Consider the following 54,650-nt stretch of genomic DNA (forward strand, 5'->3'; position numbering starts at 1 on the left):
GCCAGCGGCGCGGGGCGCTGCGGCTGCATGTCGGTGCCGCGGGCAAATTCGGATTCGGCCGGCACCGAGAGCGCGGTGGTTGCCGGCGGTTCGGCGGGTCCGGCCGGTTCCGCAGGCTTCGCCACCTGGTCTGCCGGCGGTTCGGCGGCAGGCGTGACGGCGGGCGTGGCGGCGGCCGATTCCGGGGGCTTTTGCGGCGCAACCGGCGGTTTCACGTCCCCGCCCCGGTCGGTGGCGGGCAGCGCGGCCGGGCGCGGCGGCTGCGGCAGGGCCAGCGACAGCGCCGCAAGCCCCAGCCCGCAGATCAGCGCGCCATGAACCAGACCTGCCGCAAATCCCCTCGCCATGCCTCGACCGTCCCGCCCTTGGCTTTCACGCCGGTTTTTCTTGCCCGCGGTCTTGACCCGCCGCAAGGCTTTAGCCCATCTATAGCCGCAGATTTCCCGGGGTTCACCCCCCAATGCAAGGCGCCCGCCATGATCCTGCTCATCGACAATTACGACAGCTTCACCTGGAACCTGGTGCATTACATGGGCGAGGCCGGGGCGGATGTGGTCGTGCGCCGCAACGACGTGCTGACGGTCGAGGAGGCGCTGGACATGGGCGCGCAGGGCATCGTGATCTCGCCCGGGCCCTGCGACCCGGCCCAAGCCGGGATCATCGTGCCGCTGATCCGCGCCGCTTCGGACCGGGGCCTGCCGCTGCTGGGCGTCTGCCTGGGCCATCAGGCCATCGGCGAGGCTTTCGGCGGCAAGGTGGTGCGCGCCGCGCGCATCGTGCATGGCAAGACCGACGCCATCAGCCATGACGGCAGCGGGGTCTTTGCCGGCCTGCCCTCGCCGCTGACCGCGACGCGCTATCACTCGCTGACGGTCGAGCCGGAAAGCCTGCCCGACTGCCTGCGCGTCACCGCCACCGCCGCCGACGGCACCATCATGGGGCTGGTGCATCGCACGCTGCCGGTCGAGGGCGTGCAGTTCCACCCCGAAAGCATCGCCTCGGAATACGGCCATGACATGATCCGCAATTTCCTGCGCCGCTGCCAGAACCTGGGCGCCGCCGCATGAGCGCCGCCGCCACCGACATCCGGCCGCTGATCGGCCAGGCCGCCAGCCGGCCGCTGACCGGGACCGAGGCCGAGGCGGCCTTCGGCGCGCTGTTCGAGGGCGCCGCCACCCCCGCCCAGATCGGCGGGCTGCTGATGGCCATGCGCGTGCGCGGCGAGACGGTCGAGGAGATGGCCGCCGCCACCCGCGCCATGCGGGCGCGGATGAACCGCATCAAGGCGCCGGCGGGCGCCATGGACATCGTCGGCACCGGCGGCGACGGCAAGGGCACGCTGAACATCTCGACCGCCACGGCCTTCGTGGTCGCCGGCGCCGGCGTGCCGGTCGCCAAGCACGGCAACCGCAACCTGTCGTCCAAGTCGGGCTCGGCCGACGCGCTGACCCATCTGGGACTGAACGTCATGTCCACCCCCGAGATCGCCGAGCGGGCGCTGGCCGCCACCGGCATCTGCTTCATGATGGCGCCGGTGCATCACCCGGCCATGCGCCATGTCGGCCCGGCGCGGGCGGAACTGGGCACCCGGACGATCTTCAACCTGCTGGGGCCGATGACCAATCCCGGCGGGGTGCGGCGGCAGCTGACCGGCACCTTCGACCGGGTCTGGAACCGCCCGATGGCCGAGACCCTGCGCGAGCTGGGCAGCGAGGCGGCCTGGCTGGTGCATGGCGGCGACGGCACCGACGAGATCTCGATCGCCGGGCCGACCTGGGTGGCGCAACTGAAGGACGGCGAGATCACCGAGTTCCAGATCGCGCCCGAGGATGCCGGCCTGCCGGTGCACCGGTTCGAGGCGATCCTGGGCGGCGACCCGGCGCAGAACGCCGCGGCGCTGCGGGCGCTGCTGGACGGCGCGCCGGGCGCCTATCGCGACGCGGTGCTGCTGAACGCCGCCGCGGCGCTGCTGATCGCCGGCAAAGCCGCCGATCTGCGCGAGGGGGCCGAGATCGCCCGCGACGCCATCGACAGCGGCAAGGCCAAGGCCAAGCTGGCCGCGCTGGCGGCCCGGGTCGGCGCCCCGGATGCCGATGGCTGAACCCCGCATCCCCGGCGCCTGGGCCGAGCTGCCGTTCTTTCGCCAGGACTGGCCGGCCATCGCCGCCCGGCTGCGCGGCGGCGACTGGCTGCCCGGCCCCGGCCGCGTCTTCGCCGCGCTGGAACTGACCCCGCCCGAGCGGGTGCGGGTGGTGATCCTGGGTCAGGACCCCTATCCGACGCCCGGCCATGCCAACGGGCTGGCCTTTTCGGTCACGCCGGAAACCGCGCTGCCGCGCTCGCTGCGAAACATCTATGCCGAGATGCGCGACGACATCGGCGCCGCCCCCCCGAACGGCGACCTGAGCCATTGGGCGCGGCAGGGGGCGCTGCTGCTCAACACCTCGCTTTCCGTGCTGCCCGGACAGGCCGGGGCGCATGCGAAATGGGGCTGGGACCGGCTGGCGCGACAAACCGTCGCGCGGGCGCAGGCCGAAGGGCCGCTGGCCTTCGTGCTTTGGGGCGCCCAGGCGCAGAAGGCGCTGGCCGGGCTGCCGCGGCCGCAGGATCTGGTGATCGAAAGCGCGCATCCCTCGCCCTTGTCGGCGCGGCGCGGCTTCTTCGGCTCGCGCCCGTTCAGCCGGGTGAACGACTGGTTGCAGGCGCGGGGCGAGCCGGCGATCGACTGGGCCCTTTCCGAAACCGCCGCCGCGGGGTAAACCGACATCATGGACATTCTCGAGCGCATCAAGGCCTACAAGCTGGAAGAAATCGCCGCCGCCAGGGCCGCCCGGCCGCTGTCGGGCATCGAGGCCGCGGCCCGCGCCGCCTCGGCCCCGCGCGGCTTTGCCCGCGCGCTGGAGGGCAAGGCGGCGACCGGCCATGCGCTGATCGCCGAGATCAAGAAGGCCAGCCCCTCCAAGGGCCTGATCCGCCCGGATTTCGACCCGCCGGCGCTGGCCCGCGCCTATCAGGCCGGCGGCGCCGCCTGCCTGTCGGTGCTGACCGACGCCCCCAGCTTCCAGGGCGCACCCGAGTTCCTGACCGCCGCGCGCGAGGCCTGCGACCTGCCGGCGCTGCGCAAGGATTTCCTTTACGATCCCTATCAGGTGGCCGAGGCCCGTGCCTGGGGGGCCGATTGCATCCTGATCATCATGGCCTCGGTCGATGACACGCTGGCCGCCGAGCTCGAGGATGCGGCCTTCCATTGGGGCATGGACGCGCTGGTCGAGGTCCACGACCGCGCCGAACTGGACCGCGCGCTCAGGCTGACATCGCCGCTGATCGGGGTGAACAACCGCAACCTGAAGACCTTCGAGGTCAGCCTGGACGTGACGCTGGAACTGGCGCCGCATGTGCCCGCCGACCGCGAGCTGGTCTGCGAAAGCGGGCTGTTCACCCCCGCCGACCTGAACCGCATGGCGGCGGCCGGGGTCCGGCGCTTCCTGATCGGCGAAAGCCTGATGCGGCAAGCCGACGTGACCGGCGCCACCCGGCAGATCCTGGGCCTTGCGGCATGAGCCTGACGCATTTCGACGCCCAGGGCCAGGCGCATATGGTCGATGTGTCCGAGAAGCCCGAGACGGCGCGCGAGGCGGTAGCCGAGGGCGTGGTCATCATGGCGCCCGAAACCCTGGCGCTGGCGCAGGGCGGCGCGGCCAAGGGCGACGTGATGGGCGTGGCGCGGCTGGCCGGCATCATGGGCGCCAAGCGCACCTCGGACCTGATCCCGCTCTGCCACCCGCTGCCGATCACCAGGGTCTCGGTCGATCTGGCGGCGGACCCGGCGCTGCCCGGCATCCGCGTCACCGCCACGGTGAAGACCGCCGGCAAGACCGGGGTGGAGATGGAGGCGCTGACCGCGGTTTCCACCGCCTGCCTGACCGTCTACGACATGCTCAAGGCGGCGCAGAAGGACATGCGGATCGAGGGCATCCGCCTGCTTTCCAAGACCGGCGGCAAATCGGGCGCTTTCCGCGCGCCCTGAGGGGGAAGAATGATCAGCGTCGAAGAAGCCCGCAGCCGCGTCCTGGCCCTTGCCCGCGCCCCCGAGCCGGAACAGGTGGCGCTGGATCAGGCGCTGGGCCGCGCCATGATCGCGCCGGGTGTCGCCCGGCTGACGCAACCGCCATTCGACGCGGCGGCCATGGACGGCTATGCGCTGCGCTCGGCCGAGCTGCCCGGCCCGCTGGCGGTGATCGGCACCGCGGCCGCCGGCGTGCCTTACGAGGGCGAGACGCCACCCGGCAGCGCCATCCGCATCTTCACCGGCGCCCCGGTTCCCGCCGGCTACGACCGCGTGGTGATGCAAGAGATCGTCACGCGCGACGGCGACCGGATCGGCATCGCCGATGTCGGGTCCAACCTGAACATCCGCCGCAAAGGCAATGATTTCGCCGAAGGCTCGACCTTTCAGCCGCCGCGCCCGCTGCGTCCTGCCGATCTGGCGCTGCTCGCGGCGATGAACGTGCCGCGGCTGACGGTCGCACGCCGGCCGCGCGTCGCGGTGCTGGCCGGCGGCGACGAGCTGGTGCGCCCCGGCTCGGACCCGGCGCCGGGCCAGATCATCAGCTCGAACGACATCGCCATCGCCGCGCTCGCACGCGAGGCGGGGGCCGAGCCGGTGGTCCTGCCGCTGGCCCGCGACACCGAGGAAAGCCTGCGCGACCGCTTCGCCGAGGCCGAGGGCTGCGACCTGATCGTCACCATCGGCGGCGCTTCGGTGGGCGACCACGACCTGATCGCCAAGGTTTCGGCCGAACTGGGCATGGAGCGCGCCTTCTACAAGCTCGCCATGCGCCCCGGAAAGCCGCTGATGGCCGGCCGCATCGGTACGGCCGCCATGCTGGGTCTGCCGGGAAACCCGGTCTCGGCCGCGGTTTGCGCGAAACTCTTCATGCAACCGCTGATCCGCGCCATGCAGGGCCTGCCGCCGGGCCCCGATCCCCTGCAGGCCGTGCTGACCCGCGACCTGCCGCCCGAGGGCGACCGGCAGCACTATCTGCGCGCCCGGCTTGTGCCCGGCGACGGCCTGCCCGAGATCGAGCCTTTCCCCGACCAGGATTCCGCCCGGCTGTGGGTGTTGGCCGAGGCCGATTCACTGCTGATCCGCCCCGCCGGCGATCCGGCACGCAAGGCCGGCGAGCGGATGAGCTATCTGCCGCTCTAGCCGGTTAACCGGAAATTTACCCGAATCGCCATAAAGATTGACGCAAGGGATCGGCCGCGCTAGAACATTCGATGAACATGATGGCGGCCGCAGCAGATCGGGGGCAGAGCATGCTGACGAAGAAACAGATCCAGCTTCTTGAATTCATTCAGGCGCGGATGGCTCGCGACGGGGTGCCGCCCTCGTTCGACGAAATGAAAATCGCGCTGGACCTGCGCTCGAAATCGGGAATTCATCGCCTCGTGACCGCTCTTGAGGAACGCGGCTTCATCCGCCGCCTGCCGCATCGCGCCCGCGCGCTGGAAATCGTCCGCCTGCCCGACAGCCTCAGCAAGGGGCCCGGATTCCAGCCCCGGGTGATCGACGGCGACGCGCCCGAACGCCCGGCGCCGCTGCCGCGCGGCGCGATGGAAATCGCCGTTTCCGCCGTGGAACTGCCGGTTATGGGCCGCATCGCCGCCGGCGTCCCGATCGAGGCGATCTCGGAGGTTTCGCATCACATCGCCGTGCCGGGTTCGATGCTCTCGGGCCAGGACCGGCATTACGCGCTGGAGGTGCGCGGCGATTCGATGGTCGAGGCCGGGATCAACGACGGCGACGTCGTGGTGATCCGCGAACAGGACACGGCCGAGAACGGTGACATCATCGTCGCCCTGGTCGAGGGTTTCGAGGCGACGCTGAAGCGCTATCGCCGCAAGGGCGGCATGATCGCGCTCGAGGCCGCGAACCCGGCTTACGAGACCCGGGTGCTGCCCGAGGACAAGGTGCGCATCCAGGGCCGGCTCGTCGGGCTGATCCGCAGCTACTAGACCGGCGCCGGCCGTTCACTTGCCCGGCACAGGCGGCCCTGCGGCGTTGCGGGTTCCGGCCCGCTGCGCTAACCATGGCGCAAACGCGACAGGTCAAGGACAATCCATGCGCGCACTGACGTTCCGCATCTTCGCTCTGATCATGGTGCTGGCGCTGCCGGCGCAGGCATTCGACACCAATGCCCGCGCCGCTTGGGTCTATGACGTGGCGACCGGCACCGTGCTGATGGAGAAGAATGCCGACGAGCCGCTGCCGCCCGCCTCGATGTCCAAGCTGATGACCCTGAACATGCTGTTCGAGGCGCTGGCCGACGGCCGGGTGGCAATGGACACGACTTTTCCGGTCTCGACCAAGGCCTGGCACATGGGCGGCTCGAAGATGTTCGTCGAACCCGCCGACCGCCCCGCCGTCGAGGAGCTGATCCACGGCATCATCATCAATTCCGGCAACGATGCCTGCGTGGTGGTGGCCGAAGGGCTGGCCGGCACCGAGGAAGCCTTCGCGCGGCTGATGAACGACCGCGCCCGGCAGCTTGGCATGATGGATTCGCATTTCGCCAACGCCTCGGGCTGGCCCGATCCGCAGCACCGGATGTCGATGCATGATCTCGGCCTGCTCGCCACCCGGCTGATCACCGAATTCCCCGAGCTTTACAAGAATTTCGCGCTGACCGAATACAATTACAAGGGCCGGGTGCCCTCGAATGCGAACAACCGCAATCCGCTGCTGCGCCTGGGCACCGGCGACTGGAAGGCAGACGGGCTGAAGACCGGCCACACGCAAGAGGCAGGCTATGGCCTTGTCGGCTCGGCGGTGCAGGGCGACCGGCGCATCGTCTTCGTCATCACCGGCCTGCCCAGCGAAAAGGCCCGCGCCGAGGAGGCCGAGCGGATCGTGAACTGGGCCTATCGCCAGTTCACCATGCGCACCATCATTCCCAAGGACGAGATCGTGACCCAGGCGCCGGTCTGGCTGGGCGACAAGGGCCGCATCGGCCTGACCACCAGGGACGGCGTCCGGGTGCTGATCCCGGCCGGTTCGCACGCGGGCGTCAAGGCCGAGGCGGTTTTCAGGGGCCCGATCGAGGCGCCGATCGCCAAGGGCGACCAGCTGGGCGAGCTGATCGTGGACATTCCCGGCGTCGGCCAGTCGCGCCTGCCGCTGCTCGCCGCCAGCGACGTGGCCCGCACCGGCGTCTTCGGCCGGATCCAGAGCGCGGCCTTCCGCCTGGGCGAGCGCGCGATCCAGTCGGTACGGAACTGAATCCGCGCGGCCATGTTCATCAGTTTCGAGGGCATCGACGGATCGGGAAAGTCCACCCAGGCGCGCCGGCTGGCGCAGGCATTGAACGCGCGCGGTACCGAAACCGTGCTGACGCGCGAGCCCGGCGGCAGCGAGGGCGCCGAGGAGATCCGCCGCCTGCTCGTCGAGGGCCGGGGCGAACGCTGGTCGCCCGAAACCGAGCTTCTGCTGTTCACCGCCGCCCGGCGCGACCATGTCGAGCGGCTGATCCGGCCGGCATTGGCGCGCGGCGCCTGGGTGGTCACCGACCGCTTCGCCGATTCCAGCCGGGTCTACCAGGGCCTCGCCCGCGCCGATCTGCGCCAACTGGTCGAGGAGCTGCACCGACTGACCATCGGCATCGAGACGGACCGGACCTTCGTCATCGACATCGACCCCGAGATCGCATTGACGCGCGGCCAGGCCCGCGGCGGGGTCGAGGACCGGTTCGAGACGCTCGGTCTCGACTTCCAGCGGCGGCTGCGTGACGGGTTCCTCGCCCTCGCCGCCGAGTTTCCGGCGCGCATCCGCGTGATCGACGGCAGCGGCAGCGGGGACGAGGTCGCCGGCCGCGTCCTGGCGGCGCTGGCATGAGCGACGAGCCGCTGCCCGAGCCCGACCGCGTGCCCGGCGCCCCGCATCCGCGCGAGGCCCTGCGCATCATCGGCCAGGACGCCGCCGTCGCGGATTTCCTGGCCGCGGCCAAGGCGCATCGGCTGCACCATGCCTGGCTGATCTCGGGCCCGCGCGGCACCGGCAAGGCGACGCTGGCCTGGAGCATCGCAAAATGGCTGCTGAGCGGCGGCGCGGAATCCGGCCTGTCGACCGCGACCGACGATCCGGTGGTGCGCCGCATCCGCGCGTTGTCGGAGCCGCGGCTGCATCTGGTGCGGCGGCCCGTCGACGAAAAGACCCAGCGGCTGCGGGCCGAGATCACCGTGGACGAGATCCGCAGGCTGCAGGGTTTCTTCCATATGAGCGCGGCCGAGGGCGGACGCCGCGTCGCGATCATCGACGCCGCCGACGAAATGAACCAGGCCGCCGCCAATGCGCTGCTGAAGCTGCTCGAGGAGCCGCCGCCGGCGGCGACGATCCTGCTGGTGGCGCATCAGCCGGCGCGGCTGCTGCCGACCATCCGCTCGCGCTGCCGCGAGCTGCGGCTGCACCCGCTGGGCCCCGAGGACATGGCGGGGGTCTTGCAGGGCCTGGGCCTTGACCAGGACGCGGCGCGGCTTGCGGCGCTGTCCGGCGGCTCGGTCGGCGAGGCGCTGCGGCTGGCCGGCCAGGACGGGCTGGCGGTCTATCAGCGCCTGATCGGGCTTTTCGCAGAATATCCCCGCATGGACCGCCGCGCCGCCGCCCAGCTGGCCGAGACGGCGGCGGGCCGGGCCAGCGCCGATGGCGACCCGTTCGACCTGGTGGTGACGCTGATCGACCGCTTCCTGACCCGCGCCGCCCGGACCGGCCTGATGGGCGCCCCCCTGCCCGAGGCAGCCGAGGGCGAGGCCGAGGTGCTGAGCCGCATCGCCCCCGGTCCCGCAGCCGCGCGGCTTTGGGCCGGGGCGCAGGCCGAGCTTTCGGCGCGGGCCCGTGCCGGGCGGGCGGTCAACCTTGACCCTTCCGCGCTGGTGTTGGATATGCTGATCGGGCTTGCGAACCAGCCCGCCCTCTGACGGATCAGCCGATGTCTGAACATCCTCCCTTCGCCCTGGTGGACAGCCATTGCCACCTGGACTTCCCCGATTTCGCCGGCGAGCAGGCCGAGCTGGTCGCGCGCGCCCGCGCGGCGGGCGTCACCCGCATGGTGACCATCTGCACCCGGCTGAAGAACGAACCGGCGGTGCGCGCCATCGCCGAGGCGCATCCCGAGGTGTTCTATGCCGCCGGCACCCATCCGATGTATGCCGCCGAGGAGCCGCTGGTCACGGTCGAGGATCTGGTGGCCCTGGCCGCGCATCCGAAATTCGTCGGCATCGGCGAGACCGGGCTCGACTATCACTACACCGCCGACAGCGCGGCGGTGCAGGCCGAAAGCCTGCGCATCCATATCGAGGCCGCGCGCCGCACCGGCCTGCCGCTGATCGTCCATGCGCGCGATGCCGACGCCGACATGGCCCGCATCCTGACCGAGGAGCATGGCGCCGGCGCGTTCTCCTGCGTGATGCATTGCTATACCAGCGGCCCCGAACTGGCCCGGGCGGCGCTGGACCTGGGCTTCTACCTATCCATGTCGGGGATCGCCGCCTTTCCGCGCTCGACCGAGATCCGCGAGATCTTTGCCGCCGCGCCGCGTGACCGCATCCTGGTCGAGACCGACGCGCCCTATCTTGCCCCGCCGCCGCATCGCGGCAAGCGCAACGAGCCGGCCTATGTCGCCCATACCGCCCGGATCGGCGCCCAGGCCCTAGGCCTGACCGAGGCCGCGTTCGCCGCCCTGACCACCGCGAATTTCGAGCGGCTGTTCGCCAAGGCCGCGGCATGATCCGCGCCACGATCCTTGGCTGCGGGTCGTCGGGGGGCGTGCCGCGGCTGGGGAACCGCTGGGGCGAATGCGACCCGGCCAATCCGCGCAACCGCCGCCGGCGCTGCGCGCTGCTGGTCGAGCGTTTCGGCCATGATGGCGCGACCCGGGTGCTGATCGACACCGGCCCGGATTTCGTGCCGCAGATGCAGGATGCCGACGTCGGCGAATTGGACGCGGTCGCCTATACCCATGCCCATGCCGACCATATCCACGGCATCGACGACCTGCGCCAGATCGTCTTCAACATGCGCCGCAAGATGCCGGTCTGGGCCGATCGCCCCACGGCCGCGGCGCTGATGACCCGCTTCGGCTATATTTTCGAGACGCCCGCGGGTTCGTCCTATCCACCGATCTGCGAGTTGATGCCGATCACCGGCCCCTTTGCCGTCGAGGGCGCCGGCGGCACCATCGAGCTTGCGCCCTTCGCGGTCGATCACGGCGACATCGCCGCGCTCGGCTATCGCATCGGCGGCATGGAGCAGAGCCTGGTCTACCTGCCCGACGTGCTGGCCATCCCCGAGGATGCCTGGCCGCTGATTGCCGGCTGCGACGTGTTCATCTGCGACGCGCTGCGCCGTATCCCGCATCCCAGCCATGCGCATCTGGCGCTGGCGCTGGACTGGATCGCGCGCTCGGGCTGCGCGCAGGGCATCATCACCAACATGCATATCGACCTGGATTATGACGACGTCATGCGCGAGACGCCCGAGAACGTCATCCCGGCCCATGACGGCATGCGGATCGAGCTGATATGACCGCGCTGTTCGATGTCATCCTGCCGGTCTTCCTGGTGGTCGGCTTCGGCTATGTCGCCTGCTGGCGGCGGATGCTGTCCGAGGTCGCCGTCGACGGCATCATGCGCTTTGCCCAGACCTTCGCGGTGCCGGTGCTGCTGTTCAACGCCATCGCCCATCTGGACCTGGGCACGAATTACAACCCGCTGCTGCTGCTGGCCTTCTATGCCGGCGCATTCCTGTCCTTTGCCCTGGGCATGGGTCTGGCGCTGCGCTGGCTCAAGCGCCCGGTCGAGGATGCCATCGCCATCGGCTTCGTCTGCCTGTTCTCGAACTCGCTGCTGCTGGGCGTGCCGATCACCGAGCGCGCCTATGGACCCGATGCGCTGGTCGGCAACTTCACCATCATCTCGATCCATTCGCCGCTGCTCTATACCTTCGGCATCACCGCGATGGAATTCGCACGGGCGCGCGGGCACGACCTGTCGCTGGGCCGGGTGGCGCTGCGCGCCCTGTCGGGGGTGCTGCATACGCCGATGGTGATCGGCATCCTTTGCGGTTTCGTGATGAACCTGCTGATCCAGGCCGGGCTGGTCATGCCCGAGGGTTTCTGGGGCGCGGTCCGGATGATGTCCAGCGCCGCCCTGCCCGCGGCGCTGTTCGGGCTGGGCGGCATCCTCTATCGCTACCGCCCCGAGGGCGAGGCGCGGGCCATCGCGCTGTGCTGCGCCGGCTCGCTGCTGCTGCATCCGGCGGTGACCTTCGGGCTCTCCAAGCTGTTCGGGCTGGGCGTGGCCGAGATCCGCTCGGCCGTGGTCACCGCTGCCATGGCGCCGGGGGTGAACGCCTATCTCTTCGCCTCGATCTACGGGGTGGCGAAGCGGGTCTCGGCCTCGGCGGTGCTGGTGGCGACGGCGCTGTCGATCCTGACCATCTGGTTCTGGCTGAGCATCCTGCCCTGACGGCGGACGCCGCCCGGCAAGGGGCGGCGTCGCTGGCCTTTCGCGGCGTCCGGCCGATCAGCTTGGCGTGAGCCCCCGGAGCCGTTCCGACCGGCGGCGCAGCAGTTCCACCGTGGTCAGCAGGGCGATGGAGAAGATGACCAGCAGCGTCGCCACGGCAAGGATGGCCGGCGAGATCTGCTCGCGGATGCCGTTCCACATCTGCCGCGGGATGGTCTGCTGGTCCGGCCCGGCGATGAACAGCACCGCCACCACCTCGTCGAAAGAGGTCACGAAGGCGAAGAGCGCCCCCGAGATCACCCCGGGCAGGATCAAGGGCATGGTGATGCGGAAGAAGGTGGTGCGCGGGTTCGCCCCCAGGCTTGCCGCCGCCCGGTTCAGCGACTGGTCAAAGCCGATCAGCGTCGCCGTCACCGTGATGATGACGAAGGGAATGCCCAGCGTGGCATGGGCCAGGATCACCCCCAGATAGGTGCCGGCCAGCCGGCCGCATTCCGGGTTCAGCCCGATCCAGGTCAGCGGTTCGCAGGGGTTCGAGTAGAAGAAGAACATCCCGGTCGCGGTGATGATGATCGGCACGATCATCGGCGAGATCAGCACCGCCATGATGATGCGGCGGAACGGCATCTCGGGCCGCGACAGGCCCAGCGCCGCCAGCGTGCCCAGCACCGTGGCCAGGATGGTCGAGAAGAAGCCGATGATGATCGACGACTTCGCGGCGTTCACCCATTTCGCGTTCTGCCAGGCATCCGCCCACCAGCTGAGTCCCCCCGGCGCGTCCGGATTGGCCATGCCGAAGGTCAGCAGGCTGCGATACCAGCGCATGGAATAGCCCTCGGGGTCGAAGGACAGCATCTTGTCGGTGAAGGTGAAATAGGGCTCGGCGTTGAAGCTCAGCGGGATCACCACCACGATGGGCGCGATCAGGAAGAAGAAGATCGCCGCGCAGATCGCCAGATAGGCATAGTGCCAGACCTTTTCCAGCGGGGATGCGTAAGTCGGAAGCGCCATGGCGGTTACCCCAGTTTCAGATTGTCGATGCCGACGAGACGGTCATAGACCCAGTAGAGGATCAGCACCCCCGCCAGCAGCAGCGAGGCCAGCGCCGCCGCCATCGACCAGTTCAGCGTCTGCGTCATGTGCATCGCGATCAGGTTCGAGATCAGCTGCCCCGACGAGCCGCCGACCAGCGCCGGGGTGATGTAATAGCCCACCGCCAGGATGAACACGAGCAGCGCCCCCGCCCCCAGCCCCGGCAGGGTCTGTGGGAAGTAGATGCGGCGGAACGCCGTCCAGCTTGTCGCGCCCAGCGAGCGCGCGGCGCGGACATAGCTGGGGTTGATGGTGCGCATCACAGAATAGAGCGGCAGGATCATGAAGGGCAGCAGGATATGGGTCATGGCGATGATCGTGCCGGTCTGGTTGAAGATCATCTGCAGCCGCTGGTTGTTGCCGATCACCCCCAGCCACACCAGCACGTCGTTGACCACGCCCTGCTGCTGCAACAGCACCATCCAGGCCGTGGTCCGGACCAGCAGCGAGGTCCAGAACGGCAAAAGCACCAGGATCATCAGCAGGTTCGACTTGCGCATCGGCAGCGTCGCCAGCAGATGCGCGATCGGAAAGCCCAGCAGGAAGGTGGTGAAGGTGATGACCAGCGACAGCCAGAAGGTGCGCTGGAACAGCGTCAGGTAGATGCGCTGCTGCTCGGGCGCCTGGACGATATTGCCGGCGTCGTCGCGGGTGCGGTCGACGGCGGCGAGGTAGAAGTTCGTCGTATAGGCCGAGGAGGCCTCGCGCATCACCGACCACAGCTTCGGGTCGCCCCATTTCTCGTCCATCTCGAGCATGGCCGCGCGATAGGGCGGCTCGATGCCGCGGCGGGCCTTGCGCCCGGCCGAGGTGAACAGCGAGCGAGTGCCCGGCATGTCGTAATTGACGCGGGTGCCGATGACGCCGACGGTGCGCGCCTCGGCGGCGGCGGTCAGGTCGGCGGCCAGCGCCGCCCAGGCCGCCTCGTCCGGCTCGGTGCCGCGGGGATGCTCGGCGAACCAGGCCGAGAGCTGCGGCATGTTGGCCGAGAAGCCGTCGTTCTTGACCGAGCGCTGCAGCATCTGCCCGATCGGCAGGACGAAGGTCAGCAGCACGAACAGCAGAAGCGGCAGCACCAGGAAGAACGCCCGCCGCCGCGCCCGGCGCGAGCTGCGCGCCAGCGCCGCCTTCAGCGGGCGACCGTCCGCGGTTCTCAGTGTTCCGCCCTGGTCGAGGCCGCCGGCCTCGGTCACGATGGCGGCATGGGGGTCAAGCGCGTTGGACATCTTGATCCTTCGTCGGGCAAGAGCTTCGTCGTGGGGCCGCCGCCCGATCCCCCGGGCGGCGGCGCGGGATCAGTTCGCGGCCAGCCAGGCGTTGAAGCGCTCGGCCATCTCGGCGTCGTGGTCGGCCCACCATTCCGGGTCGTCCATGACGGCGGTCTTCATGTGCTCATCGCTGGTGGGCATATGCGGCGCCATCTCGGTCTTGCCGTCCTGATAAAGCCCGACCAGCGCCGCCGAGCTTTTGCGCGACGGGCCATAGGCGATCCATTTCGCCTGATCGGCCAGGCGCTGCGTGTCGGTGGCAAATTTCAGATAGGCCATCGCCGCCTCGGGGTTGGGCGAGCCCTTGGGAATGGCGAACATGTCCATGTCCATGAACTGCCCGTCCCAGATGATCTCGAAGGGCTTGCCCTCGGCCACCATGGCATCGAAGAAGCGGCCGTTATAGCCGGTGGCCATGGTCACCTCGCCATCGGCGAGCAGCTGCACCGGCTGGGCGCCGGCCTCCCACCAGACCACGTCCTTCTTGATGGTGTCGAGCTTGGCGAAGGCGCGGTCCACGCCTTCGGGCGTGTCCAGAACCTCGTAGACCTGATCGGGCGCCACGCCATCGGCGATCAGCGCCAGGTAGAGCGTGCGCTTCGGGCTCTTGGGCAGGCCGCGCTGGCCCGGGAACTTGGCGGTGTCGAAGAAATCCGCGGCGGTGGTGGGCGGACCGTCGGGGAACTTGGTCTTGTCATAGGCGATGACCGTGCCCCAGAAAATGTTCGCCACCGCGCAGTCGCGCAGCGCGCCGGGGATGAAGTCGTCGGCGGCCGGGGTGCCGTCCGGCGCCGGCGGCAGGCTGGCCGGGTCGATCTCGACCAGCGCGCCCTCGTCGCAAAGCCGGATGGCGTCGGAAACCTCGATGTCGAACACGTCGCCGGTGATGTTGCCGGCCTCGATCTGCGCCTTGAGCGGCGCGGCCGGGTTGTCGGCGGCGATCATGTTGACCTTGATGCCCGTTTCCTTGGCGAAGGGGATGTTATAGGCCTCGACCTGCGATTTCTCGTAGGCGCCGCCCCAAGAGACCACGTTGACCTCCTTGTTCTGCGCCTGGGCCGCGAAACCCAGCCCGCACAGGGCCGTGGTCAGGATAAGCAGTCTGTTCATGTCTTTCCTCCCGTTGGTGTTCTTCGGCGCGTTGGCCGTTTCCTGCCCGTTCGGGCTTGGCTTGCCGCGGCGGGGTCGGCCCCGCCGCGGCGATGCGTCAGTTCGCCGCCAGCCAGGCGTTGAACCGCTCTTGCAGTTCGGCGTCGTGATCGACCCAGAAATCCAGGTTCGAGGCCAGCGCCTGCTTCATGTTGTCGGCAAAGGTCGGCAGGTTCGGCCCCATGGGAACCTCGGTGTCCTCGATATTGCCGACCAGCGCGGCGGCCGACTGGCGCGGCGGGCCGTAGCTGATGAACTCGGCCGCGCGGGCCTGCGGCTCGGGCGAGGTCGAGTAGGTCACGAACTCCTTGGCGGCCTCGAGATGCGGCGCGCCCTTGGGGATGACCCAGCCTTCCATCTCGTAGATCTGGCCGTCCCAGACGATCTTGAAGGGCTTGCCCTCTTTCTGCGCGGCGTCGAAGATCCGGCCGTTGAAGGCAAAGGCCATGCTGACCTCGCCATCGGCCAGAAGCTGCGGCGGCTGCGCGCCGGCTTCCCACCAGATCACGTCGTTCTTGATGCTGTCGAGCTTGGCGAAGGCGCGGTCGACACCCTCGGGGGTGCCCAGCAGCTCATAGACCTGATCGGGTGCCACGCCATCGGCCATCAGCGCGAATTCCAGGTTGAACTTGGCGCCCTTGCGCATGGTGCGCTTGCCGGGGAATTTGGCGGTGTCGAAGAAATCCGCCGCGCCGGCCGGCTTGGCATCAGGGAATTTCGTGTCGTCATAGGCCAGGATCATCGAATAGACATCGGTGCCGACGAAACAGTCGGTCACGGCACCCTCGATGAAATCCTCGGTCGCCGCCGTGCCATCGGCGGCCGGGGCCAGGATCGCCGGGTCGATCTCCTCCAGCAGCCCCTCGTCGCAGAGGCGCACCGCGTCGGCATATTCGACCGAGGCCACGTCAGTGGTGACATTGCCCGCCTCGACCTGCGCCTTGAGCGGCGTCGCGGGGTTGTCGGCATCGGCGATGGAAACCTTGATGCCGGTCTTTTCCTCGAACGGCTTGGCATAGGCCTGGACATGGCTGTTGCCGTAGGCACCGCCCCAGGACAGCAGGTTCACCTGCTTGTCCTGCGCATGGGCGGTCGCCGCGACGGCAACCAGCGCAGAGGTCAGGATCAGCGTGCGTTTCATCGTAACTCCTTGACTTGTAAGAGAAATCATACCGGATCGAGGGCGCGGGCATCCTCGGGGTGCCAGCCGATGCGGATGGTCTGGCCCGGCGACAGCCGGACCTGGCCAAGCGTGTTGCGGTATTTCATGACGAAACCGTCCTGGCCGGCGACATGCAGCCGCGCGCGCAGGATATCGCCCATATAGATCACATCGCGCACCTGCGCCTCGATGGTATGGGCGCCGGCGGGCATCAGCTCGGGCTTGAACTCCACCCGCTCGGGCCGGATCGAGACGGTGGTGGTCTGCCCGACCTCGCGGATATTGACGGCGGTGGCGTCGATCAGCTCGCCATTGCCGAGCCGCACCAGCGCCTTGTCGCCGTCGAGCTGCTCGATGCTGCCGCGCAGGGCGTTGTTCTCGCCGATGAAGCCGGCGACGAAGCTGTTGCCGGGCTGTTCGTAAAGCACCGGCGGCGGCGCCAGCTGCTGGATGCGGCCGTCGTTGAACACGGCGATACGGTCCGACATGGTCAGCGCCTCGCCCTGGTCATGGGTGACATAGACCACGGTGATGCCCAGCCGGTCGTGCAGCGCCTTGATCTCGAATTGCATGTGCTCGCGCAGCTGCTTGTCGAGCGCGCCCAGCGGCTCGTCCATCAGCACCAGCTTGGGATCGAAGACCAGCGCCCGGGCCAGCGCGATGCGCTGCTGCTGGCCGCCCGAAAGCTGCGCCGGGCGGCGGGTCTTGAACTTGCCCATCTGCACCATGTCCAGCGCGCGGCTGATGCGGCTCTCGCGCTCGGCCTTGGACATGCCGCGCACTTCCAGCGGAAAGGACAGGTTCTCGCCCACCGTCATGTGCGGGAAAAGCGCGTAGTTCTGGAACACCATGCCGATGCCGCGCTTGTGCGGCGGCACGTCGTTGATGTTCCTGCCGTCGAGCCGGATTTCGCCATGCGTCGCCGTCTCGAATCCGGCCAGCATCATCAGGCAGGTGGTCTTGCCCGAGCCGGACGGGCCGAGCATGGTCAGGAATTCGCCCTTGCCGATGGAAAGGTTCAGGTCTTTGACGACAAGTGTCTGGCCGTCATAGCTTTTCTGGACATGGTCAAAGACAACGAACGCGTCGTTGCCGGATTGCGCTGTCACGATGCGGGCCCCCTGTTTCTATTGGTTCTTTGTTCCGCCGGATCAGACTAATCGGCGGTCCTTGCCGATTGCAACCGGCTTCTGCGGGGGCACACGGAACCGGCGCGACGAATGTCATGTCTGGCCGCGTCACCGGCCTTTCGCTCGGCGTCAAGATCAGCTTGCGGCCGGCAGGGCGCGCGGCCGCCCGGCCTCGTCCAGGGCCACGAAGACGAAGGTGGCCTGCGTCACCTTCTGCGTCTCGGCCCCGTCGCGCGAGCGGCGCCAGGCCTCGACATGCAATTGCATGGAACTGCGCCCCTCGCGCAGGATGCGGGCAAAGACCGACACCTCGTCGCCGACCTTGACCGGCAGGTGAAAGCTGAAGCTGTCCACCGCCACCGTGGCGCAACGCCCCCGCGCCCGCCGCGCGGCGACATTGCCCGCCGCCAGATCCATCTGCGACATCAGCCAGCCGCCGAAGATGTCGCCCGAGGGGTTGGTATCGGCCGGCATGGCCATGGTGCGAATCGCCGGCTGGTCCTGCGGATAGTCGTCCTGTGTCATGCGCATCCCTTGTTGCTTGCCCGCCGCTTGCCAAGGCGCCAAAACGGCCGCCCGCGCAGGCTGGCCCGCCGCCGCGGGTGCCGTCAATGCCCCGCGGGATCAGCGGAAGCGATCCGGGCCGGTCTCGGGATCGGTGTGGCCGTCGATGCGCCGCGCGGGCACTTCGGCGGCCAGGTCAGGTCGAGACGATCCGATGAGGCGCCGGGACGGGTCGCGGCAGGAACGCGTGGCCGGTGCGCAGCCGCCGCTGGCCGGCGCGGCGCGCGGCGGTCACGACTTTTTCGCCCAGGCCATTTCGCCCGGCGGCAGCGCCGGCGGCTGGTAGAGCCCGGCCATGCCGCCACGGTCCCGGGTCAGCACCGACAAGGCGCCATTCGCCTCGATGATGGCGAACTTGATCTCGTTCAGGTCGGTGATGCCCTTTTCACGCAGCTTCAGATAAAGCTCGCCCTCGCCCATGCCCAGGCGGCGCAACCGGCCCCCGTGCACCCGCCCCTCGGTGACGACGATGCGCGGCCGGCCTTCGAAGATCCGCGACAGCAGATCCGAGGACAGGATCGCCTCGTCCACCAGCTTGTTGAAGGCGGCGACCAGGAAGATGGCGAACATCGCCGGCAGCATCGGCACGTCGGGATAGAACAGCGAATCGCCCACCGCCGAGCCGATGGCGATGACCAGCAGGAACTCGACGATGGAAAGCTGCGCCACCGTGCGCCCGCCCAGCCAGCGCATCAGGGCCAAGGTATAGAAATAGATGATGAGGGTGCGCAGAAACACCTCCCAGGCGAAACGAAGCTGCTGATCGCCCAGGAAGATGCGGTTCAGTTCTTCTAGCATGGCGGCTGTCCCCTGCCCGCGCCGAAGCTGGCGCCAGAAGACAAGCCGGGATGCCCGGTGCCGGTTCCCCCCCGGGGCCGAAAGCCGGAAGCGCCTAGACCGCCAGGAAACCGCCATCCAGCGGCAGCACAGCGCCCGAGACCATGCTGCTGTCCGTGGACAGCAGCAGCGCGATGCCCTGCGCCACCTCCTCGGCCTCGGCAAAGCGGTTGAGCGGATGGCGCACCATCATCGGCTGGCTTTTCGCCGGGTCGGACCAGGCTTCGGCCGCCAGTTCGGTCAGGGTGATGGTGGGCGCCACGGCATTCACGCGGATGCCATGCGCGCCCAGCTCCTTGGCCAATACCCGCGTCGCGCCCTCGAGCCCCGCCTTCGAGGCGGCATAGCACAGGTGGTCCTGGAAGCCGCGATGGCCGGCGATCGAGGTGATGTTGACGATGGCGCCGCCGCCGCCCGCCGCCACGCGGGCGCGGGCGAATTCCTGGCAGCAGATCAGCGCCGCGCGCAGATTGATGCCCAGCACCGCCTCATAACCGGCCTCGGTCATGTCGAGCACGCTTTCCAGCACGTTGATGCCGGCGCTGTTGATCAGGTAGTCGGCGGCCCCCGCCTGCGCCATGGCGGCGCGGGTGGCGGCCGGGTCGGCCAGGTCGACGCGGATGCCGCGCGCGCCGATCTCGGCCGCGAGGCTGTCGAGGTCGGACTGGGTGCGGCTCAGCGCCACGACCCTGGCGCCGCGTCCGGCCATGAGCCGCGCGCAGGCGCGGCCGATGCCCTTGCCGGCGCCGGTGATGATGACGGTCTTGCCCGAGAATTGCATGGTTCCTCGCAGGTTCGGTTCGGCGGCAGGGCCGCCGGTGTTCAGTTTTGCGGCAAGGCCGCCATGGCGGCGCGGATCTGCCGCGCCGTGGATTGCAGCGCCAGGAAGGCGGCGTGACGCGCGTCCTGCCGCGCCCGGCTGGCGGGATCGGGGGCGCAGCGCGCGGCGATGCGCGACATGGCGGGCATGGCGCTGTGCAGGTCGGGAAACAGCCCGGCCGCCACCGCACCCAGCATGGCCGAGCCGAGCAGCACCGGCTCGGGGCATTCCGTGACCTCGACCGGCAGCCCGGTGGCATCGGCCAGCACTTGCCGGGTCAGCGGATGCGTGCCGGCGCCGCCGCTGACGCTGATCGTTTCGACCGGAGCGCCGTTCTGCGCCTGGGTCTCGATGATCTGCCGCAGCCCGTAGCCAAGGCCGCAGATCCCCGCGACATAAAGCGCGACCAGCGAATCCGGCCCGGTCTCCATCCCCTGCCCCATGATCACGGCGCGGGCATGGGGATCGGCGAAGGGCGCGCGGTTGCCCAGGAATTCGGGCACCACATGCAGGTCATCGGCCAGCCGCAGGGCGGCGCTGGCAGAGCCCGCCAGTTCCAGCGCCCGGTCGGCCAGCCATTGCGGCAGCGGCTTGCCCGCCGCCGCGGCCAGCGCCGTCGCCTCGGCCGTGGCGGGGTGCAGCTGCACCAGCTGGTCGATGGCAGCGCCGGCGGCGGATTGCCCGCCCTCGTTCAGCCACATGCCGGGCACCATGGCGGAATAATACGGCCCCCAGACGCCCGGCACGAAGGCCGGCTCGCGCGTGGTGGTCATGGTGCAGGAGGAGGTGCCGAAGACATAGCCCAGGCAAGCCGTGGCGTCGCCCCCGGCCGCGACCGTGCCGACGCCGCCGGCATGGGCGTCGATCAGCCCCGCCGCCACGGCGATGCCGGGGCGCAGCCCCATCGCCTCGGCCGCGGCCTCGGTCAGCCCCTGACCCAGCGGCGTGCCGGGATCGACGACGCGGGCGCCGATGCGGGCGAAACCGTCATCGGCCAGGTCGCCCAGGCCGATCTGGCGGAAATAATCCGCGTCCCAGCGCCCCTCATGCGCCAGATAGGTCCATTTGCAGGTGACGGTGCAGGCGGACCGCTCCAGCGCCCCGGTCGCCTTCCAGGTCAGGAAATCGGTCAGGTCGAAGAAATGCGCCGCCGCCGCATAGACCTCGGGCCGGTTCTCGCGCAGCCACAAGAGCTTCGGCGTCTCCATCTCGGGCGAGATGCGGGTGCCGACATATTTCAGCACGTCGTGCCCTTGCGCATTGATGCGCTCGGCCTGCTCGACGGCGCGGTGGTCCATCCAGACGATGATGTCACGTTCGGGATGGGCGGGGTCGCCAACCGGCAGCGTCGCCTGCCCAGCCCCGCGCACGACCAGCGAACAGGTGGCATCGAAGCCGATGCCCGCGACGCCGGCCGGGTCGATCCCGGCCAGCGCCACGCATTCCCGGACCGAGTCGCAGACCGCACGCCAGACCTGCTCGCTCGACTGCTCGGCGATCACGCCGCGCTCGCGATGCATCTCGATGGGGCGCTTGACGGTGGCAAGCAGGTGGCCGGCCCGGTCGAAGACCCCGGCCCGCGCCGAGCCGGTGCCCACGTCGATGCCGATCAGATACTGGTCCATGGCGGTTCTCCGTTCCGGGCGCTTCGGTCAGACGCGGTCGAAATTGGTGGGCAGCACCAGCATGTCGCGGATGGTGACGGTGCGCTTGCGGGTCAGCATGTATTCGACCGCGTCCGCCACCTCTTCCGGGTCGATCAGGCTGCCGGACTCCTTGGCCTTGCGCAGGTTCTCCTCGGGCCAGTCGGCCAGCAGCGCCGAGACCACCGGGCCGGGCGAGACCTGCATGACCCGCACGCCATGCGGGATCATCTGCCGGCGCATGCCCTGCACGAAGCTGGTAATCGCCCATTTCGAGCCGGAATAGACCGGTTCCCACCAGGTCGGGAAATGGCCGGCGATGGAACAGGTGACGACGATGTCGCCGGTTTTGCGTTCGATCATGTGCGGAACGACCGCGTGGACGTTCTTCATCACCGCGTTGACGTTGAGGTTCAGCATCCGGTCGATCGCCTCGGGCGTCGTCTCGGTCAGATCGCCGCCGATATAGGTGCCGGCGTTGCAGTAAAGAATGTCGATGTGATCGACCTTTTCCAGGATCCCGGGGATCATGGCGTTGCAGCTTTCGGGGTCGAGCAGGTTCGTCACCTGCGGGATCGCTTTGTCGCCCAGCCGGGCGGCCAGCTCGGCCAGCGCCGCCGCGTTCCAGTCCACCATGACCACGGTGGCGCCGCGCCCGAGCAGCCGCTCGGTGGTGGCAAGCCCGATCCCCGAGGCCGCGCCGGTGATGACGGCGACCTTGCCGTCCAGCGATTCAGACATTCCGTTCTCCTGTCTTTTGAATGGGTTGGGCGGGGCTCAGCGCCATTCGCGCCCGATATAGATGGCCAGCAGGATGATCGCGCCCTTGATCACGTCCTGCAGATAGGGGTTGATGCCCATCAGGTTCAGGCCGTTGTTCAGGATGCCCAGCAGCACCGCGCCGATCAGCGTGCCCAGGATCAGCCCGCGCCCGCCGGCGATGGCGGTGCCGCCCAGAACCACGGCGGCGATGGCGTCCAGCTCGAAGCCCACGCCGGCATTGGGCTGGCCGCTCATCAGCCGCCCGGTCAGGATCACCGCCGCACAGGCCGAGGTCAGGCCCGAAATGCCATAGACCGCCAGCTTGACGCGCTGGGTCTTGACCCCCGAAAGCCGCGCCGCCGTCTCGTTGCCGCCCAGCGCATAGACATGGCGGCCGAAGGCGGTGCGCTGCAAAAGCACCCAGGCCAGGGCATAGATCACCACCATGGCGATGACCGGCACCGGGACCACGCCGACGCGGCCGACCCCGAACCAGGAAATCCAGCTGGGAATGCCGCTGATCGGATAGCCGCCGGAATAGATCAGGCCCAGGCCGCGCGCCATGCCCATGGTGGCCAGCGTGACGATGATGGCCGGCATCCGGCCCCAGGCGACCAGAACGCCGTTCGCCAGCCCGATGCCCAGGCCGACCAGCAGCCCGACCAGCAGCGCGGCCGGCGCGGGCCAGCCCATATTGACCATCAGCCCGGCGCTCAGCGTGCCGACCAGCGCCATCACCGCGCCGACCGACAGGTCGATGCCGCCGGTCAGGATGACAAAGGTCATGCCGACCGCCAGGATGCCGACGATGGAAACCTGGCGCAGCACGTTCATGATGTTGCCCAGGCTGAAGAAATTGTCGCTGGCCAACCCCATCAGGCAGGAGACGACGATCAGCCCGATCAGCGGCAGCGCCAGGGGCGAATGCAGCAGGCGGCCAAACGAAAAGCCGCCGGTTTTCCCGGCCGCGCCGGTGTTTGCGTCATGCGACATGGTCAACTCTCCCGGTCGTGGCATGGGTCATGATGGTTTCGGAATCGATCTCGGCGCCCTCGACCGTGGCCACGATCCCGCCCGAGCGGAACACGCAGACCCGGTCGGACATGCCGATCACCTCGGGCAGTTCGGACGAGATCATGATGATGGCGCCGCCCTTCTCGGTGAAGGCGCGCATCAGCGCATAGATTTCCGCCTTGGCGCCGACGTCGATGCCGCGCGTCGGCTCGTCGAAGATCAGCACCTGCATGTCGTGGTTCAGCCAGCGGGCGATGACGACCTTTTGCTGGTTGCCGCCCGACAGCGTGTCGACGCGGGCGTGCGGGCCCTGCGCCTTGACGCGGACCTGCGCCATGGCGATCTCGGTCGCCGCCAGTTCCTTCTTCAGGTCGATGAACCAGTGGTTCTTGCGATACTTGCCGTAATTGTTCAGCGAGACGTTCTGCAGGATCGAGAAGCTGGTGATCAGCCCCTGCTCCTTGCGGCTTTCCGGCAGCAGGCCGATGCCATGCGCCAGCCCCTCGTCCGGGCCGCGGAAGCGTTTCTCGATCCCGTCCACCTTCAGCTTGCAGCGTTGGGCCGGATATGCCCCCAGCATCGCCAGCACGGTCTCGGTGCGGCCCGAGCCGACCAGCCCGGCAAAGCCCAGGATCTCGCCCTTGCGCAGGGCGAAGCGCGAGACGGGGCCGCCCTTCTTCAGCTGCACCTCCTCGACCTCGACCACCGGGGCGGCGGCCGCGGCGGCGGCAGGCTTGGGCGGGAAGTTCTGCTCGATGCGGCGGCCGACCATCATCTCGACCAGCCGGTCGTTGTCGACCTCGGAGACCGCGCAGGAGCCGATGAATTCACCGTCGCGCAGCACGGTGATGCGGTCGCAGATCTCGAAGATTTCCTCGAGGTGATGCGAAATGAAGATGATCGCCACGCCCTGACGGCGCAATTCGCGCATGACCTTGAACAGGTGCTCGACCTCGGAGGGGGTCAGGGTCGCGGTCGGCTCGTCCAAGACCAGGATACGGGCGTTCAGCGACAGGGCCTTGGCGATCTCGACGAATTGCTGCTCGGCCACCGACAGGCGGTGCACCGGCACGTCCAGCGGTACGTCGACGGCCAGCTGGCGCATGATCTCGGCGGCGCGCTTGCGCATCGCCCTGCGGTCCAGCATCCCCAGCGGCCCGCGCATCTCGCGCGCCAGGAACATGTTCTCGACCGCGTCCAGATAGGGGATCAGGCTGAATTCCTGGAACACGATGCCGATGCCGGCGGCGATGGCCTGGTCGTAATCGGCGAAATGGCGCTCGGTCCCCTCGATGCGGATCGTGCCCTTGCTGGGCTGGATGATGCCGCAAAGGATCTTCATCAGCGTGGACTTGCCGGCGCCGTTCTCGCCCAGCAGCGCATGGACCTCGCCGGCGCGGACCTCCATGTCGACGCCGTGCAGGACCTCGATCTTGCCGAAGCTTTTTCGGATTCCGTTCAGTTCCAGCATGATGCCCTCCTGAATGGCTGGGAAATGTCCCGCCCCCGCGACATGCGGGGGCGGGCGCGGGGAGGAACCGTTACCAGCTGAACTCGGCAGCGTTCTTGGCGTCCACGACCATGACGTCGATCGGCACTTCCTTCGGCACCACGCGGGCGCCCCATTTCTGCGCCAGCGCCATGGCCAGGCCGACCCGGACCTGGTCGCGGGGGAATTGCGCCGTGGTCTCGATGAACGGGCCGCCGTCGGCGATGGCCTTGACCGCCTCGGGCGCGCCATCGACCGAGGTCAGCTTGATGTCCTTGCCCGAGCCCTGGATCGCCGCCAGCGCGCCCATGGCGCCGCCGTCGTTGACCGAGAAGATGCCGGCCAGATTCGGCTTGGACTGGATCATGTTCTCGACCACGCCCAGGGCGACCGAACGGTCCTGACGGCCGTTCTGGGTGTCGACCAACTGGATCTCGGGGAATTCCTCCAGCGCGGCCTTGCAGCCTTCGACCCGCTGCAGGATCGGCACGACCGGGATGCCGTCAAGGATCGCCACCTCGCCCTTGCCGCCCAGGGCCTCGCCCAGATACTTGCAGGACATATAGCCCGCGTCGCGGTTCTTCGAGCCGACGAAGGTGTCGACCGGGCCGTTCGCGTTCGCATCGACCGCGACCACGATGACGCCGGCGGCCTTGGCGGCGTGCACGGCGGCCTCGATCCCGGCGCTGTCGGTGGGGTTCAAAAGCAGGATGTCGATGTTTTGCTGCAGCATGTCCTCGACATCCGAGATCTGCTTGGCGACGTCATGGCCGGCATCGGTCACCACCACCTCGGCGCCCAGGCTGGCGGCGGCCTCGTTCAGCGCCTCCTGCATGGACACGAAATAGGGGTTGTTCAGCTCCTGGAAGGTCATGCCGATCTTCAGCTTGTCCTGGGCCAGCGCCGGAGCCGCCACGAGCGCCAGCGCGGCCGATGCGGTGAGCAGTTTCGATTTCATCGGGGTTTCCCTCCCATCTGGATGAAAGCAGGCATGGCCTGCGCGTCTCCGGGCAGCGCCGCGCCGCCCGAATTGGTGAAGTTCGCGTTGCGGGTCGTCGTCAGTCCGCCATGACCAGCGCCTTTTGCGCCGCGAATGTCGCGCGGAATTGCGAGGGGGACATTCCCTTGAGCTTCAGGAAATGCCGGTTGAAGTTCGACAGGTTCGAGAAACCGACCTCGTAGCAGATCTCGGCCACCTTGATGTCGGGATCGGTCAGCAGCATCTGGCAGGCCAGATCGACGCGCAGCTGATTGCGATAGCGCACCAGCGTCGTGCCGGTATGGCGCTTGAAGGCGCGCGAAAAGGCGCTTTGGCTTTGCCCGACCATCTCGGCCAGCTCGCCCTCCTCGACCTGCTCGGTCAGGTGCTCGCGCAGATAGGCCAGCGCGCGGTTGATGCCGCCGTCATGGGTGCGGGTCAGGTCAAGCTCGAAGCTCAGGCTGGCCAGCACCTCGTATTCCGAGGCGTTGGCCAGGATGTCCAGGATCTCCCAGAACAGCGCCAGGCGGCGGATACCCTGCGACTCGATCAGCCGCTCGACCAGCGGGCGGATGCGGGCGCTGGTCTCGTCGCCGAAAAGCAGGCCGCGGCGCGAGCGCTCCAGAAGCGGGCGCAGCGCCGCCATCTCGGGCATGGCGGCGCAGGCATCCTCGATGAAGGGTTCGGGGAACTGGATCACCAGCGAGCGCAGCGGCACGATCTCGCCCGGCGGGATATCGCTGATCCAGTTCTGCGGCAGGTTCGGGCCGGTCATGATCAGCTGGCCGGGCCGGAAGCTGCCGACATGATCGCCGACATAGAAGGTGCCCGAGGTCGCGACCACCAGATGGATCTCGTATTCGGGATGATAATGCCAGCGCACCGTGCGGAACGGATAGCCATGCATCCACGCGGCGAAGGATTCGCCCTTGCGGATGTGGACCAGTTCCAGATCGGGTTGCATCGCCTTCCTCCCTGCCCGTCTCGAAGCCTGACGGGCCGTCGCGGACGTTCGGCAACCATAGGCTTGCGACCGGCCGGCGATCCACATCAGCGCAGAAAAAATACCGATACTTTTTTGATCGAAATCACGCAGGAATTGAAGATCCCCGCCACCGGCCGGACGAGAGAAGCTCGCTGCACCGCAAAAAACCCATGCCGCATTGCAGCGACATGGCCTGCTTTCTGGGGAAAACCCTTGATGCCGCTATTGCGCGGCAGGTCCGGTCAAATCCCGCAACCGCGGATAAGCGGTGTGATAGCGCTCATACTTTTCCGCATAGGCTGCGGCCAATCCGGCATCAGGCACAACTTCGGCGCGAATGGCCGGCTTGGCGAAGACGCGTTCGGAAGTGTCGCCCGTCGCACATGCCGCCGCCAGCTTGGCGGCGCCGAAGGCCGCGCCAAAATCGCCGTCCTCGGGCTCCAGCAGCGTCAGGCCGGTGGCCGAGGCCATGATTCGCAGCCAGTCCCGCGACCGCGCGCCGCCGCCCACCGCATAGGCGGCCTCGATGGGCGTGCCGGCCTTGCGCAGCGCATGGACGCAATCGGTGAAGGCCATGGCCACCCCTTCCATGGCCGCCTGCGCCAGATCGGCCAGCCCGGTGGCGCGGCGCAGGCCCAGGAAGGCGCCGGTGGCCTCGGGATCGTTCAGCGGCGTGCGCTCGCCCGAGAGATAGGGCAGGAACAGCACCGGCGAGGGTGCGGTCACATCGCCCACCAGCGCGGCGAGTTCCGGCACCGTCTTGCCGGTGATCTCGGACAACCAGGTCATGCTGTCGGTGGCCGACAGGATCACCCCCATCTGATGCCAGGTGTTCGGCACGGCATGGCAGAAGGTATGCACCGCATCGCCGGTATTCGGCGCGTAAGTCTCGGTCGCGGCAAACAGCACGCCCGAGGTGCCCAGCGACAGAAAGCCGGTGCCGGGCGTCATCACCCCCATGCCGCAGGCGGTCGCGGCATTGTCGCCGCCACCGCCCGCCACCGGCACCCGCGGGATGCCCCAGCGCTCGGCCAGTTCGGCGCGTAGATGGCCGGAGACATCGCTGCCCTCGACCAGCCCGGGCATCTGGGCGCGCGTCAGCCCGGTCGCGGCCAGCAACGCATCCGACCAGTCGCGCTTGCCCACGTCCAGCCACAGCGTGCCCGCCGCGTCCGACATCTCGGCAACATGCTCGCCGGTCAGCCACAGCCGCAGGTAATCCTTGGGCAGCAGCACCTTGGCGGTCCGCTCGAAGATCGCGGGCTCGTTCTGGGCGACCCACAGCAGCTTGGGCGCGGTGAAGCCCGCCATGACCAGATTGCCGGCGATGCCGTGAAAATCGGCCCGCGCCGTCAGTTCCGCGCATTGCGGACCCGAGCGGCCGTCGTTCCACAGGATGCAGGGCCGCAGCACCCGGTCCGAAGCGTCGAGCAACGTCGCGCCGTGCATGTGCCCGGACAGGCCCATGGCCTGCAGCCGCGCCATCGCGGCCGGATGCTCGCGCGCGAGCTGGCCGATGGCGGCTTCGCAGCCGGCGATCCAGTCGGCCGGCGCCTGCTCGGACCAGCCGGGATGCGGGCGGCTGACGCTCAGCCCCGCATGGGCGACGCCGACGGTCGCGAAGGTCTCGTCCACCAGCATCGCCTTGATGCCCGAGGTGCCAAGGTCGATCCCCAGATACATGGCATTCACTCCGGCATGACGATCTGCAGCTTCACATCGGTCTCGCGCGCCTCGACGGCACGGTCGAAGCCGGCGATGCTGTCCGCGAAGGGGATCGAGGCCGAGATCAGCGGCTTCAGGTCCACCTTGCCCGAGGCGATCAGCGCGATGGCCCGGTCATAGACATTGGCATAGCGGAATACCGTCTCGACCCGCAGTTCCTTGGCCTGCAGCCCGACGATGTCGACCGGCACCGGATCGACCGGCATGCCGACCAGCACGATGGCGCCGCCCGGCCGCGCAAGCTGGTGCATCGACAGGATCGCCGGCGCGGCGCCCGAGCATTCGAAGACCAGGTCGGCGCCCCAGCCGTCGGTCGCCTCGGCCAGCGGGCGGTGGCGGATGTTGACGGTCTCGATGCCGTCATAGGCGCCGATGATGTCCAGCTTGGGCTGAGCCAGATCCGCGACAATGACGCGGGCGCAGCCGCCGGCCAGCGCCGCCAGCGCCACCATCATGCCGATCGGGCCGGCGCCGGTGACGACAGCGATGTCGCCGGGCTGGATGCGGGCCCGCAAGGCCGCCTGCATGCCGATGGCGAAGGGCTCGACCATCGCGCCCTCGGCAAAGCTGACACGCTCGGGCAGCTTGTAGGTGAAGGCGGCGGGGTGGATCACCTCGGGCGTCAGGCAGCCATGCACCGGCGGCGTCGCCCAGAAGGTCACGGCGGGATCGACATTGTAGATCCCCAGCTTGGCGGCGCGCGAGGTCGGGTCCGGAATCCCCGGCTCCATGCAGACCCGGTCGCCGGGCTGCAGATGCGTGACCTCGGCCCCCGCCTCGATCACCGTGCCGGATGCCTCGTGCCCCAGCACCATCGGCTCGCGCACCACGAAATGCCCGATCTTGCCATGGGTATAATAATGCACGTCCGAGCCGCAGATGCCGACCGTATGCGTCCGGATCCGCACGTCCCTGGGCCCCAGCGTGGCAGGGATGTCGAAATCCCGCAGCGTCAGCTTGCCCTTTTCTTCCAGCACCAATGCCTTCATCGCCCGTTCTCCTGATCGCCGCGCCGCCTCGGGCGCCCTCGACTCGCGTCTTTGGCGGCGAGTCGGGACGCATGTAAACAAAAACCCGCGCCACGCGCGAGCTTTTGCCCATCAGAAGAATAATTGTATCAGTTTCGAGTCGTGAAAGCTATGCGCCCCGGCTCCGGCGATGCGCCACCCGCCCCGCGCCGGGAGAATCACTTCACTTCATCAGTCGGTCCTTGACCACCGGGCCGACGGCGCCGAAATCCATCTGCCCGGCATGGCGGCTGCGCAGCTCGGCCATGACCCGGCCCATGTCGCGGATCGACTCGGCGCCCAGATCGGCGATGGCCTTGTCGATGGCGGCGCGGGTCTCCGCCTCGTCCAGCTGGCGCGGCAGATAGGATTGGATCACCCTGATCTCGTCCTGCTCGCGCTCGGCCAGCTCCAGCCGGCCGCCCTCTTCATAGGCCCTGGCCGATTCCTGGCGCTGCTTGACCATTTTGGACAGGATGGCGGTCAGGTCGGCCTCGCTCAGCCCGGCCTCGTCGCCGCTTTCGGTGCGGGCGGCGATCTCGCGGTCCTTGATGGCGGCCGAGATCAGCCGCAGCGTCGAGAGCCGCGCCGTCTCCTTGGCTTTCATCGCGTCCTTGGTGTCGGCCAGAATACGCTCGCGCAGTCCCATGTGATCCTCGCTGAATGAATTCCGCCGGGTGGTGCCCGGCTTCGCCCCCGCCGTCAAGCCGTGCCCTCAACCCCGGCCATCCGTCAAAGTTCCGCGCGCCGCCGGTTCCCGCCTTGACGCCCGCCCGCCCTTTACCTAGGTTCCCGCCGATTTACCCGGAGAGTGACGATGCCCCAGAAACCGACCGCATGTCTTGCGCTTGCCGACGGCACCGTGTTCCACGGCCAGGGCTTCGGCGCGGTCGGGGAAGTGGTGGCCGAGCTGGTCTTCAACACCGCGATGACCGGCTATCAGGAGATCATGACCGATCCCTCCTATGCCAGCCAGGTCGTGACCTTCACCTTCCCGCATATCGGCAATACCGGCGTGACCGAGCAGGACGACGAGGCGCCCGAGCCGGTCGCCTCGGGCATCGTGGTGAAATGGGACCCGACCGAGCCCTCGAACTGGCGCGCCAGCGCGGACCTGGTCGACTGGATGACGCGGCGCGGCCGCATCGGCATCGGCGGCGTCGACACCCGCCGCCTGACCCGGGCGATCCGCCAGCAGGGTTCGCCGCATGTCGTGCTGGCCCATGATCCGCAGGGCAATTTCGACATCGCCGCCATGGTCGCCAAGGCACGCGACTGGCAAGGCATCGTGGGGCTGGACCTTGCGAAAGAGGTCAGCTGCCGGCAAAGCTATCGCTGGGACGAGGGTCTGTGGTCCTGGCCCGGAACCTTCGGCCAATCGGAGGAAAAGAAGCCCTTCCGCGTCGTCGCCGTCGATTACGGCGCGAAACGCAACATCCTGCGCTCGCTGGCGCAAAGCGGCGCCGAGGTGACGGTGCTGCCCGCCACCGCCACCGCCGAGGAGGTGCTGGCCCATGATCCCGAGGGGGTGTTCCTGTCGAACGGCCCGGGCGACCCGGCCGCGACCGGCACATATGCCGTGCCGATGATCCGGGAACTGCTGGACCGCGACCTGCCGATCTTCGGCATCTGCCTGGGCCACCAGATGCTGGCCCTGGCGCTTGGCGCCAGCACCATCAAGATGAACCACGGCCATCACGGCGCCAACCACCCGGTCAAGGACGTGGAAACCGGCAAGGTCGAGATCACCTCGATGAACCACGGTTTCGCGGTGGATGCCCAGACCCTGCCCGAGGGCGTGATCGAGACCCATGTCAGCCTGTTCGACGGCTCGAATTGCGGGCTGCGGGTGGCGGAAAAGCCGGTCTTCTCGGTGCAGTATCACCCCGAGGCGAGCCCCGGCCCGCAGGACAGCACCTATCTGTTCGAGCGTTTCACCGAGGCGATGCGCGCCCGCCGCGCCTGAACCCGGCAAAAAGCCGGCGCGATTAACCCGTTTTTAACCCTCTGCATGGCAGAGATCGGGTCGGAATGACCTGGACCGGGAAACGCGCTATGGCCCGCACCGCTGTTATCAAGCCCTTCCCGACCGGGCCGGCCCCGGTCGTCCCGGCCGCGCCCGCGGCGACGCTGGTCGCGCCGCGCGACCTGCGCCCGCTGGGCCAGATCCTGATCGAGGACGGCGCGGTCGATCCGCGCAACCTGCTCAAGGCCGTGGTCATGCGCCGCCGCCAGCAGGCGCGGCTGGGCGAGATCCTGCTGGCGAACGGCTGGGTGCAGGAAGAGGCGCTGACACGCGCCCTGTCCCGGCAATGGCGCAGCAGCGTTCTCGACCTCAAGGCGCTGCCGCCCGATCCGCGCCTGGTCGACGCTTTGGGCGCGCAGCTTTGCCTGGCCGAGGGCGTGGTGCCCTGGCGGCGCGTCGGCGGCGTGACCTTCATCGCCACCGCCCGGCCCGAGGATTTCGAGGCGCTGCGCGCCCGCCTGCCCGCCGGCTTCGGTGCCGTGCGCATGCTGCTTTGCTCGGAAAATGCCGCGCGCGAGGCGATCCTGACCCTGCGCCGCACCGCGCTGATCCGCCAGGCCGAGACCCGGGTGCCGGCCCAGGAAAGCTGCCGCACCCGCAACGAACGCCGCTTCGGCCGAATCGCCATGGGCGCGATCGCGGCGGCGGCGCTGGGGCTGCTGCTGGCGCCGATCGCGGTGATCGTGCTGCTGACCGCCTGGGCGGTGCTTACGCTGATCGCCTCGGCCTCGCTGAAGCTCGTCTCCTTCGCCGCCATCCTGCGCCGGCACCGCCGCGACCGGATGCTGGCCAAGGCCATGGCGCGCGGAGCCGCCCCGCGCCCCGAGATGACGGCGCCGCTGCCGGTGATCTCGGTCATGGTGCCGCTGTTCGCCGAGGCGAATATCGCCGACAAGCTGATCGGCCGGCTGTCGCGGCTGGACTACCCGCGCGAGTTGATGGACATCCTGATCGTGGTCGAGGCGACCGACCGCATCACCTGCGAGGCGCTGGAGGGCGCCCGGCTGCCGCGCTGGCTGCGGGTGGTGACGGTGCCGGACGGCCCGATCCGCACCAAGCCGCGGGCGCTGAACTACGCGCTGAACTTCTGCCGCGGCGCGATCATCGGCGTCTGGGACGCCGAGGACCGGCCCGAACCCGACCAATTGCACAAGGTCGCGCGCGGCTTTCATTTCGCGCCCCCCGACGTGGTCTGCCTGCAGGGCGTGCTGGACTATTACAACCCGCGCAGCAACTGGCTGGCCCGCGCCTTCACCATCGAATATGCCTCGTGGTTCCGGGGCACGCTGGCCGGGGCGGCGGCGCTGGATCTGGTGGTTCCGCTGGGGGGAACGACGCTGTTCTTCCGCCGCGAGGCGCTGGAAGCGGTCGGCGCCTGGGACGCCTGGAACGTCACCGAGGACGCCGATCTGGGCGTCCGCCTGACCCGGCGCGGCTATCGCACGCAGATGCTGGACACCGTGACCCATGAAGAGGCGAATTGCCGGCTGATCCCCTGGGTCAAGCAGCGCTCGCGCTGGCTCAAGGGCTTCGCCATGACCTGGAGCGTGCATATGCGCGATCCGGCGGCCCTGTGGCGCGACCTGGGCCCGCGCCGCTTCATCGGGCTGCAGGTGCAGCTTTTCGCTTCGGTCTCGCAATATCTGCTGGCGCCGGTGCTGTGGAGCTTCTGGCTGCTCAGCCTCGGCCTGCCGCATCCGATGCGCGGGGTGCTGTCGGGCCTGCTGGGCGGCCATGCCATCGCCCTGCTGTTCACGCTGTTCGTGGCCTCGGAATTGCTGAACATCGCCATCGGCTGCTGGGCGGTGCGCGGGCGCCGGCATCGCCATCTGCTGCCCTGGGTGCCGACGCTGCACCTGTATTTCCCGCTCGGCTGCCTGGCGGCCTGGAAGGCGATCTACGAAGTGGTGGCGAAGCCCTTCTATTGGGACAAGACCCAGCACGGCCTCTTCGACGCCGGCCAGGACGAGACGCCGGACGCCGCGCCCGTGGCGAAACCGGGCCGGCTGATTCCCCTGCATCACGGGACCGAAGCCGAGTCGGCCGCGAAACCTTCCGACGGGAGCCGGTCGCAACGGCTGGTGCCCATGCTGGGCGAGGTGAGCTAGAACCGGCCGCAGGCCGAGCCGCCGCCCCTCTGCCACGAAGCGCGCTTTCTGACCCGGCCGCCAGGTGCTCTCGGCCGGTCAAACCCGATCCGCGGCCCCCCGGCTGCGCCCGGCTAGCCGGCGGCGGCCCGCGCCTCCACCCCGGCCAGAATGCCGTCGATGACGCCGCCGGCCGTCTCGACCGTCCCGGCCAGCCGGGCGGCGAGGTGCTCGAGCGTATCGCAGCCGGTATCGCGCAGCAGGAAGGCCTGCCCGCCCTTGCCGAGATTGTCCATGTCCAGCGGTTTTTCGGTCAGCAGCCGGCCCGCGCATTGCAGGTTCCACAGGAAGCGCCGGGCCGCGGCAAGCCTTTCCGCCTCCTCGCGCCCGACCAGGCCGGCGCGCGGGCCGGCGCGCAGCTGTGCCGGCGCCGCACGCGCCGCCGAACCGGCGCGCAGCGCGAAACATTGCGCCAGCAATTCGATGTCCTGCAAGCGGCCGCGGCCGATCTTGGCCTCCCAAGCGCCGTCCGGGGCCTTGGCGGCGAAGATGCGTGCCCGCATCTCGGCCAGGTCGGGCAGGACGCGCGGATCGCCGCCGCGGCTCTGCAGCACCTCGACGCGCAGCGCCTCGACCTCATCGGCCAGCGCGGCGGCATCGGCGCCGCAGATGCCGATGACCCGGGCACGGGTCAGGGCCAGATGCTCCCAGGTCCAGGCCTCGGTCATCTGGTAGTCGCGAAAGCTCTGCACCGAGGTCGCCACCGGCCCCTGCCGCCCCGAAGGCCGCAGCCGCATGTCCACCTCGTAAAGCCGTCCGGCCGAGGTCGGCGCCGAGATCGCGGTGATCACCGCCTGGGTCAACCGCGCGTAATAGGCCCGCGTCGCCAGGGGCTTCGTCCCGTCCGAACTGTCCTGACCGGCGGCATCGTAGATCACGATCAGGTCGAGATCCGACGCGGCATTGAGCTGCCGGGCCCCCAGCGAGCCCATACCCAGCACCACCGCCCCGCGACCCGGCGCCGGGCCGTGCCGGCGCGCGAATTCCGCCGCCACCACCGGAAACAGCGCCGCCACCGCCGCATCGGCGATGTCGGCATATTGGCCGCCCGCCTCCTCGGCACCGATCAGGCTGCGCAGGTGATGGACGCCGACGCGGAACTGCCATTCATGCGCCCAGCGCCGCGCCGCATCCAGCGCCTGTTCATAGCCGCCGTTCGGCGCCGTCAGCGCCGAGGCCAGCACCTGGTCAAGCTGGCGGCGCAGCTCGGCCACACCCGGCCAGGCCGCGAAGAAGCTGCCGCCCAGCACCGCGTCCAGCACCTCGGGATGGCGGGCGAGATAGGCGGCAAGCCCGGGCGCGGTGCCGCAGATGTCGACGATCAGCTCGATCAGTTGCGGATTGGCCTCGAAAAGCGAGAAAAGCTGCACCCCGGCCGGCAGCCCGGCCAGGAAGGCATCGAACCGGGCCAGCGCCTCGCCGGCATGGGCGGCGGCGGTCAGCCGGGTCAGCAGGTCGGGCTCGATCCGGGCAAAGACCTCGCGGCCGCGGGCCGAACGCAGGGCGGGATAGCCGCGCCAGCGTTCCACCATCGCCTCGGCCTCGGACGAAAGCTGCGGGCGCGCGCGCCGCTCGCCGGGGGCGAAGAAATCGCCGGTCAGCGCCTCGACCCGGCGCAGGCGGTCGGCCAGGCGCGTCGACCAGGCGGCGGAATCGGCCTCGCCCATCATCCGGGCGATGGTGTCCAGCCCCTCGGCCGAGTTCGGCAGCGAATGGGTCTGGGCGTCGTTCACCATCTGGATGCGATGCTCGATCTCGCGATGCTCGCGGTAATGCGCGGTCAGTTCCTCGGCCACGTCAGGGGGCACCCAGCCCTTTTCGGCCAGCCGCGCCAGCCCCTCGACCGTGCCGCGCACCCGCAGCTCGGGGTCGCGGCCGCCGGCGATCAGCTGGCGGGTCTGGGTGAAGAACTCGATCTCGCGGATGCCGCCCTGACCCAGCTTCATGTTGTGGCCGGGCACTTCGATGCGGCCATGCAGGCCCTTGTGTTCGCGGATGCGCAGCCGCATGGCATGGGCGTCCTGGATCGTGGCGAAATCCAGGTGCCGGCGCCAGACGAAGGGCCGCAATTCGCGCAGGAAACGTTCGCCCGCCGCAAGATCGCCGGCACAGGGACGCGCCTTGATATAGGCGCTACGCTCCCAGGTGCGGCCCTCGGCCTCGTAATAGGCCAGCGCCGCCGAGAGCGAGATGCAGACCGGCGTCACCGCGGCATCGGGCCGCAACCGCAGGTCGGTGCGGAAGACATAGCCCTGATCGGTATTGTCCGAGATGGTCGCCGCCGCCTTGCGGGTGGCGCGGATCAGGCTGGCGCGGGCCTCGTGCTGGTCGTCGCGGGCATAGGCGCTGTCGTCGTAAAGCACGATCAGGTCGATATCCGAGGAATAGTTCAGCTCTCCGGCGCCCATCTTGCCCATGGCGAGCGCGACGATGCCGCCGGCATCGGCTTCGGTCGGCGGCAGCTTGCCGCGCGCCTGTTCGGCCACGACATGGACGCGCAACGCCAGGTCGGTGGCGCGATCCGCCAGATCGGTCAGCGCCCCCGTCACCTGCTCGAGCCGCCAGACGCCCCCCAGATCGGCCAACGCCGTCCACAGCGCCACCCGCCGCTTGGCGCGGCGCAGGGCCGGGCCGAGGGCATCGGCGGAAAGCGCCTCGAACCCGGCGGTTTCGCGGGCGACGACATCCTCATGCGCCAGCGCCCCGGGCAGCCAGTCGGCCTCGCGCGCGATCAGCCCGGCCAGATAGGGGCTGCAACCGGCGGCCCCCCGGATCAACTCGCCCAGGCGGGGATCGGCGATGCCGGTCGCCTGCAGCGCGGAAAGGCCGCGGGCAGGATCGACGGGGATGGGCAGGCGGGTGATGCGGGCGGTGAAATCCATGCCCAGAGCCTAGCTGTCGCCGGCGCCGCGTCAATGCCGCGCGGTTGCGATGCAACGCTCAATTCTTACGGTTTTCCCTGCTTGGCGTTGGGGGGAACTGTTGTTAGGCTCGACCCGAGTGCAACTGACAGCAGAGCCCAGGCCGCCGCCCATGCGCGCCGAAACGAGAACCACCCGACCGCATGCGCCCACGGGTGCGGCGCGCCCCAGAAGCCGGGGGCGCGGCTGATGCGGCACAGCCTGCCTCATGCCCCGCAATTCTATGTGACGGCCCCGCAGCCCTGTCCCTATCTGCACGGCCGGGCCGAGCGCAAGCTGTTCACGGCGCTGGCCGGCGATTCGGCCAATGAACTGAACAACACGCTGTCTCGCCAGGGCTTCCGCCGCTCGCAGAACGTGCTTTACCGGCCCAGTTGCGAAAGCTGCGTCGCCTGCATGTCGGCGCGCATCCGGGCGTCCGAGTTCCGGCCCTCGCGCACGCAGCGCCGGGTGGCGCGCAAGAACACGCATCTGCGCCGGCTCGCCACCAGCGCCTGGGCGACCGAGGAACAATACGACCTGTTCCGCGCCTATCTGGACGAGCGTCATGCCGATGGCGGCATGGCCGACATGGACATCTTCGAATTCGCCGCGATGATCGAGGAGACGCCGGTGCGCAGCCGCGTCATCGAATATCGCAGCCATCAGGGCGACGGCGGCGACGCCCCGGGCAGCGACCGGCTGGTCGCGGTCTGCCTGACCGACGTGCTGGATGACGGGCTGAGCCTGGTCTACAGCTTCTACGACCCGGCGCTGGACAACCTCAGCCTGGGCACGCATATCATTCTGGACCATATCGAACTGGCGCGCAGCGCCGGGCTGCCCTTCGTCTATCTGGGCTATTGGGTGCCCGGCAGCCGCAAGATGGATTACAAGGCGAAATTCTCGGCCCTGGAGATCTACAAGGGCGGGGTCTGGCAGCCGATCGGCGACCCGGCGCAGCACAGTTCGGACATCCATCCGCTGTCCATCGACCCGATCGTCGAACAGGTGGCGCGCATTACCCTGCCGCCCAATCGGAGATGATTACCGAAAAGCCCCGGTTTCGGTAAGAATATTTCAAGATTCAGCGGCAGCGGGTCATTTTATTGGACAATCGGCATTGACCATGCCGCGCCGCCCTCATAGTTTCCCGCGACGCAGCACGGGACCAGCAGGCCCGGCCGCGAAGGTTCAGAAATGGAGAATGGGCATGTCCCGAGAAATGACCGGTGCAAGGATGGTTATCGAAGCTCTGCGCGATCAGGGCGTCGACACCGTATTCGGCTATCCGGGCGGGGCGGTGCTACCCATTTACGACGAGATCTTCCAGCAGAACGACATCAAGCACATCCTGGTTCGCCACGAACAGGGCGCCGTCCACATGGCCGAAGGCTATGCGCGTTCCACCGGCAAGCCGGGGGTGGTGCTGGTCACCTCGGGGCCGGGCGCAACCAATGCCGTCACCGGCCTGACCGATGCGCTGATGGATTCGATCCCGCTGGTGGTGCTGACCGGCCAGGTTCCAACCTTCCTGATCGGCACCGACGGTTTCCAGGAGGCCGACACCATCGGCATCACCCGCCCCTGCACCAAGCACAACTGGCTGGTGAAGGAGACGGACGAACTGGCGGCGACCATCCACAAGGCTTTCCACATCGCCACTTCGGGCCGGCCGGGGCCGGTACTGATCGACATCCCCAAGGACGTGCAATTCGCCACCGGCGCATATGTCGGGCCGAAACAGATCGAGACGCCCAGCTACCAGCCGGCGAAAAAGGGCGACCTGGCCACCATCACCCGGCTGGTCGAGCTGATGGAGACGGCCGAGCGGCCGATCCTCTATACCGGCGGCGGCGTGATCAATTCCGGAACCGGCGCCAGCCAGCTGCTGCGCGAGCTGGCGGATGCGACGGGCTTCCCGGTCACCTCGACGCTGATGGGGCTGGGCGCCTATCCGGCCTCGGGCAAGGGCTGGATCGGCATGCTGGGCATGCACGGTCTTTACGAGGCGAACATGGCCATGCATGACTGCGACCTGATGATCGCGGTCGGGGCGCGCTTCGACGACCGCATCACCGGGCGGGTGGCGGATTTCAGCCCCGGCTCGGTCAAGGCGCAGATCGACATCGACCCCAGCTCGATCAACAAGGTGATCCATGTCGACCTGCCCATCGTCGGCGATGTCGGCCATGTGCTCGAGGACATGCTGAAGGTCTGGAAGGCCCGCGGCCGCAAGACCAACACCGCCGCCATGCAGAAATGGTGGGTGCAGATCGAACAGTGGAAGGCGCGCAACTGCCTCGCCTATCGCAACTCGGACAAGGTCATCAAGCCGCAGCACGCGCTGCAGCGGCTGCAGGCGCTGACCGCGGGCCGCAACCCCTATGTCACCACCGAGGTCGGCCAGCACCAGATGTGGGCGGCGCAGTTCCTGCATTTCGAGGATCCGCATCACTGGATGACCTCGGGCGGGCTGGGCACCATGGGCTACGGCCTGCCGGCCTCGATCGGGGTGCAGGTCGCGCATCCCGAAGCGCTGGTGATCAACGTCGCCGGCGAGGCGAGCTGGCTGATGAACATGCAGGAAATGGGCACCGCGGTGCAGTTCCGCGCCCCGGTCAAGCAGTTCATCCTGAACAACGAACGGCTGGGCATGGTCCGGCAATGGCAGCAGTTGCTGCATGGCGAACGCTACAGCCAGAGCTGGTCGGAAAGCCTGCCCGATTTCGTCAAGCTGGCCGAGGCCTTCGGCTGCGGCGGGCGCACTGTGGCCGACCCGGCCGACCTGGACGCGGCCATCCAGGAGATGATCGACTACGACGGCCCGTTCATCCTGGACGTGCTGGTCGAGAAGCACGAGAACTGCTTCCCGATGATCCCCTCGGGCAAGCCGCATAACGAGATGCTCTTGGGCGAGACCTCGACCGAAGGCGCCATCACCGGCGCCGGCGCGGCCCTGGTCTGAGTGGAGGAGAAGAACATGGCGGCACTGAACATCCAGAAGGGCGCATCGAGCCATTCGGCCTATGACCTGCGCGACCCCAACGCCCAAACCATCGAAAGCCACACCCTCGCGGTGCTGGTCGAGAACGAGCCGGGGGTGCTGGCCCGGGTCATCGGCCTGTTTTCCGGCCGGGGCTACAACATCGACAGCCTGACCGTGGCCGAGGTGGACCATCTGGGCCACCGCTCGCGCATCACCATCGTGACGCGCGGCACCCCGGCGGTGATCGAGCAGATCAAGGCGCAGCTGGGCCGCATCGTGCCGGTGCACGAGGTCCACGACCTGACCGTGGAAGGCCCCAGCGTCGAGCGCGAACTGGGCCTGTTCAAGGTCACCAGCAAGGGCGACAAGCGGGTCGAGGCGTTGCGCATCGCCGAGATCTTCCGCGCCAGCGTCGTCGATTCGACCCTGGAGAGCTTCGTTTTCGAGATTACCGGCACGCCGGAAAAGCTGGACGCCTTTGCCGATCTGATGCGGCCGCTGGGCCTGTCCGACCAGGCCCGCACCGGCGTCGCCGCGCTGGCGCGCGGCGCCTGAGGCGTCTCAGCGAGCGGCCGCGAGCTTCAGCGGCCGCTTTTCCAGCCCGCAATCGCCGTTCGAGATCACCCGCAGCACCGGGCGCGGCTGCCCGGGCTTGTCCCCCATGCCGCGCAACAGATCCGGCAGTTCCGAGCGCCGGTTGCCCGAAATCATGCTGACCGCGCGGGCATGGCGCAGATCGTTGATCGTCTCGAACTCCAGCTCGACAAGATCGCCGGCGTCCGGCCAACCCTCTGCCGCGGCAAGATTCTCCTGGCCTTGCAGATAGGCTAGGGCGCCATGATCCTCGCACCAGATCACGGCCTTTTCCTTGGCCGGACTGCTCCACAGAATGACCCCGATCATCAAAGCTCCTAAAACAATCCGCCCTTCCCCAGAGGCGCAGCACAACCCAGACCGGAAACTATCGGCAGTTTCTCGCCTATAAAAGCAGATTCTGAAGGAGCCGGTCAGTTTGACGCGCAGTCATCCGGACAAATTGGTCTAATCCGCGACGATTTGTCCTGATCGGCGAGGGCTTTGCCGCTGATTTTCTGGATAAACCCTGGGCAAAAGCCCGATCCACACGATGCAGGAATGCAACAGAACAGGGGAATTATCGGACACGGCCGGCCCGGTAATCCGCCACGGCGCGCGCCACCTGCCCCATCCGGGCGGCGTTCGAGGGATGAGTGCCCAGAATCTTGTCACCAGGATCGGGGATGCGAGCGAAAAATTGCGCACCGTGCTCGGGATCGTATCCGGCATTCAGGGCGATGATCGCGCCGAGATAATCAGCCTCCAGCTCCCAGTCGCGCGAATAGTAGCGGGCGCCGAACTGCGCGCCGAAATCCTGGGCCGAGCGAATCGCTTCGGAATTGCCGCCATAGGCGCTGGCAAGCCCGCCCAGGATCACCGCGCCCATGGAGGCGGCGCTGGTCTTGCGGTTGATATGGCCCAGGATGTGGTGGCTTGCCTCGTGCCCGACGACGAAAGCCAGTTCGTCGGCATTGCGCGCCTCTCCGATCAGCGAAAGCGTAAAGCCGATCACCGGCCGCCCGGTCGGGTCCACGGTCTGGAAGGCGTTCGGCTCCAGCCCCGGACGATCATCGACCACGAACTGGAAGTCGCAGCTGATCGGCTGGGTGCGCCTGGCGACGCATTCGCGTTCGACCGCCGGCTCCATGCGGCTGATCACCGCGATGAAGGCCCGGGCCGAGGCGCGGGCGCCGGCGGGGGTGTCCGGCGCCGGGGTGATGATCACATCGGGCAGCGGCTTCTGGATATCGCCGGGCTGGGGCACCGGCGCCGCGACGCAGCCCGCCAGGACCAGCAGAATCGCCGCCGCCGCTTGCCATGTCCCGCGCATCTGCCGCCCCTTGCCCTTGCCCAATTCGCGCCACTCTAGCCGTGGCCCCGCCCCGCCGCCAAGCCCCGGGCTTGCTCCGCCCGACATATCACGCGATTGTTGAGAAAAGCTGAACCGGAAGGATCGCGATGTTCACCATCGAACACGACTTCGACGCCACCGTCATCACCCTGATCGACGAATTGCCCGAGGCAGAGACCGGCACCCGGCCGCTGAACGAGGACGTGGTGATCCAGAGCTTTGACGACCGGGTGGTGATCGAGCAGTTCGATCCCGACACCGGCGAGCTGGCGCAGATCGTCATGACCATCGAACAGCTCGAGGAACTGCGCGCCGCGCTGAACCTGCCCGAGGGCAACTACCGGCTGGAGCGCCGCTAATCCAGCCGGAACAGCTTGTCGCGCGCCGTGGCGCCGCGCACCAGCACCAGCCGCGACTTGGCCACCCCCAGCGCCTTGGCCAGCAGCTTGACCACGGCGGCATTGGCCTTGCCGTCCTCGGGGACGGTGGTGACGGTGACGCGGATCGTTCCACCGTCCAGGATCACCGCATTGCGCGAGGCGCGCGGGGTGACCCGCACGGCGATCTCGGCGCCCGGCCGGGCAAGGTGGCTCAGATCGGTCATGCCTCGTTGAAGCCGGGTGCGGCGAAAAAGGCAATCCCGACTGGCGCCGGCAGATCCGGATGGCTATCTGGAAGCCGAGGTCCGCGCGAACCCGAGGAGACGCGAATGCAGCACACCGATCCCGCCACTCTGGCCTTCCTGCGCCATCGCCGCTCGCATCCGCCGAAGCTGCTCGGCGGCCCGCCCCCCTCGCGCGATGCGCTGATGGAGCTGCTGGAGCTGGCCGCCCGCGTCCCCGACCACGGCAAGCTGGAACCCTGGCGCTTCGTGGTGCTGGAGCGCGCCACGCTGGACCGGCTGGCGCCGGTGCTGGCCGAGCATGTCGCCGAGGCCGGCGGCGACGAAGCCACGGTGGCAAAGGCCCGCTCGGCCTTCGCCTCGCCGGTGATCGTCGCGGTGGTCTCGGCCCCGGTCGACAGCCCGAAGATTCCGGAATGGGAACAGTTCCTCTCGGCCGGCGCGGTCTGTCTCGAGCTGCTGAACGCGGCGCTGGCGGCGGGCTATGGCGCCGCCTGGCTGACCGGCCCGGCGGCCGAGCCGGGTTTCGCCCGCGCGCATCTGGGCATCGGCGCGGACGAGCGCGTGGTCGGCCTGATCCATATCGGCCAGCGCGGCAGCACCCCGCCCGACCGGCCGCGCCCGGATGTCGCGGCCAAGACGACGTTCCTGTAATGGTGATCCGGGCGCTGCTCCTTGCCTGGGGCGATCTGCTGCGGCCGCGCATTTTCGGCGTGGTGGCGCTTGGCGTGGCGCTGACGCTGGGCCTGTTCGTCGCCCTGCAGGCCGGCGCCTTCTGGGCCATTCGCGTCTTCGCGCCCGAGACGCTGACCCTGCCCTGGATCGGCGCTGTGCCGCTGGCCCCGGCGCTGTCCTGGAGCTCGCTGCTGCTGTTTCCGCTGATGAGCATCTTCCTGATGATCCCGGTGGCGGCGGGCTTTTCCGGCCTCTTTGCCGAGCGCGTCGCCGAGGCGGTCGAGGAGACGCATTACCCCGCCGCCAAGGGCCTGCCGGTCGATTTCTGGGAGGGGCTCTGGGAATCGCTGGCGGTCATGGGCGCGGTGATCCTGGTCACGCTGGTGACACTGGCGCTGACGCCCTTCCTGGGGCCGCTGGCCTCGGTGCTGTTCTATGGCGGCAACGGCTGGCTGCTGGGGCGCGAGTTCTTCCAGATGGCGGCACGGCGCCACCTGCATCAGCCGCAGGCAACGGCGCTACGCCGCCGCCTGGCGGCGCAGGCGACCGCGCTGGGGGTGCTGATCGCGGCTTTGCTGACCGTGCCGCTGCTGAACGTCGTCGTTCCGGTGCTGGCGGCGGCGGGTTTCACCCACCTTTACCACATCAGCGCGTCCAGGCCTCGAGATCGGCGCGGGTGATGATGCCGCCGATGATGACATAGGCGATCACCCCCCAGATCAGCGCGGCGATCAGCGTCGCCCACAGCATCTTCTTCTTCAGCTTCGGCTCGTGCGGGGCGCCGGCCGGGGTGCCGGGCGTCACCTGCCCGACATCGGCCTGGCTTTGCTGGCCAAAGGGCAGCAGCACGAACAGCACCAGAAACCAGAGCACGGAATAGAGGACGATGCCGCCGGTCAGGCTCATCAGACCTGCTCCAGTTCGATCAGGCAGCCGTTGAAGTCCTTGGGATGCAGGAACAGCACCGGCTTGCCATGGGCGCCGATCTTGGGCTCGCCATTGCCCAGCACGCGCGCGCCCTCGGATTTCAGCTTGTCGCGGGCGGCCAGGATGTCCTCGACCTCGAAACACATGTGATGGATGCCGCCCGAGGGGTTCTTGTCCAGGAAGCCTTTGATCGGGCTGTTCTCGCCCAGCGGATAGAGCAGCTCGATCTTGGTGTTCGGCAACTCGATGAACACGACGGTAACGCCATGGTCCGGCTCGTCCTGCGGGGCGCCCACCTTGGCGCCAAGGCTGTTTTCATACTGCGCGGCCGCCGCCTTCAGGTCCGGCACGGCGATGGCGACATGGTTCAGGCGTCCGATCATCACTTCCTCCGTCGTTTGCGCCCTTCTAGGGCCACAAGACGGCGGGGGAAAGGAAAAGAAATCACCGTTAACGGCTTCTTAGGGGAATCGCGCAATCCTCGGGGTCAGACGGTGATTCCCAGTAAGGATTTGCAAGATGGAACAGGACAGGATCGGTGCGGAAGAATTCCCCACCTGGCGGGCCACCCTGCCCGATCGACCGCTGACCGGCCTGACGGTGCTGGTGGTCGAGGATTCGCGCGTCGCCTCCGAGGCGGTGCGCCTGCTGTGCCTGCGCTCCGGCGCGCGCATCCGTCGGGCCGACAGCATCCGTTCGGCGTTGCGGCATCTGCAGACCTATCGTCCCGGCGCGGTGATCGTGGACCTGGGCCTTCCCGATGGCGACGGCGCCGACATGATCGCCACCATCGCGAAGGCGCTGCCGCGCGTGCCGGTGATCCTGGGCATCTCGGGCGATCCGGCCAACCGGGACGCCGCGCTGCGCGCCGGGGCGGACGGGTTCCTGGTGAAGCCCATCGAAAGCCTCGCGGTGTTTCAGCAGGCGATTCTGGCCGCCCTGCCCCCCGAGGCCCGGCCGCAGGGCCTGCGCGTCCTGCCCGATGACGTGATCCCGGCCGATCCCGGCGCGCTGCGCGAGGATCTGGCCCATGTCGTCGATGTGCTGTCGCAGGCAGACGATACCGAGGCGATCGAATATATCGCCCGCTTCCTGGCCGGGGTGGCGCGCTCGGCCCATGACCGGATGCTCGAGGACGCCGCGACGGCGCTGGCGCGGGACCATGCCGACGGCCGGGCGCTGGCCATGGACCTGGCGCGGATCAGCGGGTTGGTGCAGGATCGGCTGGCGGCGGTGCGGATTTCCTGAGCCCCTAGCCCGCAGTCAACGCCGACAGGCTTTGCCGCTGCCGCCCGCTGGCGTCGAAATTCTTCGGGTCCAGCCAGGCCTGATGCGCCCGCGCCAGGGCCGGCCAGTCGCGGTCGATGATCGCATACCAGGCCGTGTCGCGATTGCGGCCCTTGTAGATCATGTGCTGGCGGAAGATGCCTTCGAAGGTGAAGCCGTAGCGCAACGCAGCGCGACGCGAGGGGGCGTTCAGCGCATCGCATTTCCACTCCACCCGGCGGTAGCCGGCGCCGAAGGCCCAGCCGATCATCAGCGAGATCGCCTCGGTCGCGGCCGGGGTCCGCTGCATCGGCGGCGCGATCTCGATATGGCCGATCTCGATCACCCCATGGGCCGGGTCGATGCGCATGAACGAGGCGAGCCCGCCGACCCTGCCGGTCGTCCGCTCGCGCAAGGCATAGAAATACGGGTCCGTCCTGGCGGCCATCCCGGTCTGCCAGGCGCGATAGCCGGCAAGATCGGCGAAGGGGCCGTAGCCTAGATAATCCCAGACCCAGTCCTGCCCCTGATTGGCGGCAAAAAGATCCTCGGCATGGCGCTGCGGATCCAGCCTTTCCAGCAGGACATGGCCGCCTTCGATCCGCTCGGGACCGGGTGCGGCTGGTGGGGCGAAGTCACGGATGACAGGGCCGGTCGGGCGGGCGGATGGCGTGGCGGCTTCTCCGCCACCGTGACGGGCCGGCATCCCCGCCATGCCGGTCAGAGGGATCTCTTGCCCGCCCGCGGCAGAGCCGCCGCGATCGGGCGCAGCGGCTGGGCGGGACGAATTGCCGGCGGGATCTTGGGACATGCGCGGACCTCCTGCAACATCCGGGGCAGCATCCGCCGTTCTCGGCCAAGGTCAAGGCCGGGAAGCGGCGCGGCCAGGCGATGCTGCCCGTATCGAGACCTGACCGGGCGCCCCCTGCCCATGCGCAAAGCCGCGATACCGGCCCCCGGGGCGGCGCGGCCGCCGCCCGCAGACACAGGCCGGGATGCGCTGGCCCATCGCCAAAGACGGCGCGGCCAACCATCCGCGTTTCGGCAGCCACGGTGTTGCGACCGGGTACCGGCGCCGATCGGGGCAATCAAGCCGGGAGCAGGCCGCGATCCGGAACCCGCCGCCGGAACCGGGGCCGCGCAAGATCGCTTCCCCGGACGCCCGCCTGAAGACCGCTGCCCCTCTTGTTTCGGCCGAAATCCGGCCATGCGGCAACGCCGTTCCTCGGCTTTGCGGGTGCGCGAGGGTATTGCGCACTGGCGGGGTCGGGCGCTCGGCAGCCGGTCGAGTCGCCGGATGATCGGCCGACGGGCGCCACAGATCAGGACCGTGCCTGCGACATGCGGCCGCTGCCATCGCGGACTCTTGAGCGCAGGAACGGCGGCGTGAGAGCGGGTTGGCGGTTGGAGATACCGGCACGCCGCCCGGATCGGCGCGCCGGCAGGGCCGCGCTTTCCGCGACGCATCGCCATCCACCCTGCTGCCGGGCGACGGGCATAGCGGCGGGGCGCTCCGTCGGAAATAGGCCGGACGAGCGGATTGCCGCCCGGATCGGGGCGCTGACAAGGCCAGAGGCGCCGCAATGCCGGCCAAGGCCCGCTGCCGAGAGAGGGCGCTGCGGATCCGCCGCGCCATGGACCGCGCGGCTGCAAGGCGGCGATCTGCTAATCCGGCTTCCCGCTCAAGCGAGCATCCCCGGATCGCCGCCCAGATCGAGGCCGGGAAAGATCGAGCGTTCCAGCGCGTCGCGCCCGATTCCGAACAGCCCGTGCATCGCCCAGGCGGCATAGGCACGGATGTCGCGGGTCGGCATCAGGTCGCGGTCGGCGTAAAGCTGGCCCTCGCCCAGGCCCGGCCAGTCGCCGAAGGCCCGGCCGCCGCGGATCGCGCCGCCCGCCATCAGCAGCGCGCCGCCGGTGCCGTGATCGGTGCCGCCCGAGCCGTTCTCGCGCACGGTGCGGCCGAACTCGGTCATCGCCAGCACCGAGGTCCGCGCCCAGTTGCCGCCCAGCCCGTCGCGCAGCGCCAGGATCGCCGCCGCCAGCCGGTCCAGCGCCCGGCCCAGCACCGCCGGCTGGCGGGCATGGCTGTCCCAGCCGGGGATCGAGAAGGCGGCAATGCGGCTTTCCGCATTCAGCCGATTGGCGGCGAAGCGGGCCAGCGCCTGCGCGTCGCCGGTCGGCCCGGCGATGCGCTCGATCTCCGAGCTTTCCGCGCCGATCTGCATGGCGTCCCGGGCCGCGTCGCGAAACAGCGGATCGTCGTGATAGACGTGCTCCAGCAGCATCTGCGCCTGCGGCGACAGGCTCAGCGAGGCGGTCGGCGCCCAGCTCAGATGCGCGGCCTTGCCGGACAGGATCTTCATCTGCTCGACGCCCACCGAATAGGCGGTCTCGGCGGTGGTGCCGGGCGTGGCCTGCAGCAGGCGGTTCAGCCAGCCGCCGATGCGGCGATCCACCGGCAGGTCGTTGCCGGTGCCGGCCTCCAGCAGGTCCTGGCCGTCGAAATGGCTGCGCTTGTCGCGATAGGGGGTCGAAGCGGCATGGGCAAAGGCCAGCTCGCCCTTTTGCCACAGCGGCATCAGCGGCGCGAGGCGCGGGTGCAGCGCATAGAACCCGTCCAGGTCCAGCGCGCCGTTTTCCGGTCCGACCGACAGGTCGCGGCGCAGCTGGCGCAGCATCGGGTCGCCATAGGGCTGGATGGCGTCCAGCCCGTCCATGGCGCCGCGCAGGATGATCACCACCAGCCGGTTGTCCGAAGGCAGGGCGGCGAAGGTCATCGAGTTCAGCAGCGGATGCGCCGCCGCCGAGCAGCCCAGCAGCGCCGAGCCCTTCAGAAACAACCTGCGGTCCAGTGTCGGCATCGGTGCCTCCTATCGGCGGTTGAAGTCGCCCGAGGCGAGGATCAGCACCACGCCTTCGGCCGCGCTTTCGGCCTTGGGCACCGCCCAGGCCAGCTCGCTGGACTGGGTGCCGCCGAAGGCCGAGACCAGCATCTCGCGCGGGTCGGGCAGATCCTTCTGCAGCAGCCGCGGCATGCGCAGCGCCCAGTTGATGCGCGCCGCCATGGTCTGCGGCGCGATCCAGGCATCGGCCGCCTCGGGCCAGCCGTCCGGGCCCTTGGGCTGGCCCCAGGGCTGGCCCATCGAGATCAGGTGGTTCCAGATCGCGCGGCGAAAGACCGGCCGTTCCAGCGCCGCCACCTGCGCGCCGCGCAGCCCCAGGGCGCGCAGCCCGGCCACCTGCAGGTCGAAGGGCTGGCGCACCTTCCGGCGCAGGTTCGAGGCCAGCGCCGGATGGGTGACCAGCACGCGATAGACCTGCGGCAGGTCGCCGCCGGTGTCGCGCCAGACCGCCGCCATGGCCTCGACCAGATCCTGCGGCGGATCGTCGGCGACGAAATGCGCCGCCAGCTTGTGCGAGACATGCCGCGCCGTCTCGGGGTGGCGGGCCAGGTCGCGGAAGGCGGCCCGGATATCCTCGAGCCCGCCGCGGCGGCGCCCGCCATAGCTCTGGCCCAGCACCGTCTCGGGCCCCGGCTCGGCCAGGACCGGCTTGAAGGAGAAGCCGTCCTGGAACGAGAAGCTGAGCCCGGTCAGCAGCTCGGCCAGCTCGCGCACGTCCTTTTGCTGGTAATCGGCGCCGACACCCAGCGAATGCAGTTCCATCGCCTCGCGCGCCAGATTCTCGTTCAGGCCCAGCTTGCGGTCGGGCCGGCGCTTGACGAAGGGCGAGTTCGGCCCGCGGCTGGCGGTCTGGTCCAGATAGACCAGCATCATCGGATGGGTGTCGGCGGCGAAGAACAGGTCCTCGAACCGGCCGTTCACATGCGGGCGGATCGCCTCGTCCTGGAAGGCCAGCGCCAGGCCATGATTGACCTTGTTGATCGCCCGGACGGTGAAATGGTCGCACCAGAACTGCACCAGCCGCTCGCCGAAACCGACCGGGTCATCGACGGCGCGGATCATCCGGCGGCGCAGATCCTCGATCTGCAGGGCGCCCAGCAGCCGGCTTGCCTCCTGCGCCTCGGGCGGCTCGGGCAGGCCCTTGGTCCTGGCCCGGACGCCTTCGCGGAACTGCAGCGCAATCTCGCTGGCGGTGGCGGTGGTCATCGCCTCTGGGCCGGGACCGGCCTGGGCCGGATTGGCCAGCACCGCCTCGGCATCGGCGGGGGGCGGCATCAGCGGCGACAGGCCGAAACCCAGACGGATCGCCGCCAGCTCGGGAAATCCAAAGCTCATGCAATCATCCTTGCGGGGGAAATCGCCCCCCTTGCGCAAGTTTATGCCACGATCCCGGCCCGAGGTCAGTTCACGCTTTCTTCAGCACGCCGCGCTGCGGCAAGGCGCCGCCGAAGCCGCCTATTCGCGCGGCAGCACCCGCAGGCGCAATTCGCGCAACTGCTCGTTGGTGGGCTCGCTGGGGGCGCCCATCATCAGGTCCTCGGCGCGCTGGTTCATCGGGAACATGATGACTTCGCGGATGTTCTGCTCATCCGCCAGCAGCATGACGATGCGGTCGATGCCCGCCGCGCAGCCGCCATGCGGCGGCGCGCCGTAGCGGAAGGCCTTGACCATGCCGCCGAAGCGCTTCTCGACCTCGTCGCGGCCATAGCCGGCCAGCTCGAAGGCCTTGAACATGATCTCGGGACGGTGGTTCCTGATCGCGCCCGAGATCAGTTCGTAGCCGTTGCAGGCCAGGTCGTATTGATAGCCCTTGACCGCCAGCGGATCGCCCGACAGCGCCTCGAGCCCGCCCTGCGGCATCGAGAACGGGTTGTGGCTGAAGTCGATGCGGCCGTCCTCGCCCTTTTCATACATCGGGAAATCGACGATCCAAGCGAATCTGAACTGGCTCTCGTCGGTCAGGCCCAGCTCGCGGCCGATCTCGTTGCGGGCCCGGCCGGCGACGGCTTCGAAGGCCTCGGGCTTGCCGCCCAGGAAGAAGGCGGCGTCGCCCTCGCCCAGACCCAGCTGCAGGCGGATCGCCTCGGTCTTGTCAGGGCCGAGCGCCTTGGCGATGGGACCGGCGGGTTCGGTCGAGCCGTCCTCGGCCTTGCGCCAGAAGATATAGCCCATGCCGGGCAGGCCCTGCTGTTGCGCAAAGGCGTTCATGCGGTCGGCGAACTTGCGCGAGCCACCGGTCGGCGCGGGAATGGCACGGACCTCGGTGCCCTCCTGCTCCAAGAGCTTGGCGAAGATCGCGAAGCCCGAGCCGCGGAAATGCTCGCTGACCACCTGCATCTCGATCGGGTTGCGCAGGTCGGGCTTGTCGCTGCCGTATTTCAGCATCGCCTCGGCATAGGGGATGCGCGGCCAGTCGGCATCGACCGGGCGGCCGCCGCCGAACTCCTCGAACAGGCCCTGGATCACCGGCTGGATGGCGCGGAACACGTCCTCCTGCTCGACGAAGGACATTTCCAGGTCGAGCTGGTAGAAATCGGTGGGCGAGCGGTCGGCGCGCGGGTCCTCGTCGCGGAAGCAGGGCGCGATCTGGAAATACTTGTCGAAGCCGGCGACCATGATCAGCTGCTTGAACTGCTGCGGCGCCTGCGGCAGGGCGTAGAACTTGCCCGGATGCAGGCGCGAGGGCACCAGGAAGTCGCGCGCCCCCTCGGGCGAGCTGGCGGTGATGATCGGGGTCTGGAATTCGGTGAAACCCTGGTCCCACATCCGGTTGCGGATCGAGCGGACCACCTGCGAACGCAGCATGATGTTGTTGTGCAGGCTTTCCCGACGCAGGTCGAGGAAGCGATAGGCCAGCCGGGTTTCCTCGGGATAGTCCTGGTCGCCGAAGACCGGCAGCGGCAGGTCGTCCGAGGCGCCCAGCACCTCCATGTCGGTGGCATAGATCTCGATCTCGCCGGTCGGCAGCTTGGGGTTGACCAGGCTCGGGTCGCGCAGCTTGACCCGGCCGTCGATGCGGATCACCGTCTCGGCGCGCAGCTTTTCCAGCGCGGCAAAGGCCGGGCTGTCGCTGTCGGCGATGACCTGGGTGATGCCGTAATGGTCGCGCAGGTCGATGAACAGCACGCCGCCATGGTCGCGGACCCGGTGGACCCAGCCGGACAGACGGATCTCGGTTCCGGCATTCGCGGCGGTCAGTTCGCCGCAGGTATGGCTGCGATAGGCGCTCATCACTTTTCCCCTTCGTATCGGCCACGCATCAACCGCGACCAGCGGGCGAAGTCAAGCAATCAGAACGGCCGCACCACGTTGCCCGAGTAGAAATACACCCCCATTCCCACGGTGAAGAGCGTGTTCCCCGCCACCGCATGCAGCACCCAGGCCGAGGGGAAGCCGCGCAGCAGATAGGCGCGGGCGAAGAACAGCCCGCCGACGAAGGTCAGCGCCGCCACGACGAAGGACCAATACATCAGATGGGCAAAGGAGAAGATGGCGGCGTTCAGCACGATGGCCGCCTGCCCCTCGGGCAGGATCGCCGCGTAGCGGTGGAAGAACAGCGGCCGGAAGATCAGCTCCTGCGGCAGGGCCGAAAGCAGCGGATAGAAGGCCCAGATCACCAGCAGGAACTCGGGCTCGCGCCGGGCCATGCCGAAGATGGCGCCCGGGCGGGACACCCACAGGATCGCCACGCCCAGCGCCAGGGTGATCGCGATCATGCCGAGGATCTCGAGCCAGGGCAGGCGGCCCCAGCCGAAGACCAGGCTGCGCCAGTCGAAGCCGCCGGTGAACCACAGCAGCGCCAGCCCGGCGGCGCTGAACATGGCCAGCGCCGCGAACAGCATATGGCCGGGCATGAACAGCGCAATGGCCAGCGGCGCCCCGATATAGAGCGCCGCGAACTCGGCCCAGAGCAGGGCGCGGGCTATTGCATCCTCCGGTTCAGCCACATGCGCCATTGCGCGGGCGAGCCGGCGAAGACGTTCAGGTCCACATTGCCGCCGATGCCGGGCACCACGCCGGTGCCGGTATATTGCCAGAAGCTGTAGCGCTGGCCGGGATAGACGATGCGCGGATGGCCGGCGACCGAGCGCAGCCAGAATTCCTCGTTCCAGGAGGCCAGGTTGTTGTCGCGGTAGAAGTCGACCGTCGTGTAGATGATCGGGCGCTGGCCGTAATACTGGTGCAGGATGTCCTTGAAGATCTTGGCCTCGCGCAGCACCTCATTCGCCGGCGGACGCCGCGGGCAGGTGCGCGAGGCGGTCCATTCCAGGTCGATCACCGGCGGCAGCGCGCCGCGCTCGCGCGGGACGTTCTGGATGAACCAGGCCGCCTGCTGCCGGCCCGAGCGGCAGAAGTAGAAATAGTGATAAGCGCCGCGCGGGATGCGGGCCTGCGCCGCCTCGGCCCAGTAGCGGCGGAAATTCGGGTCGGCATGGTCGCCGCCCTCGGTCGCCTTGATGAAGGCGAAGCTGACGCCCGAGCCGCGCACCGTGCTCCAGTCGATGCTGCCCTGATAGCGCGATATGTCGATGCCGTGCACCGGATGGTCGTAGGGATGGCCGCCGACCCAGGGATGCGGCGCCGAATCGCCGAATTTGGGGCCGAGCCCCTGCCCCGCCATCACCGCCCGTTGCTGCGACGGTCCGCGTCCGCAGGCCGCCACCGCGACCAGCAGCAGCACCATCAGAATCCTGCCCAGGAATTTCATCTCTGCCCTCTGCCTCATGCGCCTGTCCGCGGCGCTTTTGTCCCTTATCGCAAAGGTGCGACGCGCTGTCACGATGGCGTGACAGTCACGAGTTTGTCAGAGAGGCCGTGGCCCCGGCGCAACAGCAACGCGCGTTGCCACCCCTGCCGGGACGGCGCCGCCGGCGGATTGCCCAGCAAATGCTGGAGATTGCGCTGCGCCAGGCGTGCAGCGCCCGTGCACCGGCCGTACACAGGGCGTGCACCGGAACGGCGTCAGCCCAGCCGGCCCCAAAGATCGTATTCGCCGGCCTCGTCCACCGTCACCGTCACGATGTCGCCGGGCGAGAGCGCCTCGAAGCCTTCGTCGATGAACAGGTTGCCGTCGATTTCCGGCGCGTCGGCCTTGGTGCGGCAGGTGGCGCCATCGGCGTCCACCGCATCGACGATCACCTCGATGCGGCGGCCGACCTTGGCGGCCAGCTTCGCCTCGGAGATCGCCTGGGCCTTTTCCATGAACCGGTCCCAGCGCTCCTGCTTGACCGGATCGGGAACGTGGTCGGGCAGGTCGTTCGCCCGTGCGCCCTTGACGTTTTCATACTGGAAGCAGCCGACGCGATCCAGCTGCGCCTCGTCCAGCCAGTCGAGCAGGGTCTGGAACTCGGCCTCGGTCTCGCCCGGGTAGCCGACGATGAAGGTCGAGCGCAGGGTGATGTCCGGGCAGGCGGCACGCCAGGCGGCGATCTCGTCGAGCGTCTTCGCCGCCGCCGCCGGCCGGGCCATGCGCTTCAGCGTGTCCGGATGCGCGTGCTGGAACGGGATGTCGAGATAGGGCAGCACCAGCCCGCCCGATTCGGAATGGGCCGCCATCAGCGGGATCAGGTCGCGCACATGCGGATAGGGATAGACGTAATGCAGCCGCACCCAGGCGCCGAGCGACCCCAGATCGCGGGCCAGGTCGGTGATATGGGCGCGGTGGCCGCGTTCGGTCGCGAACTTGCGGTCGAGGCCGTAGGCCGAGGTGTCCTGCGAGATCACCAAAAGTTCGCGCACCCCGGCCTCGACCAGTTTCTCGGCCTCGCGGATCACCGCATGCGCCGGGCGGCTGACCAGACGCCCGCGCATGTCGGGGATGATGCAGAACTTGCAGGCGTGGTTGCAGCCTTCGGAAATCTTCAGATAGCTGTAGTGCCGCGGCGTCAGCTTCACGCCCGAGGCCGGCAGCAGGTCCACGAACGGATCGGGCGACGGCGGCACGGCGGAATGCACCGCGTCCAGCACCTGTTCGTATTGCTGCGGGCCGGTCACCGCCAGCACGGAAGGGTGCGCGCCGGTGATGTATTCCGGCTCGGCCCCCAGGCAGCCGGTGACGATGACCTTGCCGTTTTCCGACAGCGCCTCGCCGATGGCCTGCAGGGATTCGGCCTTGGCCGAATCGAGGAAGCCGCAGGTGTTCACGATCACCGCGCCGGCGCCCTTGTAGTCGGGGCTGATGGCATAGCCCTCGGCCCGCAGCCGGGTCAGGATGCGCTCGCTGTCCACCAGCGCCTTGGGGCAGCCGAGGCTGACCATGCCGATGGTCGGTTGCCCGTCCCTTCGCCCCCCCTTTTCCCGGGCGGAGTCGAAGATCGGGCGGGGGGCTAGATCGGGGCGCAGCAGGGGCGGGTTCTGGCTCATGATGCGCGGCATATAGTGGCAAGCGGGCCGCTTGTTAAGCGCCAAGCGCAGCTCGCCGGAACGTCATTTGGACTTGCGCGTTCGGGGAGGCATAGCTGAGGACATGAGCATGAGACCCATCCCGACCCGCCTTACCGTTCCGCTGCTGCCGGCGCTGGCCGCGGTCGCCATGCTGGCCGTCACGCTGTGCGCCCTGCCCGGCCCGGCCGAGGCGCAGGGCCGCGGCAAGCCGATCGTGATCTGGAACAACAAGGGCGGCAACGTGATCGAGGCGATCCAGTATCGCAACGAGCTGGCGCGCAGCGGCCGGCGGGTCGAGGTGCGGGGCTATTGCCGCTCGGCCTGCACGATCTACATCACCCTGCCCAATGCCTGCCTGGGCCCGGGCGCCACGGTCGGCTTCCATGCGCCGCGCATCCCCGGCACCACCATCATCCCGCCGATCGTGGACGAGCTGATGGCGCAATATTATCGCGGCGGCATCCTGCGCATGTGGAACACGCAATGGAAGCATTCGCTGAAGATGCACAAGATCTCGGCCCGGCAATATGTCAAGCTGGATCCGCAGACGCGGCTGTGCCGGAACTGAGGGGCCGGAACCGGGGCGCGGCAAGGGAAGGCGGCGACCAGCGCCCGGCCCTGCCCCGTGACCGCCCCGTGACCGCCACCCGCCGCCCGCTTGCATCGGCCGGCGCGGCCGCATAACCGCCTGGGGAAACCGGGCCGGGAAAAGGGGGGACGAGGGGATGCGGATCA

The 54,650-nt window shown here is 68.7% G+C and carries 54 protein-coding genes and 1 pseudogene (1 of these 55 running past the window's edge); 24 read left to right on the forward strand and 31 right to left on the reverse strand.

Features of this window, described 5'->3' with window-relative positions:
- A pseudogene (locus ACFOMP_RS10810) lies at positions 1-413 on the reverse strand (hypothetical protein); the annotation flags it as partial.
- A gap of 63 nt (positions 414-476) precedes the next feature.
- Here ACFOMP_RS10810 and ACFOMP_RS10815 point away from each other — a divergent pair.
- The 13 genes from ACFOMP_RS10815 (at position 477) to ACFOMP_RS10875 (ending at position 11,520) form a co-directional block, all read left to right on the forward strand.
- Entirely contained in the window at positions 477-1,067 is a 591-nt protein-coding gene (locus tag ACFOMP_RS10815) for an anthranilate synthase component II (RefSeq protein ID WP_379030313.1), read from the forward strand.
- Positions 1,064-2,101: an anthranilate phosphoribosyltransferase gene (trpD, locus tag ACFOMP_RS10820; protein WP_379030316.1), complete on the forward strand. Its 1,038-nt coding sequence runs from the start codon at positions 1,064-1,066 to the stop codon at positions 2,099-2,101. The genes ACFOMP_RS10815 and trpD overlap by 4 nt, the downstream gene beginning before the upstream one ends.
- The gene (locus ACFOMP_RS10825) at positions 2,094-2,759 is read left to right on the forward strand and encodes a uracil-DNA glycosylase (protein ID WP_379030319.1); all 666 of its coding nucleotides are present in this window, start codon (positions 2,094-2,096) and stop codon (positions 2,757-2,759) included. Before trpD ends, ACFOMP_RS10825 begins: the two co-directional genes overlap by 8 nt.
- Before the next feature lie 9 nt (positions 2,760-2,768).
- On the forward strand, positions 2,769-3,560 hold the full coding sequence (gene trpC / locus ACFOMP_RS10830; RefSeq protein ID WP_379030322.1) for an indole-3-glycerol phosphate synthase TrpC: 792 nt from the start codon (positions 2,769-2,771) through the stop codon (positions 3,558-3,560).
- Positions 3,557-4,027, forward strand: coding sequence for a cyclic pyranopterin monophosphate synthase MoaC (gene moaC, locus ACFOMP_RS10835; RefSeq protein ID WP_379030325.1), 471 nt, complete (start codon positions 3,557-3,559; stop codon positions 4,025-4,027). The genes trpC and moaC overlap by 4 nt, the downstream gene beginning before the upstream one ends.
- Before the next feature lie 9 nt (positions 4,028-4,036).
- Positions 4,037-5,209, forward strand: a complete 1,173-nt coding sequence (locus tag ACFOMP_RS10840; protein ID WP_379030328.1) for a molybdopterin molybdotransferase MoeA — start codon at positions 4,037-4,039, stop codon at positions 5,207-5,209.
- Between the two features lie 110 nt (positions 5,210-5,319).
- Complete coding sequence (lexA, locus tag ACFOMP_RS10845; RefSeq protein WP_379030331.1) at positions 5,320-6,018, forward strand: transcriptional repressor LexA; 699 nt, start codon at positions 5,320-5,322, stop codon at positions 6,016-6,018.
- A gap of 106 nt (positions 6,019-6,124) precedes the next feature.
- Positions 6,125-7,282 (forward strand): D-alanyl-D-alanine carboxypeptidase family protein, encoded by a 1,158-nt coding sequence (locus tag ACFOMP_RS10850; protein WP_379030334.1) that lies wholly within the window; start codon positions 6,125-6,127, stop codon positions 7,280-7,282.
- Positions 7,283-7,294: 12 nt separating this feature from the next.
- Positions 7,295-7,894, forward strand: coding sequence for a dTMP kinase (gene tmk, locus ACFOMP_RS10855; protein ID WP_379030337.1), 600 nt, complete (start codon positions 7,295-7,297; stop codon positions 7,892-7,894).
- Positions 7,891-8,973, forward strand: a complete 1,083-nt coding sequence (locus ACFOMP_RS10860; protein WP_379030340.1) for a DNA polymerase III subunit delta' — start codon at positions 7,891-7,893, stop codon at positions 8,971-8,973. The genes tmk and ACFOMP_RS10860 overlap by 4 nt, the downstream gene beginning before the upstream one ends.
- An 11-nt stretch (positions 8,974-8,984) precedes the next feature.
- A complete protein-coding gene (locus ACFOMP_RS10865; protein WP_379030343.1) occupies positions 8,985-9,782 on the forward strand; it encodes a TatD family hydrolase in 798 nt (265 codons plus the stop codon).
- Complete coding sequence (locus tag ACFOMP_RS10870) at positions 9,779-10,579, forward strand: MBL fold metallo-hydrolase (RefSeq protein ID WP_289894140.1); 801 nt, start codon at positions 9,779-9,781, stop codon at positions 10,577-10,579. The genes ACFOMP_RS10865 and ACFOMP_RS10870 overlap by 4 nt, the downstream gene beginning before the upstream one ends.
- Positions 10,576-11,520 carry an AEC family transporter gene (locus ACFOMP_RS10875; RefSeq protein ID WP_379030346.1) on the forward strand — a complete coding sequence of 315 codons (945 nt, stop codon included), beginning with the start codon at positions 10,576-10,578 and terminating at the stop codon, positions 11,518-11,520. The genes ACFOMP_RS10870 and ACFOMP_RS10875 overlap by 4 nt, the downstream gene beginning before the upstream one ends.
- A gap of 57 nt (positions 11,521-11,577) precedes the next feature.
- Here ACFOMP_RS10875 and ACFOMP_RS10880 read toward each other — a convergent pair whose 3' ends face one another.
- The 17 genes from ACFOMP_RS10880 to ACFOMP_RS10960 form a co-directional block, all read right to left on the reverse strand.
- A complete protein-coding gene (locus ACFOMP_RS10880; RefSeq protein ID WP_379030349.1) occupies positions 11,578-12,531 on the reverse strand; it encodes an ABC transporter permease in 954 nt (317 codons plus the stop codon).
- 5 nt (positions 12,532-12,536) lie between these two features.
- Positions 12,537-13,838: an ABC transporter permease gene (locus ACFOMP_RS10885; protein ID WP_289894143.1), complete on the reverse strand. Its 1,302-nt coding sequence runs from the start codon at positions 13,836-13,838 to the stop codon at positions 12,537-12,539.
- 69 nt (positions 13,839-13,907) lie between these two features.
- Positions 13,908-14,990 carry an ABC transporter substrate-binding protein gene (locus tag ACFOMP_RS10890; protein ID WP_379030352.1) on the reverse strand — a complete coding sequence of 361 codons (1,083 nt, stop codon included), beginning with the start codon at positions 14,988-14,990 and terminating at the stop codon, positions 13,908-13,910.
- Between the two features lie 97 nt (positions 14,991-15,087).
- On the reverse strand, positions 15,088-16,170 hold the full coding sequence (locus ACFOMP_RS10895; protein WP_379030355.1) for a polyamine ABC transporter substrate-binding protein: 1,083 nt from the start codon (positions 16,168-16,170) through the stop codon (positions 15,088-15,090).
- Between the two features lie 26 nt (positions 16,171-16,196).
- Entirely contained in the window at positions 16,197-17,300 is a 1,104-nt protein-coding gene (locus tag ACFOMP_RS10900) for an ABC transporter ATP-binding protein (protein WP_289894146.1), read from the reverse strand.
- A gap of 156 nt (positions 17,301-17,456) precedes the next feature.
- On the reverse strand, positions 17,457-17,846 hold the full coding sequence (locus tag ACFOMP_RS10905; protein ID WP_289894147.1) for an acyl-CoA thioesterase: 390 nt from the start codon (positions 17,844-17,846) through the stop codon (positions 17,457-17,459).
- A 270-nt stretch (positions 17,847-18,116) separates the two neighbouring features.
- On the reverse strand, positions 18,117-18,683 hold the full coding sequence (locus ACFOMP_RS10910; RefSeq protein WP_289894148.1) for a DUF421 domain-containing protein: 567 nt from the start codon (positions 18,681-18,683) through the stop codon (positions 18,117-18,119).
- 94 nt (positions 18,684-18,777) lie between these two features.
- Positions 18,778-19,503 (reverse strand): SDR family oxidoreductase, encoded by a 726-nt coding sequence (locus tag ACFOMP_RS10915; RefSeq protein ID WP_289894149.1) that lies wholly within the window; start codon positions 19,501-19,503, stop codon positions 18,778-18,780.
- A gap of 41 nt (positions 19,504-19,544) precedes the next feature.
- Positions 19,545-21,167 carry an FGGY-family carbohydrate kinase gene (locus ACFOMP_RS10920; RefSeq protein ID WP_379030360.1) on the reverse strand — a complete coding sequence of 541 codons (1,623 nt, stop codon included), beginning with the start codon at positions 21,165-21,167 and terminating at the stop codon, positions 19,545-19,547.
- A gap of 27 nt (positions 21,168-21,194) precedes the next feature.
- Positions 21,195-21,926 (reverse strand): SDR family oxidoreductase, encoded by a 732-nt coding sequence (locus tag ACFOMP_RS10925; protein WP_379030362.1) that lies wholly within the window; start codon positions 21,924-21,926, stop codon positions 21,195-21,197.
- Positions 21,927-21,962: 36 nt separating this feature from the next.
- The gene (locus ACFOMP_RS10930; protein ID WP_379030365.1) at positions 21,963-22,940 is read right to left on the reverse strand and encodes an ABC transporter permease; all 978 of its coding nucleotides are present in this window, start codon (positions 22,938-22,940) and stop codon (positions 21,963-21,965) included.
- The gene (locus ACFOMP_RS10935; protein ID WP_379030368.1) at positions 22,930-24,432 is read right to left on the reverse strand and encodes a sugar ABC transporter ATP-binding protein; all 1,503 of its coding nucleotides are present in this window, start codon (positions 24,430-24,432) and stop codon (positions 22,930-22,932) included. Before ACFOMP_RS10935 ends, ACFOMP_RS10930 begins: the two co-directional genes overlap by 11 nt.
- A 70-nt stretch (positions 24,433-24,502) precedes the next feature.
- Positions 24,503-25,408 (reverse strand): ABC transporter substrate-binding protein, encoded by a 906-nt coding sequence (locus ACFOMP_RS10940; RefSeq protein WP_289894154.1) that lies wholly within the window; start codon positions 25,406-25,408, stop codon positions 24,503-24,505.
- Between the two features lie 100 nt (positions 25,409-25,508).
- Positions 25,509-26,393, reverse strand: a complete 885-nt coding sequence (locus tag ACFOMP_RS10945) for an AraC family transcriptional regulator (protein ID WP_289894155.1) — start codon at positions 26,391-26,393, stop codon at positions 25,509-25,511.
- 243 nt (positions 26,394-26,636) lie between these two features.
- Positions 26,637-28,097, reverse strand: coding sequence for a xylulokinase (xylB, locus tag ACFOMP_RS10950; protein ID WP_379030372.1), 1,461 nt, complete (start codon positions 28,095-28,097; stop codon positions 26,637-26,639).
- Positions 28,098-28,102: 5 nt separating this feature from the next.
- Positions 28,103-29,128 carry an NAD(P)-dependent alcohol dehydrogenase gene (locus tag ACFOMP_RS10955; RefSeq protein WP_379030374.1) on the reverse strand — a complete coding sequence of 342 codons (1,026 nt, stop codon included), beginning with the start codon at positions 29,126-29,128 and terminating at the stop codon, positions 28,103-28,105.
- Between the two features lie 202 nt (positions 29,129-29,330).
- Positions 29,331-29,795: a GatB/YqeY domain-containing protein gene (locus tag ACFOMP_RS10960; protein WP_289894158.1), complete on the reverse strand. Its 465-nt coding sequence runs from the start codon at positions 29,793-29,795 to the stop codon at positions 29,331-29,333.
- Positions 29,796-29,963: 168 nt separating this feature from the next.
- Between ACFOMP_RS10960 and carA the strand changes: the two genes are divergently transcribed.
- Positions 29,964-31,112, forward strand: coding sequence for a glutamine-hydrolyzing carbamoyl-phosphate synthase small subunit (gene carA, locus ACFOMP_RS10965; protein ID WP_379030377.1), 1,149 nt, complete (start codon positions 29,964-29,966; stop codon positions 31,110-31,112).
- Between the two features lie 89 nt (positions 31,113-31,201).
- Complete coding sequence (locus ACFOMP_RS10970) at positions 31,202-33,280, forward strand: glycosyltransferase (RefSeq protein ID WP_379030380.1); 2,079 nt, start codon at positions 31,202-31,204, stop codon at positions 33,278-33,280.
- Positions 33,281-33,393: 113 nt separating this feature from the next.
- Here the strand turns inward: ACFOMP_RS10970 and ACFOMP_RS10975 are convergent, their stop codons facing one another.
- Positions 33,394-36,201 carry a [protein-PII] uridylyltransferase family protein gene (locus ACFOMP_RS10975; protein ID WP_379030383.1) on the reverse strand — a complete coding sequence of 936 codons (2,808 nt, stop codon included), beginning with the start codon at positions 36,199-36,201 and terminating at the stop codon, positions 33,394-33,396.
- 228 nt (positions 36,202-36,429) lie between these two features.
- On the opposite strand from ACFOMP_RS10975, the gene ACFOMP_RS10980 reads away from it, so the two are divergent.
- From ACFOMP_RS10980 to ilvN, 3 genes are all read left to right on the forward strand, one after another.
- Positions 36,430-37,266, forward strand: a complete 837-nt coding sequence (locus ACFOMP_RS10980; protein ID WP_379030386.1) for an arginyltransferase — start codon at positions 36,430-36,432, stop codon at positions 37,264-37,266.
- 166 nt (positions 37,267-37,432) lie between these two features.
- A complete protein-coding gene (locus ACFOMP_RS10985; RefSeq protein WP_289894163.1) occupies positions 37,433-39,187 on the forward strand; it encodes an acetolactate synthase 3 large subunit in 1,755 nt (584 codons plus the stop codon).
- Positions 39,188-39,202: 15 nt separating this feature from the next.
- Positions 39,203-39,763 carry an acetolactate synthase small subunit gene (gene ilvN / locus ACFOMP_RS10990; RefSeq protein WP_289894164.1) on the forward strand — a complete coding sequence of 187 codons (561 nt, stop codon included), beginning with the start codon at positions 39,203-39,205 and terminating at the stop codon, positions 39,761-39,763.
- 6 nt (positions 39,764-39,769) lie between these two features.
- Here the strand turns inward: ilvN and ACFOMP_RS10995 are convergent, their stop codons facing one another.
- Positions 39,770-40,111, reverse strand: coding sequence for a hypothetical protein (locus ACFOMP_RS10995; RefSeq protein ID WP_289894165.1), 342 nt, complete (start codon positions 40,109-40,111; stop codon positions 39,770-39,772).
- Between the two features lie 250 nt (positions 40,112-40,361).
- Positions 40,362-41,114 carry a M48 family metalloprotease gene (locus ACFOMP_RS11000; RefSeq protein ID WP_289894166.1) on the reverse strand — a complete coding sequence of 251 codons (753 nt, stop codon included), beginning with the start codon at positions 41,112-41,114 and terminating at the stop codon, positions 40,362-40,364.
- 128 nt (positions 41,115-41,242) lie between these two features.
- On the opposite strand from ACFOMP_RS11000, the gene ACFOMP_RS11005 reads away from it, so the two are divergent.
- A complete protein-coding gene (locus ACFOMP_RS11005) occupies positions 41,243-41,494 on the forward strand; it encodes a hypothetical protein (RefSeq protein ID WP_019353302.1) in 252 nt (83 codons plus the stop codon).
- Here the strand turns inward: ACFOMP_RS11005 and ACFOMP_RS11010 are convergent.
- A complete protein-coding gene (locus ACFOMP_RS11010) occupies positions 41,491-41,739 on the reverse strand; it encodes a DUF167 domain-containing protein (RefSeq protein WP_289894167.1) in 249 nt (82 codons plus the stop codon). The two genes, ACFOMP_RS11005 and ACFOMP_RS11010, sit on opposite strands and share 4 nt — an antisense overlap.
- A 105-nt stretch (positions 41,740-41,844) precedes the next feature.
- Between ACFOMP_RS11010 and ACFOMP_RS11015 the strand changes: the two genes are divergently transcribed.
- Positions 41,845-42,411, forward strand: coding sequence for a nitroreductase family protein (locus ACFOMP_RS11015; protein ID WP_379030391.1), 567 nt, complete (start codon positions 41,845-41,847; stop codon positions 42,409-42,411).
- The gene (locus ACFOMP_RS11020) at positions 42,411-43,112 is read left to right on the forward strand and encodes an EI24 domain-containing protein (RefSeq protein WP_379030394.1); all 702 of its coding nucleotides are present in this window, start codon (positions 42,411-42,413) and stop codon (positions 43,110-43,112) included. Before ACFOMP_RS11015 ends, ACFOMP_RS11020 begins: the two co-directional genes overlap by 1 nt.
- Here ACFOMP_RS11020 and ACFOMP_RS11025 read toward each other — a convergent pair.
- Together ACFOMP_RS11025 and mce are read right to left on the reverse strand one after the other, a co-directional pair.
- Positions 43,078-43,338 carry a DUF1467 family protein gene (locus ACFOMP_RS11025; RefSeq protein ID WP_289894170.1) on the reverse strand — a complete coding sequence of 87 codons (261 nt, stop codon included), beginning with the start codon at positions 43,336-43,338 and terminating at the stop codon, positions 43,078-43,080. The genes ACFOMP_RS11020 and ACFOMP_RS11025 overlap by 35 nt on opposite strands.
- Positions 43,338-43,742, reverse strand: a complete 405-nt coding sequence (gene mce / locus ACFOMP_RS11030; RefSeq protein WP_019351994.1) for a methylmalonyl-CoA epimerase — start codon at positions 43,740-43,742, stop codon at positions 43,338-43,340. The genes ACFOMP_RS11025 and mce overlap by 1 nt, the downstream gene beginning before the upstream one ends.
- A 136-nt stretch (positions 43,743-43,878) precedes the next feature.
- On the opposite strand from mce, the gene ACFOMP_RS11035 reads away from it, so the two are divergent.
- A complete protein-coding gene (locus tag ACFOMP_RS11035) occupies positions 43,879-44,607 on the forward strand; it encodes a response regulator (protein ID WP_379030398.1) in 729 nt (242 codons plus the stop codon).
- Positions 44,608-44,611: 4 nt separating this feature from the next.
- On the opposite strand, the gene ACFOMP_RS11040 is transcribed toward ACFOMP_RS11035, so the two are convergent.
- From ACFOMP_RS11040 to rimO, 7 genes are all read right to left on the reverse strand, one after another.
- Entirely contained in the window at positions 44,612-45,331 is a 720-nt protein-coding gene (locus ACFOMP_RS11040; RefSeq protein WP_379030480.1) for a GNAT family N-acetyltransferase, read from the reverse strand.
- 976 nt (positions 45,332-46,307) lie between these two features.
- A complete protein-coding gene (locus ACFOMP_RS11045; RefSeq protein ID WP_379030401.1) occupies positions 46,308-47,489 on the reverse strand; it encodes a DUF1501 domain-containing protein in 1,182 nt (393 codons plus the stop codon).
- 9 nt (positions 47,490-47,498) lie between these two features.
- The gene (locus ACFOMP_RS11050; protein ID WP_379030404.1) at positions 47,499-48,866 is read right to left on the reverse strand and encodes a DUF1800 domain-containing protein; all 1,368 of its coding nucleotides are present in this window, start codon (positions 48,864-48,866) and stop codon (positions 47,499-47,501) included.
- A 120-nt stretch (positions 48,867-48,986) separates the two neighbouring features.
- Positions 48,987-50,762, reverse strand: coding sequence for an aspartate--tRNA ligase (gene aspS / locus ACFOMP_RS11055; RefSeq protein ID WP_379030407.1), 1,776 nt, complete (start codon positions 50,760-50,762; stop codon positions 48,987-48,989).
- A 59-nt stretch (positions 50,763-50,821) separates the two neighbouring features.
- Positions 50,822-51,487, reverse strand: a complete 666-nt coding sequence (locus ACFOMP_RS11060) for a CPBP family glutamic-type intramembrane protease (RefSeq protein WP_289894176.1) — start codon at positions 51,485-51,487, stop codon at positions 50,822-50,824.
- Positions 51,454-52,257: a glycoside hydrolase family 25 protein gene (locus ACFOMP_RS11065; RefSeq protein ID WP_289894177.1), complete on the reverse strand. Its 804-nt coding sequence runs from the start codon at positions 52,255-52,257 to the stop codon at positions 51,454-51,456. Before ACFOMP_RS11065 ends, ACFOMP_RS11060 begins: the two co-directional genes overlap by 34 nt.
- 236 nt (positions 52,258-52,493) lie before the next feature.
- A complete protein-coding gene (gene rimO, locus ACFOMP_RS11070; RefSeq protein ID WP_379030412.1) occupies positions 52,494-53,894 on the reverse strand; it encodes a 30S ribosomal protein S12 methylthiotransferase RimO in 1,401 nt (466 codons plus the stop codon).
- 109 nt (positions 53,895-54,003) lie between these two features.
- On the opposite strand from rimO, the gene ACFOMP_RS11075 reads away from it, so the two are divergent.
- Both ACFOMP_RS11075 and ACFOMP_RS11080 read left to right on the forward strand, forming a co-directional pair.
- Positions 54,004-54,483, forward strand: a complete 480-nt coding sequence (locus ACFOMP_RS11075; RefSeq protein WP_379030415.1) for a hypothetical protein — start codon at positions 54,004-54,006, stop codon at positions 54,481-54,483.
- 157 nt (positions 54,484-54,640) lie between these two features.
- On the forward strand, positions 54,641-54,650 hold the 5' portion of the coding sequence (locus ACFOMP_RS11080; RefSeq protein ID WP_379030418.1) for an adenosylcobinamide amidohydrolase. 656 nt of this gene lie beyond the right edge of the window; 10 of the gene's 666 nt are visible here — the first part of the coding sequence; its start codon is at positions 54,641-54,643; its stop codon lies beyond the right edge, outside the window.

This window comes from Paracoccus simplex, from assembly GCF_042648325.1.
Taxonomy (GTDB): domain Bacteria; phylum Pseudomonadota; class Alphaproteobacteria; order Rhodobacterales; family Rhodobacteraceae; genus Paracoccus; species Paracoccus simplex.

What these genes read in the sequence shown, in the direction of transcription:
- ACFOMP_RS11035 (WP_379030398.1), top strand. Translation starts at nt 43,879, where the DNA reads ATGGAACAGGACAGGATCGGTGCGGAAGAATTCCCCACCTGGCGGGCC.
- ACFOMP_RS10985 (WP_289894163.1), top strand. Translation starts at nt 37,433, where the DNA reads ATGTCCCGAGAAATGACCGGTGCAAGGATGGTTATCGAAGCTCTGCGC.
- ACFOMP_RS11040 (WP_379030480.1), bottom strand. Translation starts at nt 45,331, where the DNA reads ATGCCGGCCCGTCACGGTGGCGGAGAAGCCGCCACGCCATCCGCCCGC.
- lexA (WP_379030331.1), top strand. Translation starts at nt 5,320, where the DNA reads ATGCTGACGAAGAAACAGATCCAGCTTCTTGAATTCATTCAGGCGCGG.
- moaC (WP_379030325.1), top strand. Translation starts at nt 3,557, where the DNA reads ATGAGCCTGACGCATTTCGACGCCCAGGGCCAGGCGCATATGGTCGAT.
- ACFOMP_RS11010 (WP_289894167.1), bottom strand. Translation starts at nt 41,739, where the DNA reads ATGACCGATCTGAGCCACCTTGCCCGGCCGGGCGCCGAGATCGCCGTG.
- ACFOMP_RS10915 (WP_289894149.1), bottom strand. Translation starts at nt 19,503, where the DNA reads ATGCAATTCTCGGGCAAGACCGTCATCATCACCGGCGCCGGCAAGGGC.
- ACFOMP_RS10860 (WP_379030340.1), top strand. Translation starts at nt 7,891, where the DNA reads ATGAGCGACGAGCCGCTGCCCGAGCCCGACCGCGTGCCCGGCGCCCCG.
- ACFOMP_RS11050 (WP_379030404.1), bottom strand. Translation starts at nt 48,866, where the DNA reads ATGAGCTTTGGATTTCCCGAGCTGGCGGCGATCCGTCTGGGTTTCGGC.
- ACFOMP_RS11065 (WP_289894177.1), bottom strand. Translation starts at nt 52,257, where the DNA reads ATGAGGCAGAGGGCAGAGATGAAATTCCTGGGCAGGATTCTGATGGTG.
- ACFOMP_RS10995 (WP_289894165.1), bottom strand. Translation starts at nt 40,111, where the DNA reads ATGATCGGGGTCATTCTGTGGAGCAGTCCGGCCAAGGAAAAGGCCGTG.
- ACFOMP_RS11015 (WP_379030391.1), top strand. Translation starts at nt 41,845, where the DNA reads ATGCAGCACACCGATCCCGCCACTCTGGCCTTCCTGCGCCATCGCCGC.
- ACFOMP_RS10825 (WP_379030319.1), top strand. Translation starts at nt 2,094, where the DNA reads ATGGCTGAACCCCGCATCCCCGGCGCCTGGGCCGAGCTGCCGTTCTTT.
- ACFOMP_RS10935 (WP_379030368.1), bottom strand. Translation starts at nt 24,432, where the DNA reads ATGCTGGAACTGAACGGAATCCGAAAAAGCTTCGGCAAGATCGAGGTC.
- xylB (WP_379030372.1), bottom strand. Translation starts at nt 28,097, where the DNA reads ATGTATCTGGGGATCGACCTTGGCACCTCGGGCATCAAGGCGATGCTG.
- ACFOMP_RS10930 (WP_379030365.1), bottom strand. Translation starts at nt 22,940, where the DNA reads ATGTCGCATGACGCAAACACCGGCGCGGCCGGGAAAACCGGCGGCTTT.
- ACFOMP_RS11060 (WP_289894176.1), bottom strand. Translation starts at nt 51,487, where the DNA reads ATGGCGCATGTGGCTGAACCGGAGGATGCAATAGCCCGCGCCCTGCTC.
- trpC (WP_379030322.1), top strand. Translation starts at nt 2,769, where the DNA reads ATGGACATTCTCGAGCGCATCAAGGCCTACAAGCTGGAAGAAATCGCC.
- ACFOMP_RS10925 (WP_379030362.1), bottom strand. Translation starts at nt 21,926, where the DNA reads ATGTCTGAATCGCTGGACGGCAAGGTCGCCGTCATCACCGGCGCGGCC.
- ACFOMP_RS10870 (WP_289894140.1), top strand. Translation starts at nt 9,779, where the DNA reads ATGATCCGCGCCACGATCCTTGGCTGCGGGTCGTCGGGGGGCGTGCCG.
- ACFOMP_RS11020 (WP_379030394.1), top strand. Translation starts at nt 42,411, where the DNA reads ATGGTGATCCGGGCGCTGCTCCTTGCCTGGGGCGATCTGCTGCGGCCG.
- ACFOMP_RS10955 (WP_379030374.1), bottom strand. Translation starts at nt 29,128, where the DNA reads ATGAAGGCATTGGTGCTGGAAGAAAAGGGCAAGCTGACGCTGCGGGAT.
- carA (WP_379030377.1), top strand. Translation starts at nt 29,964, where the DNA reads ATGCCCCAGAAACCGACCGCATGTCTTGCGCTTGCCGACGGCACCGTG.
- ACFOMP_RS10890 (WP_379030352.1), bottom strand. Translation starts at nt 14,990, where the DNA reads ATGAACAGACTGCTTATCCTGACCACGGCCCTGTGCGGGCTGGGTTTC.
- ACFOMP_RS10940 (WP_289894154.1), bottom strand. Translation starts at nt 25,408, where the DNA reads ATGAAATCGAAACTGCTCACCGCATCGGCCGCGCTGGCGCTCGTGGCG.
- ACFOMP_RS10960 (WP_289894158.1), bottom strand. Translation starts at nt 29,795, where the DNA reads ATGGGACTGCGCGAGCGTATTCTGGCCGACACCAAGGACGCGATGAAA.
- rimO (WP_379030412.1), bottom strand. Translation starts at nt 53,894, where the DNA reads ATGAGCCAGAACCCGCCCCTGCTGCGCCCCGATCTAGCCCCCCGCCCG.
- trpD (WP_379030316.1), top strand. Translation starts at nt 1,064, where the DNA reads ATGAGCGCCGCCGCCACCGACATCCGGCCGCTGATCGGCCAGGCCGCC.
- ACFOMP_RS10885 (WP_289894143.1), bottom strand. Translation starts at nt 13,838, where the DNA reads ATGTCCAACGCGCTTGACCCCCATGCCGCCATCGTGACCGAGGCCGGC.
- mce (WP_019351994.1), bottom strand. Translation starts at nt 43,742, where the DNA reads ATGATCGGACGCCTGAACCATGTCGCCATCGCCGTGCCGGACCTGAAG.
- ACFOMP_RS11005 (WP_019353302.1), top strand. Translation starts at nt 41,243, where the DNA reads ATGTTCACCATCGAACACGACTTCGACGCCACCGTCATCACCCTGATC.
- ACFOMP_RS10910 (WP_289894148.1), bottom strand. Translation starts at nt 18,683, where the DNA reads ATGCTAGAAGAACTGAACCGCATCTTCCTGGGCGATCAGCAGCTTCGT.
- ACFOMP_RS10875 (WP_379030346.1), top strand. Translation starts at nt 10,576, where the DNA reads ATGACCGCGCTGTTCGATGTCATCCTGCCGGTCTTCCTGGTGGTCGGC.
- ACFOMP_RS11075 (WP_379030415.1), top strand. Translation starts at nt 54,004, where the DNA reads ATGAGACCCATCCCGACCCGCCTTACCGTTCCGCTGCTGCCGGCGCTG.
- ACFOMP_RS10850 (WP_379030334.1), top strand. Translation starts at nt 6,125, where the DNA reads ATGCGCGCACTGACGTTCCGCATCTTCGCTCTGATCATGGTGCTGGCG.
- ACFOMP_RS11045 (WP_379030401.1), bottom strand. Translation starts at nt 47,489, where the DNA reads ATGCCGACACTGGACCGCAGGTTGTTTCTGAAGGGCTCGGCGCTGCTG.
- tmk (WP_379030337.1), top strand. Translation starts at nt 7,295, where the DNA reads ATGTTCATCAGTTTCGAGGGCATCGACGGATCGGGAAAGTCCACCCAG.
- ACFOMP_RS10980 (WP_379030386.1), top strand. Translation starts at nt 36,430, where the DNA reads ATGCGGCACAGCCTGCCTCATGCCCCGCAATTCTATGTGACGGCCCCG.
- ACFOMP_RS10895 (WP_379030355.1), bottom strand. Translation starts at nt 16,170, where the DNA reads ATGAAACGCACGCTGATCCTGACCTCTGCGCTGGTTGCCGTCGCGGCG.
- ACFOMP_RS10840 (WP_379030328.1), top strand. Translation starts at nt 4,037, where the DNA reads ATGATCAGCGTCGAAGAAGCCCGCAGCCGCGTCCTGGCCCTTGCCCGC.
- ACFOMP_RS10865 (WP_379030343.1), top strand. Translation starts at nt 8,985, where the DNA reads ATGTCTGAACATCCTCCCTTCGCCCTGGTGGACAGCCATTGCCACCTG.
- ACFOMP_RS11025 (WP_289894170.1), bottom strand. Translation starts at nt 43,338, where the DNA reads ATGAGCCTGACCGGCGGCATCGTCCTCTATTCCGTGCTCTGGTTTCTG.
- ACFOMP_RS10880 (WP_379030349.1), bottom strand. Translation starts at nt 12,531, where the DNA reads ATGGCGCTTCCGACTTACGCATCCCCGCTGGAAAAGGTCTGGCACTAT.
- ACFOMP_RS10815 (WP_379030313.1), top strand. Translation starts at nt 477, where the DNA reads ATGATCCTGCTCATCGACAATTACGACAGCTTCACCTGGAACCTGGTG.
- ACFOMP_RS10975 (WP_379030383.1), bottom strand. Translation starts at nt 36,201, where the DNA reads ATGGATTTCACCGCCCGCATCACCCGCCTGCCCATCCCCGTCGATCCT.
- ACFOMP_RS11000 (WP_289894166.1), bottom strand. Translation starts at nt 41,114, where the DNA reads ATGCGCGGGACATGGCAAGCGGCGGCGGCGATTCTGCTGGTCCTGGCG.
- ilvN (WP_289894164.1), top strand. Translation starts at nt 39,203, where the DNA reads ATGGCGGCACTGAACATCCAGAAGGGCGCATCGAGCCATTCGGCCTAT.
- ACFOMP_RS10945 (WP_289894155.1), bottom strand. Translation starts at nt 26,393, where the DNA reads ATGCAACCCGATCTGGAACTGGTCCACATCCGCAAGGGCGAATCCTTC.
- aspS (WP_379030407.1), bottom strand. Translation starts at nt 50,762, where the DNA reads ATGAGCGCCTATCGCAGCCATACCTGCGGCGAACTGACCGCCGCGAAT.
- ACFOMP_RS10970 (WP_379030380.1), top strand. Translation starts at nt 31,202, where the DNA reads ATGGCCCGCACCGCTGTTATCAAGCCCTTCCCGACCGGGCCGGCCCCG.
- ACFOMP_RS10920 (WP_379030360.1), bottom strand. Translation starts at nt 21,167, where the DNA reads ATGGACCAGTATCTGATCGGCATCGACGTGGGCACCGGCTCGGCGCGG.
- ACFOMP_RS10905 (WP_289894147.1), bottom strand. Translation starts at nt 17,846, where the DNA reads ATGACACAGGACGACTATCCGCAGGACCAGCCGGCGATTCGCACCATG.